The sequence below is a fragment of the Sphingomonas sp. P4_D12 genome (assembly GCF_056401895.1).
The window spans coordinates 165,075-219,970 of sequence record NZ_JBFUIL010000008.1 but is presented as its reverse complement, the minus strand read 5'-3'; the positions used below and the strand labels follow the sequence as shown (position 1 = coordinate 219,970).

The 54,896-nt window shown below is 64.5% G+C and carries 39 protein-coding genes; 10 read left to right on the top strand and 29 right to left on the bottom strand.

Going from position 1 to position 54,896, the window contains the following annotated elements:
- Positions 1–533 (bottom strand): aminotransferase class I/II-fold pyridoxal phosphate-dependent enzyme (locus tag AC1DSD_RS17325; protein WP_478031823.1); only part of this gene is annotated, 533 nt, incomplete at its 3' end.
- Positions 534–699: 166 nt separating this feature from the next.
- On the opposite strand from AC1DSD_RS17325, the gene AC1DSD_RS17320 reads away from it, so the two are divergent.
- A complete protein-coding gene (locus AC1DSD_RS17320) occupies positions 700–3,381 on the top strand; it encodes a bifunctional acetate--CoA ligase family protein/GNAT family N-acetyltransferase (RefSeq protein WP_478031822.1) in 2,682 nt (893 codons plus the stop codon).
- Positions 3,378–3,956: an NAD(P)H-dependent oxidoreductase gene (locus tag AC1DSD_RS17315; RefSeq protein ID WP_478031820.1), complete on the top strand. Its 579-nt coding sequence runs from the start codon at positions 3,378–3,380 to the stop codon at positions 3,954–3,956. The genes AC1DSD_RS17320 and AC1DSD_RS17315 overlap by 4 nt, the downstream gene beginning before the upstream one ends.
- A 26-nt stretch (positions 3,957–3,982) precedes the next feature.
- On the opposite strand, the gene AC1DSD_RS17310 is transcribed toward AC1DSD_RS17315, so the two are convergent.
- The 7 genes from AC1DSD_RS17310 to AC1DSD_RS17280 form a co-directional block, all read right to left on the bottom strand.
- Positions 3,983–5,233, bottom strand: a complete 1,251-nt coding sequence (locus AC1DSD_RS17310; protein ID WP_478031819.1) for an MgtC/SapB family protein — start codon at positions 5,231–5,233, stop codon at positions 3,983–3,985.
- 2 nt (positions 5,234–5,235) lie between these two features.
- A complete protein-coding gene (locus tag AC1DSD_RS17305; protein WP_478031818.1) occupies positions 5,236–6,057 on the bottom strand; it encodes a universal stress protein in 822 nt (273 codons plus the stop codon).
- Between the two features lie 10 nt (positions 6,058–6,067).
- Positions 6,068–6,442, bottom strand: coding sequence for a hypothetical protein (locus tag AC1DSD_RS17300; RefSeq protein WP_478031817.1), 375 nt, complete (start codon positions 6,440–6,442; stop codon positions 6,068–6,070).
- A 65-nt stretch (positions 6,443–6,507) separates the two neighbouring features.
- Positions 6,508–7,239, bottom strand: coding sequence for a Crp/Fnr family transcriptional regulator (locus tag AC1DSD_RS17295; protein WP_478031816.1), 732 nt, complete (start codon positions 7,237–7,239; stop codon positions 6,508–6,510).
- Positions 7,240–7,243: 4 nt separating this feature from the next.
- On the bottom strand, positions 7,244–7,636 hold the full coding sequence (locus AC1DSD_RS17290) for a response regulator (RefSeq protein ID WP_478031815.1): 393 nt from the start codon (positions 7,634–7,636) through the stop codon (positions 7,244–7,246).
- Between the two features lie 53 nt (positions 7,637–7,689).
- Positions 7,690–8,304: a response regulator transcription factor gene (locus AC1DSD_RS17285; protein ID WP_478031814.1), complete on the bottom strand. Its 615-nt coding sequence runs from the start codon at positions 8,302–8,304 to the stop codon at positions 7,690–7,692.
- A complete protein-coding gene (locus tag AC1DSD_RS17280; RefSeq protein ID WP_478031813.1) occupies positions 8,297–9,817 on the bottom strand; it encodes a PAS domain-containing sensor histidine kinase in 1,521 nt (506 codons plus the stop codon). The genes AC1DSD_RS17285 and AC1DSD_RS17280 overlap by 8 nt, the downstream gene beginning before the upstream one ends.
- Before the next feature lie 140 nt (positions 9,818–9,957).
- On the opposite strand from AC1DSD_RS17280, the gene AC1DSD_RS17275 reads away from it, so the two are divergent.
- The gene (locus AC1DSD_RS17275; protein WP_478031812.1) at positions 9,958–10,605 is read left to right on the top strand and encodes an OmpW/AlkL family protein; all 648 of its coding nucleotides are present in this window, start codon (positions 9,958–9,960) and stop codon (positions 10,603–10,605) included.
- Between the two features lie 49 nt (positions 10,606–10,654).
- On the opposite strand, the gene AC1DSD_RS17270 is transcribed toward AC1DSD_RS17275, so the two are convergent.
- The 4 genes from AC1DSD_RS17270 to AC1DSD_RS17255 form a co-directional block, all read right to left on the bottom strand.
- On the bottom strand, positions 10,655–11,467 hold the full coding sequence (locus tag AC1DSD_RS17270) for a universal stress protein (protein ID WP_478031810.1): 813 nt from the start codon (positions 11,465–11,467) through the stop codon (positions 10,655–10,657).
- Positions 11,468–11,540: 73 nt separating this feature from the next.
- Entirely contained in the window at positions 11,541–12,884 is a 1,344-nt protein-coding gene (gene hemN / locus AC1DSD_RS17265) for an oxygen-independent coproporphyrinogen III oxidase (protein ID WP_478031809.1), read from the bottom strand.
- Positions 12,885–13,260: 376 nt separating this feature from the next.
- Positions 13,261–13,929, bottom strand: a complete 669-nt coding sequence (locus AC1DSD_RS17260; protein WP_478031808.1) for an NAD(P)H-dependent oxidoreductase — start codon at positions 13,927–13,929, stop codon at positions 13,261–13,263.
- Positions 13,930–13,945: 16 nt separating this feature from the next.
- Positions 13,946–14,728: a universal stress protein gene (locus AC1DSD_RS17255; RefSeq protein ID WP_478031807.1), complete on the bottom strand. Its 783-nt coding sequence runs from the start codon at positions 14,726–14,728 to the stop codon at positions 13,946–13,948.
- Between the two features lie 350 nt (positions 14,729–15,078).
- Here AC1DSD_RS17255 and AC1DSD_RS17250 point away from each other — a divergent pair, with 350 nt between their 5' ends.
- Complete coding sequence (locus tag AC1DSD_RS17250; RefSeq protein ID WP_478031806.1) at positions 15,079–17,097, top strand: TonB-dependent receptor plug domain-containing protein; 2,019 nt, start codon at positions 15,079–15,081, stop codon at positions 17,095–17,097.
- Between the two features lie 86 nt (positions 17,098–17,183).
- Here the strand turns inward: AC1DSD_RS17250 and AC1DSD_RS17245 are convergent, their stop codons facing one another.
- Entirely contained in the window at positions 17,184–20,012 is a 2,829-nt protein-coding gene (locus AC1DSD_RS17245) for a TonB-dependent receptor (RefSeq protein WP_478031805.1), read from the bottom strand.
- Between the two features lie 306 nt (positions 20,013–20,318).
- On the opposite strand from AC1DSD_RS17245, the gene AC1DSD_RS17240 reads away from it, so the two are divergent.
- Together AC1DSD_RS17240 and AC1DSD_RS17235 are read left to right on the top strand one after the other, a co-directional pair.
- Entirely contained in the window at positions 20,319–21,635 is a 1,317-nt protein-coding gene (locus AC1DSD_RS17240) for an MFS transporter (protein WP_478031803.1), read from the top strand.
- A complete protein-coding gene (locus tag AC1DSD_RS17235) occupies positions 21,632–23,461 on the top strand; it encodes a DUF8034 domain-containing protein (protein ID WP_478031802.1) in 1,830 nt (609 codons plus the stop codon). The genes AC1DSD_RS17240 and AC1DSD_RS17235 overlap by 4 nt, the downstream gene beginning before the upstream one ends.
- A 3-nt stretch (positions 23,462–23,464) precedes the next feature.
- Here AC1DSD_RS17235 and AC1DSD_RS17230 read toward each other — a convergent pair whose 3' ends face one another.
- The 11 genes from AC1DSD_RS17230 to AC1DSD_RS17180 form a co-directional block, all read right to left on the bottom strand.
- Entirely contained in the window at positions 23,465–25,012 is a 1,548-nt protein-coding gene (locus AC1DSD_RS17230) for a carboxylesterase/lipase family protein (RefSeq protein ID WP_478031801.1), read from the bottom strand.
- Positions 25,009–25,899 carry a LysR family transcriptional regulator gene (locus tag AC1DSD_RS17225; protein WP_478031799.1) on the bottom strand — a complete coding sequence of 297 codons (891 nt, stop codon included), beginning with the start codon at positions 25,897–25,899 and terminating at the stop codon, positions 25,009–25,011. The genes AC1DSD_RS17230 and AC1DSD_RS17225 overlap by 4 nt, the downstream gene beginning before the upstream one ends.
- A 17-nt stretch (positions 25,900–25,916) precedes the next feature.
- Positions 25,917–26,849 carry a 5-dehydro-4-deoxyglucarate dehydratase gene (gene kdgD / locus AC1DSD_RS17220; RefSeq protein ID WP_478031830.1) on the bottom strand — a complete coding sequence of 311 codons (933 nt, stop codon included), beginning with the start codon at positions 26,847–26,849 and terminating at the stop codon, positions 25,917–25,919.
- Between the two features lie 249 nt (positions 26,850–27,098).
- Positions 27,099–28,649 (bottom strand): alpha-N-arabinofuranosidase, encoded by a 1,551-nt coding sequence (locus AC1DSD_RS17215; RefSeq protein ID WP_478031798.1) that lies wholly within the window; start codon positions 28,647–28,649, stop codon positions 27,099–27,101.
- 247 nt (positions 28,650–28,896) lie between these two features.
- Entirely contained in the window at positions 28,897–29,664 is a 768-nt protein-coding gene (locus AC1DSD_RS17210) for a FadR/GntR family transcriptional regulator (RefSeq protein ID WP_478031796.1), read from the bottom strand.
- Between the two features lie 80 nt (positions 29,665–29,744).
- Positions 29,745–31,295 carry an MFS transporter gene (locus tag AC1DSD_RS17205; RefSeq protein ID WP_478031795.1) on the bottom strand — a complete coding sequence of 517 codons (1,551 nt, stop codon included), beginning with the start codon at positions 31,293–31,295 and terminating at the stop codon, positions 29,745–29,747.
- Positions 31,296–31,380: 85 nt separating this feature from the next.
- Positions 31,381–32,496: a beta-galactosidase BglB gene (gene bglB / locus AC1DSD_RS17200; protein WP_478031793.1), complete on the bottom strand. Its 1,116-nt coding sequence runs from the start codon at positions 32,494–32,496 to the stop codon at positions 31,381–31,383.
- A gap of 101 nt (positions 32,497–32,597) precedes the next feature.
- Positions 32,598–35,651: a beta-galactosidase gene (locus AC1DSD_RS17195; RefSeq protein ID WP_478031792.1), complete on the bottom strand. Its 3,054-nt coding sequence runs from the start codon at positions 35,649–35,651 to the stop codon at positions 32,598–32,600.
- The gene (locus AC1DSD_RS17190) at positions 35,644–35,958 is read right to left on the bottom strand and encodes an L-rhamnose mutarotase (protein WP_478031790.1); all 315 of its coding nucleotides are present in this window, start codon (positions 35,956–35,958) and stop codon (positions 35,644–35,646) included. Before AC1DSD_RS17190 ends, AC1DSD_RS17195 begins: the two co-directional genes overlap by 8 nt.
- 71 nt (positions 35,959–36,029) lie before the next feature.
- Positions 36,030–37,541 (bottom strand): rhamnogalacturonidase, encoded by a 1,512-nt coding sequence (locus AC1DSD_RS17185; RefSeq protein ID WP_478031788.1) that lies wholly within the window; start codon positions 37,539–37,541, stop codon positions 36,030–36,032.
- A gap of 453 nt (positions 37,542–37,994) precedes the next feature.
- Positions 37,995–41,171 (bottom strand): TonB-dependent receptor, encoded by a 3,177-nt coding sequence (locus tag AC1DSD_RS17180; RefSeq protein ID WP_478031787.1) that lies wholly within the window; start codon positions 41,169–41,171, stop codon positions 37,995–37,997.
- Positions 41,172–41,490: 319 nt separating this feature from the next.
- Between AC1DSD_RS17180 and AC1DSD_RS17175 the strand changes: the two genes are divergently transcribed.
- Positions 41,491–43,425 (top strand): rhamnogalacturonan lyase, encoded by a 1,935-nt coding sequence (locus AC1DSD_RS17175; protein WP_478031785.1) that lies wholly within the window; start codon positions 41,491–41,493, stop codon positions 43,423–43,425.
- A gap of 48 nt (positions 43,426–43,473) precedes the next feature.
- Here AC1DSD_RS17175 and AC1DSD_RS17170 read toward each other — a convergent pair whose 3' ends face one another.
- Genes AC1DSD_RS17170 through AC1DSD_RS17160 form a run of 3 tightly spaced genes read right to left on the bottom strand, consistent with a single transcriptional unit; the run spans position 43,474 to position 46,486 of the window.
- The gene (locus AC1DSD_RS17170; protein ID WP_478031784.1) at positions 43,474–44,463 is read right to left on the bottom strand and encodes an alpha/beta hydrolase; all 990 of its coding nucleotides are present in this window, start codon (positions 44,461–44,463) and stop codon (positions 43,474–43,476) included.
- The gene (locus tag AC1DSD_RS17165; protein ID WP_478031783.1) at positions 44,463–45,695 is read right to left on the bottom strand and encodes a rhamnogalacturonan acetylesterase; all 1,233 of its coding nucleotides are present in this window, start codon (positions 45,693–45,695) and stop codon (positions 44,463–44,465) included. The genes AC1DSD_RS17170 and AC1DSD_RS17165 overlap by 1 nt, the downstream gene beginning before the upstream one ends.
- Positions 45,686–46,486 carry a rhamnogalacturonan acetylesterase gene (locus tag AC1DSD_RS17160; protein WP_478031782.1) on the bottom strand — a complete coding sequence of 267 codons (801 nt, stop codon included), beginning with the start codon at positions 46,484–46,486 and terminating at the stop codon, positions 45,686–45,688. The genes AC1DSD_RS17165 and AC1DSD_RS17160 overlap by 10 nt, the downstream gene beginning before the upstream one ends.
- A 355-nt stretch (positions 46,487–46,841) precedes the next feature.
- Here AC1DSD_RS17160 and AC1DSD_RS17155 point away from each other — a divergent pair, with 355 nt between their 5' ends.
- Positions 46,842–49,556 carry an exo-rhamnogalacturonan lyase family protein gene (locus tag AC1DSD_RS17155; protein ID WP_478031781.1) on the top strand — a complete coding sequence of 905 codons (2,715 nt, stop codon included), beginning with the start codon at positions 46,842–46,844 and terminating at the stop codon, positions 49,554–49,556.
- 28 nt (positions 49,557–49,584) lie between these two features.
- Positions 49,585–51,495 carry a hypothetical protein gene (locus AC1DSD_RS17150; protein ID WP_478031780.1) on the top strand — a complete coding sequence of 637 codons (1,911 nt, stop codon included), beginning with the start codon at positions 49,585–49,587 and terminating at the stop codon, positions 51,493–51,495.
- Between the two features lie 59 nt (positions 51,496–51,554).
- Here the strand turns inward: AC1DSD_RS17150 and AC1DSD_RS17145 are convergent, their stop codons facing one another.
- The gene (locus AC1DSD_RS17145) at positions 51,555–52,340 is read right to left on the bottom strand and encodes an IclR family transcriptional regulator (RefSeq protein ID WP_478031779.1); all 786 of its coding nucleotides are present in this window, start codon (positions 52,338–52,340) and stop codon (positions 51,555–51,557) included.
- A gap of 137 nt (positions 52,341–52,477) precedes the next feature.
- On the opposite strand from AC1DSD_RS17145, the gene AC1DSD_RS17140 reads away from it, so the two are divergent.
- Positions 52,478–53,419, top strand: coding sequence for a 2-dehydropantoate 2-reductase (locus AC1DSD_RS17140; protein ID WP_478031777.1), 942 nt, complete (start codon positions 52,478–52,480; stop codon positions 53,417–53,419).
- A 56-nt stretch (positions 53,420–53,475) separates the two neighbouring features.
- On the opposite strand, the gene AC1DSD_RS17135 is transcribed toward AC1DSD_RS17140, so the two are convergent.
- Positions 53,476–54,828, bottom strand: a complete 1,353-nt coding sequence (locus tag AC1DSD_RS17135) for an oligogalacturonate lyase family protein (RefSeq protein WP_478031776.1) — start codon at positions 54,826–54,828, stop codon at positions 53,476–53,478.
- Positions 54,829–54,896 lie beyond the last annotated feature (68 nt).

Sequence of the window (54,896 nt, the reverse complement as noted above, 5' to 3'; positions counted from 1 at the left end):
GCGTTGGGGTCTTCGGCGGCGAGCAGTTCCTCGAGATGCGCCAGGTCATTGTGGCGGAACACGCGCTTCTCGCAGCCCGAATTGCGGATGCCGGCGATCATCGAGGCGTGGTTGAGCTCGTCCGAGAAGATGATGCAGCCGGGCAGGATATTGCCCAGGGTCGCCAAGGTCGCCTCGTTCGAGACATAGCCACTGGTGAACAGCAGCGCGCCTTCCTTGCCGTGGAGATCGGCCAGCTCGTTCTCGAGATCGACATGGTAATGCGTGTTGCCGCCGATATTGCGCGTGCCGCCCGAGCCCGCGCCGACATCGTGCAGCGCTTCTTCCATCGCCGCGATCACCTTGGGATGCTGACCCATCGCGAGATAATCGTTCGAGCACCACACCGTGATCGGCATCGGCCCGTTATGCCCGGCAAAACACCGCGCATTGGGAAACGCCCCCTTGTTGCGCAATATGTCGATAAACACGCGATACCGCCCTTCGGCATGCAGCCGGTCGATCGCCTGGGTGAATAGTTTTTGGTACAGCAAATCCGCTCTCCCCGTGCCGGCGTGACATGTGCGAATTCCGGTCGAATCCAAATGCGTAGTAACCCGTAGAACGGGTCGGCCGGCATCCGGGGCAATACGGATGGAGATCGATTGATCCGCCCGGCACAATCCGGCCGACACTCTGGCTTTGGGCGGAAATTGCACCATGACGATCCGACATCTCGACGCACTCAACCACCCGCAATCGATCGCCGTCATCGGCGGATCGAGCAAGGCCGGTTCGCTCGGCACGCGCGTGCTGGAGAATATCATCGACGGCGGCTTCGCCGGGACGGTGTTCGCGGTGAATCCAGACAAGGTCGAGCTGGATGACGTCTGGTGGGTAGCGTCGATCGCCGACCTGCCGCGCAAGCCCGATCTCGCAATCGTCGTCACGCCCGCCGCGACCATTCCCGCGATCATCGGACAACTAGGAACGATCGGCACGCGAGTCGTGACCGTCATTTCGTCGCTCCCCCACGACGCCACCGCGCGCCAAGCGATGCTCGACGCCGCGCGGCCGCACGACGTTCGCCTGATCGGGCCCAATTGCCTGGGATTGCTGCTGCCGCATGCCCAGCTCAACGCCTCATTCGCACCGCGCAATGCGACGGCCGGACGGCTCGCTTTTCTGTCGCAAAGCGGCGCGCTCGTCACCGCGATGCTCGACTGGGCAGCCGACCGCCATGTCGGCTTTTCGGGCGTGGTATCACTGGGCGACATGGCCGATGTCGATCTCGGCGACCTGATCGACTTCTACGCCGCCGATCCGCGCACCGATACGATCCTGCTCTATGTCGAGCAGGTTACCAATCCTGCCAAGTTCATGTCGGCGGCGCGCGCCGCGTCGCGCATCAAACCAGTGATCGCGATCAAGGCCGGGCGCACCGCGGGTGCTGGCAAAGCGGCGTTCTCACACACCGGCGCGCTGACCGGCTCCTACGACGTTTATGCCGCCGCCTTCCACCGCGCCGGCATCATCCTGGTCGATACAATGGGTGAATTGTTCGATGCGGCGCAGATCCTGTCGCGCTATCGCCCGCCTTACGGTGATCGCCTGGCGATCGTCTCGAACGGCGGTGGCGCTGGCGTGCTTGCGGCCGATGCGTTGCCCGGCGCGGGCGCGAGCCTTGCTACCTTGTCGGGAGCAACGATCGCCGCGCTCGATCCCGACCTGCCGGCGGGATGGTCACGCGCCAACCCGATCGATGTCGTCGGCGACGCGCGGGCCGAGCGTTTCTCGGTCGCCACGCGCGCGGTCCTCGCCGATCCGGCGGTCGATGCGGCACTGATCATCCATTGCCCCACCGCGGTTGCGACAGGCGAAGAGATCGCCAGGGGCGTGATCGCCGCACGGGCCGACGCGGGCGCCGCCAAGCCGCTGATCGCTTGCTGGATGGGGCCACGCAATGCCGAAGCGGCGCGGACGCTGTTCGATGCCGTCGGTATTCCCGTGTTCGACAATCTGGACGATGCCATCCGCGCCTTTGGCTATCTCGCCAAGGCGAGTGCGGCACGCGAGGCGCTGATGCGCGCGCCCGCGCATCAGCTCGTCCCTGCCAGCGATCGCGCCCGGGCGCGTGCCGTCATCGTCGGGGCCCGCAATGCGGGCCGCCAGCAACTTTCGGCAACCGAGGCCAAAGCCGTGCTCGGCGCTTATGGCATTCCGGTGGTCCAAGGCATGCTCGCCCGCGACTGCGATACCATCGCCCGCGTCTGCGCCGACCTTCCGCCGCCTTATGCTGTGAAGGTGGTCTCCCCGCAATTACCGCACAAGTCCGATGTCGGCGGTGTCGCGCTCAACGTCGCCACCGTCGAAGACGCGCAGCGCGTCGCGGCGGATATGGCGACCCGGTTGGGACACGAGCATCCTGAAGCGTCGATCACCGGATTCGAGATCGAGACCATGGTCAATTCCCCATCGGGCCGCGAATTGCTGATCGGCGTCGCGCGCGATCCGACCTTCGGGCCGGTGATCGCCTTCGGCGCCGGCGGCAAGGCGGTCCAGATGACACGCGACGTCGCCTTCGGGCTGCCCCCGCTCGACAGCGTGCTGGCCGGGGAAATGATCGAAGGAACGCGCGTGGCGACCCTGCTTGGCGCCTATCGCGACGTGCCCGCGGTCGACATCGACGCCGTCTTGCGTGTGCTCAATGCGGTGTCGGCCCTGGTCATCGACCTGCCCGAAATCGCCGAGCTCGACATCAATCCGCTGCTCGTCGACGAGCATGGCGCGATCGCGCTCGACGCCCGGATCGGCCTGTCGCTCGACGACACCGGTTCGCGGCTCGTCATCCGGCCGGCGCCGATGGAATGGACCGCCGATTTGACGACGCGCGACGGCGTGACGATGCACGTGCGGCCGGTCCTGCCCGACGACGAGGAAGCGCTGGCCGATCTCTTCCACCATGTCACCACCGACGATTTGCGGTTCCGTTTCCTGACTGGCCTGCGCGATGTCGGCCGCGACCGGCTCGTGGCGATGACCCAGATCGATTACTGGCGGACGATGCACTTCCTGGCCTTCGCCCCCGACGGTACCGCGATCGCGTCGGCGCTGCTGGCGTGCGATCCGGATCGCGAACGCGCCGAACTGGCAGTTTCGGTCCGCAGCGACTTCAAGGGCAAGGGCGTCAGCTGGACCCTGGTCGAGCACGTCGTCCGTTACGCCGAGGCCGAGGGTATCGGCGCGATCGAGGCGGTCGAGAGCTGCGAGAACCGGGCCGCATTGACGCTCGAACGCGAAGCGGGCTTCGCGCCGGTGCCCGGCACCGACCTTGGATCGGAAGTATTGCTGCGCCGCACGTTGCGGCAGCCTGACGCGGCGGAGATGGAACCGGCCGAATGAAGCGCCGCATCCTGGTGATTGACGGTCATCCCGATCCCGATCGGGCCAGGCTGATCCATGCGCTGGCCGATCGCTATGCCAAGGGCGCCCTTGCCTGGGAGCATGAGGTACGCCGGATCGATCTCGCCACGGCGGACATCCCGATCCTGCGATCGAGGGAGGAATGGGCAAAACAGCCGCCCTCGCCCGCGATCGTCGACGCCCAGGCGTCGATCGCCTGGGCCGACCATATCGTCATCTTCTATCCCCTCTGGCTGGGCGACGTGCCGGCGCTGCTCAAGGCGTTCCTCGAACAGGTCATGCGGCCGGGATTCGCGCTGAGCGACCAGGGATCGATGGGCGGCGGCCTGCTGCGCGGCAAGTCGGCCACGGTGGTCGTGACGATGGGGATGCCGGCAGCCTTCTATGCCCTGTGGTTCCGCTCGCACAGCGTGAAGAGCCTCGAACGCAACATCCTGAAGTTCGTCGGGATCGGCCCGGTCCATCACATTCTATACGGTGCCGTCGAACAGAATGCGGCGAAGCGCGAGCGGTGGCTCGACAACATGTTCGTTCTGGGAACGGGCGGAGGCTGAAGCGAGTTCGTGACCCCGTGCGCCGATCAGGCACGGAACCAGATGACCGTTGCCGCGACCACGATGACTGTAGCGCAGGCGAAGAGCGGTAACGCGGCCACTGCGCCAGCCCGATTGCGCGACAGGACAATGGTGACGATTGCCTTCAACACCATGTTGGCAGCGACAGGGGCAGCCAAGGCCGGACCCGCCAACATCGCCTGCTCACCGACCGTCAATGACGAGAAAGCTAGAACCGCGGCATCCACATCGGCCATGCCGGTCGCGGTATACACGATCAGCGAGCCGGAAGAGCCCAACGCGGACGATGCCAGTCGCGCGCCAAGAGTCGCGACCGCGGCGATCGCGGCGAAGGTCACCGCCGCGCCGAGTTCGAGCGGGTTGCCGACAGGCGTCCATTCCTCGCCGGCGGGTACACCGCCCTTGCCCGCCCAAACCGCCGCCGCGGCGAGTACCGCCAGGCCGGGCAGTATCGCATAGGCAGAATTGGCGAACGCTGCCGGCGCCAGAACGGCAATCAGCACCAGGACACGCAGCCCACCGACGATCGAGGCGATCAGCAAGGAGACCCTGAGGGGACCCGTTTCACCGAGATTGCTCCGCATCCGCCGGGCAAGAGCGGCGGTTACCGCGGTCGACGATACCAGCGCCCCGACGGCTGCGGTCAGCATCGGGCCTTTCCCGCGCGAGATATGGTGGCCGGCAAGATAGGCGGCGAACGAAATGCCGCTCACCAGCACCACGACGAGCAGCAGATGATGCGGATTGATCGCGCCGAACGGTCCCATGCCGCGATCGGGCGCAAGCGGGAACAGGACCAGCGCGACGATGGCAAACTCCGCTGCCGCGCGCATCTCCTGAGCAGTAAGATCGCCGACTAATTTGTGAAGCCGCTGGCGCGACGACAGGAGGAACATGACGACCGCGGCAGCGGCCAACGCCGCCTCGGGCTGGCCGGAAGCCGCCAGCGCACCCAGGCCCAGGACGAGCAAACCGGCGATCGCGCTGGTCGCGCTCTGACCGTCGCGTGCCCGCGCCTGACGCGTATAGCCGACGATCAGCACGATGCCGCACAACAACACGAGCGCTACCCCGATCGGTTCGGTGACGAGCGCGGCCGCGCCGCCTGCAATCCCCAGCAACCCGAAAGTCCGGATGCCTGCCACACGGTGACCGTCATCGGCATCGCGCCCGGTCCAGCCCCTTTCCAGGCCGACCAGCAGGCCGATCGCCCCGGCATAGCCGAGGGACAGCAGCGATTGAGCGGGGTCGGGCATCGCTATCGCGACAGCAGGACGGGGATCCGTGTCTGGTTGATCAGTCCTGCGGTGACGCCGCCGAACACCAGTTCGTGCAGTCGGCTGTGCGCGAACGCGCCGGCAGCGAGCAGATCGGCCCCCAGTTCGAGGGCATGGGTCTGGAGTTGTTCGGCGACATCGTGACGCCGTTCCAGCCACACCGATCCCACTTCGAACCCACGATAGCCGAGATAAGCGGCAACCGCTCCGTGCCCATGCGGGTCATTCTCGCTCGCCGGCCGGTCGCCGCAGCTTACCACATCGACGCGAGCGCCCGGCGCGAGCAGGCCCACCAGATCGTGGAGCGCGCGAACGGCTTCGGGGCAGGATTTCCAGGCCAGAACCGCATGATTGACCGTGGTCAGCGAGCGCCCCGGTGGCAGAATGAGCAATGGACCGCCCGAGGCTAGCGCGAGCATTTCGGTGACACGGCGGTACAGATAAGGGATTGCCCAGGTCTCGTGCGAACCGACAACGGACAGGTCGGAAATTGGTCGCGCCCGTCGAACGTCGCCGGCGAGCCAGGCAACATCGTCGAACATACCGCGTATGTCGACGTCGACCGTCGTTCCACCCAGCATGGCACGAAGCTTTTCGACCTGTTTCTCGGAATCGGCCTGCAGAATCTGGTCGGGGAGATACAAAACGCCAAACGGCGCGAGATCGGGCGCGGCGAGCGGCCCGGGCGTCAGCAGATAGACGACCAGGCGCGCATCCATGCGCTCCGCCTGGGCCAAAATGGTGCGGACGAACCCGGCGCCACTCTCGACGTCATCCAGCACCGCCAACATCGTTCCGGTCATGGCATCATCCTTAGGCTGGAAGGGAAATCTCGTCGCGTCGCGTCACTTTGAAACAGAGATCCTCGCCGTCCTGCTCGCGCACCGTCAGGTAGGCCCCGACAGCGAGCGGATGCGTTTCGAGATGGAAGATCGGTTCGTCGTCGGCGTCGCCCGGAGCATAGGAAAAACGCCAGCTCGCGCCGTTGTGGATCAGATACCCGTTCCGCTCAGGCTCGTCCGGCCAGGATCGCAATATGGTCGTCCGATCGGGGTGAGCGCGCATCGCCGCAGCGTCGATGGTTCCGTCATCGCAAAGCGGAGCGCGGAGGAGATAGCAATGCGCCGCCGATCCGTCGGGAAAGGCTTGGCTGCGGGCGAGGTCGAGGCAGATGGTGTACCAGGTCATGCCGGCGACTCTGCACCTGCCCGGCGTCCGCGACGATGCGTAGATTCCCGGATTTAGATCATTCTTCAGGCGGCCAATCGGGCCAGTCCGACATCGTCGAGCACCTGGAACAGACGGGTCCCGACGAGCTGGATGATGCCAGCCCGTTCGAACCGGCGGATTTTCCGGCTCACCGTCTCGATCGTCAGGCCGAGCAGGTCGGCCATTTGCTGGCGGTTGAGCGACATGGGGGTAGCCCCGGTCATATCGCATGGCGTTGATCGACGCATATCGACCAGCAGTGATGCGACACGTTCTTCGGCAGTCTTGCGGCCTAGTGAAAGGATCGATCGTCGCGCGGTGTCCAGGTCGTTCGAGAATCGCCGCAAGAGTGATGTGGCGATCTCGGGATAGCAGACAGCCAAGGCATGCAGATCCGCGCGCCGGTAGACGCAGACCGTCGTGCTGGCCAAAGCCGTCGCGCGATGGGTCCATTGGTCGGCAAACAATTCACCGACGAAGGAACCGGGCCAGGCAACGCCCAGAATCTGCTCGCGTCCGTCGCGCAGCGAAGCGGTGAGCTTGAGCGCGCCGTCGCGCACATTGCCGACGTCATAGGTCTCGTCGCCTTCCCACGACAGCACCTCCCCGCGCCGCAATCGGCGCACGCGCCCGATGCGTGCCATCTCGCCCAGGACGTCCGGCGGCAGGTCGGCGCAGATCGATTGCTGCCGGCCGGCGCATTGCGCGCAACGCGATTCCGGCGCCGGGACGGCACGGCTCCGCGTGTCGGGCCAAGCGAGCGCAACGGCCGACATGGCGTTAACCTGCCAGCACTCGGATGAGTTCGTGTTGGCGCAGCGGCTTTTCGAGCACCGCGTCGAATCCGGCGGCGCGCGCCGCTTCGGCCAGCGTCGGTGAAGGGAAGGCGGTGATCAGAATCGCTTTGCCTTTCCAGTCCGCCCGGCGAAGCGCACGCAGCACGCTGATCCCGTCGCCGTCCGGAAGACGATAGTCGGCGATCAGCACGTCGGCATCGTCCATCATATTGCCTTCGAGCACGGGAGCGGCGCCGGCGAACGAGCGCACATCATAGCCGCGCCAATGGAGCAGCATCTGCAGCGAGCGGCGGACGGCCTCGTCGTCTTCGATCAACAATACGACACGCTGGGCTTCGACCGCTGGGTCTGGTTGTGGGAGTGCGCCATTGCTCATGACGCTCTCGTCGCACGGCCGTTCAGGTGCGTCGTTACGTAATGATCCGAAGATCAGCTCTCCAGGCCCGCTGCGAACGCGATGCGCAGCGCTTCCGACAGACTGCGCACCTCCAGCTTGGTCATCAGATTGGCGCGATGCACCTCGACCGTGCGCGGCGAAATGCCCAAATCATAGGCAATCGTCTTGTTGGGATGCCCCCGCGCCAACCCCTGCAGGACCTCCTGCTCGCGCGCGGTCAGCGCGGCGATCCTGACTTCGGCGTCGTGCGCGGTCGTGGTGGCGTCTTCGCGCCGTTCCAGTTTGGCGAAACCCGCATCGAGCGCGACCATCAGCTGGTTTTTTTCGAACGGCTTTTCGAGGAAGTCGACCGCACCCGCCTTCATTGCCTGCACAGCGATCGAGATGTCGCCGTGGCCGGTCAACACGATCACCGGGAGCACGATGCCGTGCTCGTTCAATTCGCGCTGCACTTCCAGCCCGTCCATACCGGGCATGCGGACATCGAGCAGCACGCAGCCGGGGTCGGCGTGCTTGGCTTCCTTCAGGAACTCGACGCCCGACTGATAGGTGCGCGTATCGAAGCCGGAGGTACGCAGCATGAAGCTCGCTGAACGGCGGATCGCGTCTTCGTCATCGACGATATGAACCAGCCGTCTGTCACTCATCTTCGGGTTCCCCGCTCTGGATGGTGAAATGGAATATAGTGCCGCCCCCGACATTGTCTTCTGCCCAGATGCGACCGCCATGCGCTTCCACGATCGTGCGGCAGATCGACAGCCCCAGGCCCATCCCGCTTTCCTTGGTGCTCGCGAACGCCTGGAACAATTGGGGCGCGAGCGCCGGATCGAGTCCGCCGCCGGTGTCGGCGACCGACACGCGGATCATGCCATTGGGCTCGGAGACGGTCGACACCGTGATGTCGCGAACGGCGCGATCGGCGATCGCGTCCACGCCGTTGCGGATCAGGTTCACCAGCACCTGTTGGATCTGGACGCGGTCGACAAAGGCTTCGCTCGCTCTCGGATCCAGTTTGAAGAAGGCGCGGACGCCGCGCTCGCGCGCGCCCGCCAATGCCAGCCGGCTGGCGTCCTCGATCATCGCGGGAAGGTTTTCGATATGCTGCGCGACTTCGCCCCGCGCCACGAAATCGCGTAGGCGCCGCACGATCTGGCCGGCGCGGAGCGCTTCCTTCGCGGCTTCCTCGACCGCCTCTCTGACGAACTCTTCGTTCGTCTGATCGTGCCGGTCGAGCAGCTCGCAGGCTGCCTCCATGTAATTGGCGATCGCGGTCAGCGGCTGGTTGAGCTCGTGTGCCAAAGTCGACGCCATCGTCCCCATCGCACTGACCCGCGACACGTGAATCAGCTCGGATTGCAGTTCCTTGAGCCTGAGCTCCGCCTCCTGTTCGGCGGTCAGATCGCGGATGAACCCGGTGAAGATGCGGTGCCCGTCGGCATTGGCCTCGCCGACCGACAATTCCATCGGAAACGAGCTGCCGTCGCTACGCTGCCCAACGACGATCCGTCCGATGCCGATGATGCGGCGCTCACCGGTCGCCTTGTAGCGCGCGATATAGTCGTCGTGCCGGTCATGATCCGGATTGGGCATGAGCATGCTGACGTTGCGGCCGGCAACCTCTGCCTCAGTATAGCCGAACAGCCGCTCCGCAGCGGCGCTGAACGACACGATCACCCCCATCTCGTCGATCACCACCATCGCGCTCGGCACCGTCGCCAGGATCGACCGGACGTGCATCTCCCGCTCGGCGAGGCCCTGTTCGATCGCCTTGCGCGCGGTGATGTCATGAACGCTCTGACCGAAGCTCCTGATCGATCCATCTTTGTTGCGCAGCGCGAAGATGGTGACGTCGGCGAGGAATTCGGACCCGTCCTTGCGGATGCGCCATGCCTCCATCCGCCGAGGGGCAGAGGCCGCCGCCGCGGCAGCCCGATCGCTCATCGGCCGGCCAGCCGCAACGTCCTGCTGCGTATAGAGGAGCGCCACCGATCGGCCCTTGACCTCGTCCGCTTGCCATCCCGTCAACAGTTCGGCGCCATGATTCCAACTTGCGATTATGCCATCGGGCGACGTCAGAAAGAGCGCGCGGTCGGTCGCGCCTTCCACGAACAACGCGAGTTCGAAGTCGAGCGAGGCGTCGCGCGATTGGGGGTCGATCATATGCATATCGTGTTGGTCCCCTAATCGATCATGCCGCCAATGGTGGCCATCCGGAGATTTACTTAGCCGACTTTATTGCGCGCGATCAAAGTGTCCGCGCGCATTCGTCCCTAGCGACACAGCCCCAACAGGAGGTGTGTATGACGAAGTTGATGCTACTCGCCGGGATGAGCGCCGCAATGCTCGCGACCCCCGCTTTCGCCAAGGAAGGTGATGTGCTGGTTCGCGCCCGCGCGATCGTGGTCGCGCCGAACGAACGCTCCGGCTCGGTCTCCGGCATTCCCGGTAGCAAAGTCGGGGTCGGCGACAGCGTCATGCCCGAAGTCGATTTCACCTATATGGCGACCAATCATATCGGCGCGGAGCTGATCGTGGCGACGACCAGGCACAGCGTGTCGGGCCGCGGGACGATCTCCGCCCTGGGGGATGTCGCCAACACCTGGGTGCTGCCGCCGACCCTGACGCTGCAATATCACTTCGCGCCGGATGGCAAGGTGCGGCCTTATCTGGGCGCCGGCATCAATTATTCGGTCTTCTATTCGTCGAAAGCGACGCCCTCGCTCAACGCAGCTCTGGGCACGACCAAGGTCAAGCTCGGCGACAGCGTCGGCTACGCGCTGCAGGCCGGCGTCGACGTTCCGGTGAGCGAGAAGGTCTTCGTGAATTTCGACATCAAATATATCGACATGAAGACCACCGCCCGCCTGACCAGCGGCGCCACCGTCCGCGCCGCGCGCGTCAAGATCGATCCGATCGTCGCCGGCATGGGGATCGGGGTCCGGTTCTGAGCGGGTCGGAAGAAGGGGGCGAGAGCGTCGCCCCCTTTTCTATGTCACGTCACGGTTGGTGAACGATGAAAATCGGCACCGGGCTTTCGCTCAGCATGCGCTGGGTGGCCCCGCCGAAGGCCGCTTCCAGGAAGCGCGACCGGCTGAATGCGCCCATCACGACATAAGCGGCATGTTCGATCATCGCTTCAGCCATGATCACCGAACCCGGCCGGTCCATCAGGCACTTCTCGCGGCGGATTGTCGCATGAATGCCGTGCCGTGAGAGATAGGTGGCGGCTTCCTCGAGCGGCAGCGCCAACGACCCGTCCTCGGCATGGAATAAGGTGACCGAGCGCGCGAGCTTGAGCAACGGCACCGCCGCTCGCAGCGCCGCGGCGGCATGGTTCGATCCGTCCCAGGCGACTACCGCTCGTCCCTGAAGATCGATCGACCGCGCCTTTTCGGGTACCGCGAAAACCGGTGTGCGGCCTTCGAGGATCATGTCGCCGGCGAGATCGAACATATTGGGATAGGCCGACTTGTCGTCCAACCCGCGATTGACCACCACCAGATCGGCGAGCTTTGCTGCACGGCGCAGACAGGTCGCAGCGTCGCCGGTGGCGTCGACCACATTGTGGGGAATATCTTCCCTGCCGAGCCGCGCTTTCAACGCGGCGCTATTGGCAGCCTCAGCCTGCCGTTCCTCCGCTATGATAGCGGTGCCGGTATAGGTGCCGGTGAAGTCGGCGGAGGCCAGCGTAGTCATCGCCACGTCCAGACAAGTCAAATGCCCATCGATCGCTCGCGTGATGTCGATCGCGACCTGCAGCCGCGCTTCCTGGCCGCAATCGTCATGCGCCAGGACCAGGATGTTCTTCATGACCGCCTCCATCGTCGGGATGGAAGCACGCTATGCCGGTCAGCGAGACCGCAATATCGGGATAGCTACGTACTCAAACCGCTTTGCTGAAGCGGTCGCCGACTGCCGTCCTGAACGTATCGAACGCGACGGCGGCGAGCCGCGCATAGGGCTCGCCATCCGGCAAAATGACCAGCCCCGTGTCGTGCCGGCGGATCAGCCCCCGCTCCTCCATCGACGCCAGCTTCGGTGCGGCGTCCGCCATGACTTGCGCCGCGACGGCGAGCGGCCAACCGAGCTCGATCAAATCGACGCGACCGTCGCACAACAGCCGCTCGATCACCGCGCCCCGTCGCTGATCGTCGGCCGAGCGCCGGATTCCCCTGATCGTACCAAGACAGCCGTTTTGGACCTTCATCCGGTATCGCCCGACATGCTTTTCAGTCTGGGCGATCAGCCCCGGAAACAGGCTGATCGAGGATGCCCCGAGGCCGATCACCGCGTCGGCGTCATCGTCGGTGAACCCCTGGAAATTGCGCCGCAACGTGCCGTTGGCCGCAGCGAGCGCGAGCTTGTCGTCGGGCCGCGCATAATGGTCGAAGCCGATTGGACGAAGGCCTTCTTCCAGCCACAGGTCGCGCGCCAGGATGCTTTGCCAGAAACGCGCTTCGGCGTCGGGCAATCGGCTGTCCTCGATCATTCGCTGGCGCGGCAGCATCCGCGGCAAATGGGCATAGCCGAACATCGCCACGCGGTCGGGCGCCAGATCACGCGCCAGCCTGATCGTTCGCGCGATCGTGTCGAGCGTCTGACCAGGCAATCCGTACATCAGGTCAAGGTTGATGTGGTCGATACCCGCGCGCCGCAGATCCTCGACGCAACGCGCAACGATGCGAAACGGCTGCAGTCGGTTGATCTTCACCTGAATACCGAGGTCGAAGGTCTGCGCGCCCAGGCTGACTCGCGACACATTGTTTGCCGCGAGCATCCGACAGAAATCGGCATCGAGATGCCGCGGATCTAGCTCCGCCGCCCATTCGGCATCCGGCAGGATTTGAAAGCTGTTCCGGACCGCGGCGGCGACGCGCTCGAACTGAGCGGGCGACAAAGCATTGGGACTGCCGCCACCAAAATGGACGTGGCTGACGCTGCCCTTGGCGCGATCCGCAACCATGCCGATCTCCGCAACCAGAGCCTCGACATAGACGTCCAGGCGCGACGCACGACCGACCGGGCCGGTATTGCAGCCGCAATACCAGCAGATCTCATGGCAATAAGGAATGTGCAGATAGAGCGAGATCCGATCGCTCGGCCGCAATGCATCCAGTGCTGCCCGATACTCGGCCGCGCCTACCGTTTCGGTGAATTCCGCGGCGGTGGGATAACTCGTGTATCGCGGCACCGAGCGAGCGGCGAGATCGGCGTGAAAGACGGCCATCAAAACTTCCTTGGCTACATGCCGATCTGCGCGGTCACGACCGGATCCGTTCTGCCCGGCTTCATGCGAACAAATCCTGTTCCTCGGCGCGCGCGATAGGGTCCGGTACGACGAAGCGGTGCCCCGTCGCTGGCGAATGCGTCCGGTAGTGCGGCACGCTTAGGGTGAGCCAAGCATTCCACCACGCCGTCCACCATTGCACGGGTTGCAGCCAAAGCTCGCGGCTACAGAGCCAAAGCTCTTCCGCGGCTTCGCTTGGCGGTGTTTCCGGTGTGACTTGCTCCATCGGTCTTCTCCTCGTCGAGCGATGCCGGGATAGGACGCGCCTCGCTGCCCGGCCTATCGGGGATCATACGTAGACGCGCGACGCCGGCATTCAGGCTGCGGGGGCGGTGCCCTGCCCTGTTCCCCCTTCGGCAAGCCGTGCCATCTCCGCGCGGCGCGCCGCGTCGAGCACGGTCGCGCAAGTGCTGCGCGCCGCCTCCCGGACACGCTCCAGCTGCTCGGCGGCATATTGCTCGCTCAGCCCTTCGACGACCGCATCGATATGGACGTGTTCGGTCGCGGCGAGCTGGAAGATCGTGCCGAGATAGCGGTCGAAGCTTTCGCGAAGCGATGTCAGCTGACCCTGTTCGCCAAGCCAGGCCTGGGTCGATGCCGAGGTCGAGAAGCTGATCATGTAGCGCCCCTTGAGGAACGGATTATGTGCCTGGGCGTGGTCGTGGCTCGGTTTGAACCCGGCACCGAGAACCCGATCGACATAGCCCTTGATCATCGCGGGCGGTCCGCCGAACCAGATCGGATAGACGAAGACTATCACATCGCAGCGCCGGATTTCGGTTAGGTCATAGACGACCTCCAGCTCGGGAGCTTCGCCAAGATATTCGAGCACCGGATCGAAGCGGTTCAGATAGAGGTCGCGCAGGAACGGCCTTTGACCGCACGCCTCGACCGTGTCGCAATAGGCCTGCGCGATCTGGTGATTGAAGCTCCCGCGACGCGGATGGGCGAGCACTACCAAATGTCGGATAGGGTCGATCGCCATGACCTGTCTCCCGGCGTCAGTGTTTGAGAAAGAGCGGCACGGGGCTTTCCTGCAGGAGCCGCTGGGTCACGCCGCCGAAGATGCTTTCGACCAGGCGCGAATGACCGAACCCGCCCATCACCACGTAATCGGCCTTGAGCAGAGCGATCTGCTCGAGGATCGGGAAAGCGGCTTTCTCGCCGAACGCGGGGTCCGAGCGAACCTGCGAAGCGATGTTGCGCTGTGCGAGCAGAGTTTGCGCCTGGCTGGCAGGAAGCTTCAGCGAACCATCGTCGATCTCGACGATCGTGACGGTCGATGCGCGCCGCAAGAATGGGATTGCCGCCACCATGGCATGATGCGCCTCGCGCGATCCGTCCCAGCAAATCAGCACCTCGCCGTTCAGGCATATGCCCGGCGACTCCGGCGGCACCGTTATGATCGGCGTGTCGGCGCTGACCAGCAGTTCGCCGATCGTGGCATAGGTGGGAGGAAAGAGGTCCGCGCGCGGCGCGCTCATCACGATCAGATCGGCCAGTGCGGCCAATTCGGATAATGCCGGGAGCATGTCGTCGCGGCGCTCGATCCACTGCGCCGAGAGCCCACTCGCCTCGACCTGATCGCGGACCGTGGTAAGCGGCGCGAGCTCGGCTTCCATCACCAGCGATCCGCCGCGTGCCGCCCCCGCCCCTCCGACATCCGGCTCGGCCAGATCGACGCAAAGAAGCCTGCCCTGGCTCGCCCGAACGAGGTCGAACGCCGCCTGCAGTCGGGATTGCTGTCCGACATCGTCGTGGATCAGCACCAGCACGTCGCGCATGACTTTCTCCTGTATTCGGGCATCGCCGAAGCGGCCCGGGATCGGTCATGATGTACCAACCGCGCAGGCGCGCCGGATATACGCGTTATCCCCGATACGGGTGTTCGGCGGCTTAGCTTGTTGGTTCGCCACGGCAGATGTCGACGGGCACCAAATCCTGACCCGACCAGTCCACGCTCTTCGCCAACCTTGCTCGTCGCTTTTGTCCGTTTGTCGAGCGATGTCACGCCAGCTGCAGGACATGCAATGCAACCGCCGCCGGCGCCATCCTGTTCTTCTAGTGCCGCTTGCAAAGGGCGGCGTCCGGGGCCACCGCTCCGGTCGCCGCTCCATCCTCATAGGGTCAGCCGATGTCGTTACGCACCGCGCGCCTCGCACTCATCGCTTCGATCGCCTGGCCGATCGCCGCACAGGCGCAGAACGCCCCCGCCGCCCCGGCCGCGGCGGATGACGATATAGTGGTGCTGGGTACCGGGCTCGATCTGCCGCCTGGCACACCGGCTTATGGCGCGACGACGATCGACCGCGATCGGCTGACCAACGACGCCTCGGGCCGCGTCGAGGACGTGCTTGCGGACGTCGCCGGTTTTCAACAGTTTCGCCGCTCGGACAGCCGCTCGGCCAATCCGTCGGCGCAAGGCGCGACCCTGCGCGCGCTGGGTGGCAATGCCTCGAGCCGGACATTGGTGCTGCTCGACGGCGTGCCGATCGCTGATCCCTTTTTCGGCTATCTGCCGTTCAATGCGCTGGTGCCCGATCGCCTCGCCGGTATTCGCGTGACGCGCGGCGGCGGGTCGGGGCCGTTCGGCGCCGGTGCCGTCGCGGGCACGATCGAACTGGTCAGCGCCGGGCGGCGCGACTTGCCGCTGCTGAACGCGGAGGCATTGTACGGTAGCCGGGAATCGGAAAGTATCTCGGCCAGCGTCTCGCCGAGCCTCGGCGGCGGCTTCGCGACTTTGTCGGGCCGGTTCGAGCGCGGCGACGGTTTCTATACCACGCCCGACGATCAACGCGTCGCGGCGAGCGTTCCCGCGCGGTACCGCGACTGGTCTGCATCGGCTCGCGCTGTCGCGCCGATCGACGCCGATACCGAATTGCAATTCCATGGCCTGCTGTTCGGCGACAACCGAACGTTGCGCTTTCGCGGCGCCGATTCGAGTTCGGAGGGCGAAGATGCGAGCGTCCGGCTGGTCCATCGCGGCGGCTGGCAGGTCGACTCACTCGCCTATGTTCAGGCGCGCAATTTCTCCAACAAGGTGATCAGCGCGACCAGCTTCAAGCTGACGCTGGACCAGCGCAACACGCCCGCGACCGGCATCGGCGGCAAGATCGAACTGCGCCCGCCGGTCGGCCACGACCAGGTCGTGAGGATCGGCGGCGATGTCAGGCTGGCCGATGGCGAACTGTTCGAGGACGCCTATAACAGCGCCGGCGCGGTGACCGCGCGGCGCAACGCCGGCGGCAATTCGAGCGTCGCGGGATTGTTCGTCGAGGATGACTGGACGCTCGGCAAATTGGTGCTGACCGGCGGCGCACGGCTCGATCATTGGACATTGACCCGGGGCTTCTTCCACGAACGCAACAGCGCCGGCGCCGCGACCAGCACCAAATCATTCCCCGATCGCAGCGGGACCGAATTCACCGGGCGCGCCGGCTTGCTCTATCGTCCTGTTGCCGCGGTCGCGTTGCGTGCGGCGGGATATACCGGTTTCCGCCTGCCGACGCTCAACGAGCTCTATCGGCCGTTCACCGTCTTTCCCGTTACCACCCAGGCCAACGCCGGCCTGAAGCCGGAGCGGCTGCGCGGGGTGGAAGCTGGAATAGACATCACCCCCCTACCCGGTCTGACGGTTTCAGGCACCTTGTTCTACAACAAGCTGGCCGATGCGATCGCCAACGTGACGATCGGTACCAACCTGCGCCAGCGCCGCAATGTCGACGCCGTCGAGGCGAAAGGGGTCGAGGCGAATATCGTCTGGCGGCGCGGCGCGATGATGATGTCCGCCTCCTATGCTTATTCGGACAGCAAGGTCCGGGCGCCGGGCAACGCGTTCGACGGATTCGTTCCGGCGCAAAGCCCCCGCCATGCGGCCAGCGCGACGATAGCCTGGTCGCCCAGGGCCGGCCCCATATTGTCGGCGACGTTGCGCTATGTCGGCGACCAATATGAGGACGATTTGCAGACCGACAAATTGGCCGCGGCGACCACCGTCGACTTGTTCGGCAAGCTGCCGATCGCGCGTGGCTTCAGTGCGGTCGTCCGCGCCGAAAATGTGTTCGATGCCCAGGTCATGACTCGCAACCAGGCCGGATCGATCGACCTTGGCACGCCAAGGACGCTGTGGATCGGCGTTCGCTTCGGGGGATAGGATGGACGAACTGAGGTGCCTTCCTCGAGGCCCAAAAAAAGGAGGCCGCCCGTTGCGGGGCGGCCTCAGCGTCGCCTTTCAGGAGGTTAGAAGGCGAAACGGGCGCCGAAATTGAACTGCCGCCCGCTATGGGTCAGCACATTGAGGCGATTGGTGGAATCGACGAATTGATCGTTGAGCTCGTCGGTCAGATTGATCATCTCGAGGCTCAGTTTCAGTCGATCGGTAAGATTGTACGAAATCTGCGCATCGACGTTCAACGTCGAGTTGGTGCCGTTATAGCTATTGCCTTCGGTCCCCGGCACCGCGGTCAGATATCGGGAGCGATACGCGACCGAGCCGCGCACCGACAGCTTCTTGTCTTCATAATAAAGCGTGCCGTTGGCAGCGTATTTCGACAGGCCGACCAATGGCGCGGTGACAAAGGCGGATCCGCTCGTCGAGATCAGATATCGAATATTCGAATCGACATAGGTGAAGTTCGCCAGCACGCCGAAATGGCTCGCCCAGCCGCCGAGAAAGGTGAAGGGCTGCTGGACGTTGACTTCGAACCCGCGCAACTTGCCGCCGCTGGAATTGATCGGCTGGGTGACGATGAAGGAATCGCTCGGCGACGCGGTGGTGCCGGCCAACAGCGAGTCCGGCAGACCGAGTGACGAGAACGGAACGGTGACGCTCAACGTCTGAACGAACGTATCGATATTCTTCTGGAACGCCGACACGGCGTAGATCGCGCCGCTCGACGGATACCATTCCACGCTGGCGTCGAAATTGGTCGATGCCGTCGGCACCAGATCGGGATTGCCCGAGCTGAAGCTGCGATTGCCGCCCGACACGTTGAGGTTGCCGCCGGGGGTGATCGCCGAGATGCCGGCACGCGCCAGCGTCTTGGCCGCGGCCAGACGGACGAGCAGCTTGTCGGTCACGTCGAACACCAGATTGCCCGACGGCAGCCAGCGATCGTAATTGCGCGTCGCGGTCACCAGGTTGATCGCCGCTCCCTGGCTGGCATAGCCGGTCGAGACCTGGTTGGTGCGCACATAGCGCAAGCCGATATCGCCGCGTAGCGGCAGGCCCGCATCGGCGAAATTGAACTCCGCCATGCCCCAGGCACCGAGGTCCTTTTCGACCACCGTGACATAGGATCCGCGGGCCGTCGCATTGGCCACGCCGCCAGTCGCGTAGAGCGGATCGCTGTAGATGCCATAGAGGCTGGCGAAAGCATTGAGGTCGGGTACGACGAACGCGGTCGGCGTGCCCGCCGGCACGTCGAGTCCCTTGCCGAACCCACTGAACACCTTGGTCGCCGCGGCGATCTGCGCGGGTGTCAGCGTCTGGACGACGGTCTCACCCGACAAGCGACGATGCTCGGTCGAATCGTACGAGAAGCGCCGCCAGTCGAGCCCCGCCTTGATCTTGACCTCGGGCGTCGCGGTCCATTCGAGGAAGCCCTTGGCATTGGTGAAGCTGTTATCGACCGTTTGCGGGCGTATCCGCACTTCCGACGTGCCGTTGGTAAAGGCGAAGGTCGCCGGATTGGTGACGTCGACGCCCGGCTTGATGGTCGGGAAACGCGTCGAGAAATCGTAGTAGAAATTGCTGGTATTGGCCGCGTCGAGCGTCACCGTGGTCTGGACCGGATTGCTGAACGCGGAATCGGCGTACCCCACGACCGCGCCGAATTTCAGCTTGTCGCCGAACTTCTGGTCGAGCGTCGCGGTGACCTGATAGAAATCGGTCTCGAGCTCGTCGTAACGCGACTGCACGCGCAGATCGACATTGTCGAACGTACCACTGATGATGTTGCGGTTGGCATCGACCGTCGCCGAGCGGATGATCGTCTGCGGCTTGCCGCTGCCCGAGCGACTGAAGCTGATCGCCTGGAATTGCGCTTCGCTCCGCGTGCCGTCGAGACGCGAGAACAGGCCGTCGATCGAGATCAACGTGCGGTCGGTCGGCCGAAACTGGATCGACCCCGCCGCACCCAGGCGCTTCTGGAAAATGTCGTAGCTGACCAGGCCGGGAATGCGCGGATGATACAGAGCGGTCGCCGGATTGGCGTCGTTGATCTGGGCGAGCGTATAGCCGTTGATCGTCGAGGCGGCGTTGAAGCCGCCGTTGAACCCGCCATAGGTCCAGCGCGTGATGTTGGCGCCCTCCTCGATCAGCCGGCGCTCTTCATAGGCGAACGACAATAGCACCCCGAACCGCCCGTCCCGAGTGGACGCCGTGACCAGCCCCGACAGCCGCGGCGTCACGCGCTTGCGCAGATCGTTATAGCTGCCCTGCACCGAAATGACCGCGGTCGGCTTGTTATAGTCGAACGGCCGCGCGGTCTGGAGGTCGACGGTTCCGCCGAGCGATCCTTCCTCGATATCGGCGGTCGCGGTCTTGCGGACCGTCAGGCTGTTGAACAGGTCGGACGAAAAGATGTTGAAGTCGAACCCACGACCGCGATTGACGCCACCCGAATTGTCGGTGCCCCCGGTGGTGCCGATCGCTTCCATGCCGTTGATCCGCACACGGGTGTAATCTGGCCCGAGGCCGCGTACCGAGATGTTGCGGCCTTCGCCGTTGACGCGGCTGATCGCCACGCCGGGAATGCGCTGGAGCGATTCGGCGAGGTTGAGGTCGGGGAATTCGGCAATGTCCTCGGCCTTGATGGCGTCGACTGTGGCGGTCTCCCTGCGCTTGATGCCCAGCGCGCTGTTCAGGCTGGCGCGGAAGCCGGTGACGACGATATCCGCCGGTGGCGCCTGATCGTCCACGCCTTGCGCGCCAGTCGGCGTCGGCGCGGCGACTGGCTCCGCCGCCGACGCTGCCTGCGCCCAGGCGGGCCCTGCTGCCATCAGACCAAGTGCCGCTGACGTGGCGCCAAGCCCGATCTTCAGCCCATGGATGCCGGTGATTGCCATTTTCAGTAACTCCCCAACTCGCGGCACATGCGCCGTCATTGTGTCCGGCCTCATCGACGGGCCGGTTCTCGATACATTGGGGTAGTCCGGCGTTGGCCGGTCAGGCCAACCCCAATACGGCATGAATCATTGCGGAACCTGCACCAATCGGGCGGGACCATGCTGACTGCGCCGCGATCTAGCCACGGATTGGCAGGATCATGCCGCTTTTCGACTTGGACCGCTTTCGCCGTTGCCGCTAGCGTTCGGGATGAAGTTGCGGTGATCGACCGGCCAAAGGCGCGGCGCCGACTGGGAGAGCGCTGGATGGCAACCGACACCGACCGACCGACCTGGGTACGATACCGCATCATCGCGCTGATCTTCGTCATCACCGCGATCAATTATGCCGATCGCGCGACCTTCTCGATCGCCGGCAACGCGGCATCGAACGAGCTCGGCCTCACCCCAGTCCAGACCGGTTTCATCCTCTCGGCCTTTGCCTGGGCCTATGCCCTCGCGCAAATTCCCGGTGGCGCCCTGCTCGATCGGTTCGGCACCAAACGCATTTATGCCGGCGCGATTGCCTTGTGGTCGGTGATGACCGCGATGCAGGGGCTGGTCGGATGGGTGCCGGGGGTCGCCGCGCTGACGATGCTGTTCGCCTTGCGCTTTCTCGTCGGGCTCGCCGAGGCACCGTCCTTTCCCGGCAATGCCCGGCTGGTCGCCGCGTGGTTTCCCGGACCCGAACGCGGCACCGCTTCGGCGATCTTCAACAGCGCGCAATATTTCTCGCTGGTCGCGTTCGCGCCGTTGATGGGTTGGCTGGTGCACAGTTACGGCTGGCGATCGGTGTTCTGGGTGATGGGCGCGCTGGGCATCGTCGCGACGCTGGCCTTTGTCGCCTTCATCCATAGTCCCGTGCGCCATCCTGCGATCAACGCGGCCGAGCTCGATCATATCGAATCCGGCGGCGGGCTGGTGCGGATGGAGGAAAAGCAGCCGTCGCGGACGCCGACCTTCACTTGGGCGAACCTCAAACCGCTGCTCGCCAGCCGGATGATGCTGGGCATCTATCTGGGCCAATATTGCATCAACGTGCTGACCTATTTCTTCGTGACGTGGTTCCCGATCTATCTGGTCAAGGAGCGCGGGCTGAACATCCTCGAGGCCGGGTTCGCGGCGGCGGCTCCTGCCTTGTGCGGGTTCGTCGGCGGGCTGGTCGGCGGCTATGCATCCGATCGCATCCTGGCGCGAACCGGCAAACTCGATCTCGCGCGCAAGGGTCCGCTGGTCGTCGGGATGCTGCTGGCGACATTGATCATCGCCTGCGTCTGGGTCGATGCCGAATGGCTGGTCGTGCTGCTGATGGCGGTCGCGTTCTTCGGCAAGGGCATCGCGTCGCTCGGCTGGGCGGTCATGGCGGACGTCGCACCCAAGCAGCTCGCCGGGCTATCGGGCGGCGTGTTCAACATGTTCGGCAATATCGCCGGCATCGTCACCCCGATCGCGGTCGGCTATATCGTCGGCGCGACCGGATCGTTCGACCTCGCTCTGGTGTTCGTCGGCGCGCACTGCCTGCTGACGATCTTCGCCTTCCTGGTCGTGGTCGGGCCGATCCGGCGGCTGGAGCTGGCGGCATGATCGTCGATCGCCGCGTCATGCTCACCGGCGCCGCGGCGCTGGCAGCGCTCCCCGCGGCGGCGCGTGGACGGCCTGGACCGGTGTTGGTCGACACGCCGATGGCACCGCCGCGCTGGGCCAGTCTGCAGCGCCAGTTGCTCGACGCCAACATGGCGGCGTGCGAGGCGTTCTACGGCAAATATGTCGATGCGGACGATGCCTTGCGGGTGGCCGCTCGCTGGGGCGCCAATGATGGCCCGGACGACGCGGCAGAGGCTACCAACGATTGGGTGACACTCCACGCGCTAGGGGCGCCCGACCGCCTGCTGACGCTGGCCCAGCGGTTTTACGAGGGTCATTTGCGGCAATATACCGCCGCGCGCACGACCGAAGTCCCGATCGCGCGGCGCGGCATGTATTACCGCGAATTCCCGGTCCAGATGGACTGGCAGCACAATGCCGAGGGGCTGACCACGTTCAACGTGATGGGGCTGAGCGCGCCGCACGACCCGCGGCTGTTCGCGCGTACCCGGCGCTTCGCCGATTTCTATACCGGACACGATCCGACCACCAGCAATTACGATCCGGCGCATCGCGTCATGCGCAGCCTGCTCAACGGCAGCCGCGGGCCGATGCTGCGCAGCGCGACCCCGCTCGACTGGGCGGGCGATCCGTTCGACCCGCGGCCGTTCCATATGGAGCATGGCGAACAGACGTATCGGCAGACGCTCGACCATTATGCCGCTTATGGCGACGTCGCCGGCGACAATCCGCTCAACCTCCAGGCAACGACGCTCGGCCTCAACGCCTATGCGCTGGGCGCCGGGGAGCGGTTCCGACGCTGGGCGCTCGACTATCTCGATGCCTGGGCCGAGCGCGCGCGCGCCAATGGCGGCATCCTGCCGAGCCGGGTTGGACCCGACGGCAGCGTCGGCGCCGATTGGTGGCGTGGCGTCTATGGCTGGGGATTCTCGCCGATCGTGCCGCAGACCGGCAAGCGTGAGGATCGCAACCGCGTGCCGCGCGCGATCACCGCGTTCCTCGGCGCGCTGCTGCTGACCGGCGACCTCGACTATATCCGACTCTGGCGACGGCAGAATGCGCGGATCAACGACGCGGCCAAGTCGATCGACGGCCGGGTGTCGGCGCCAACCATGTACGGAGCAGATGGCTGGTACGGCTGGAAATCCGGTCCTTATCGCACCAACGGGTTCGAGATCTGGTATGCGACCCAGGATCCGGCGGACCGCGCACTGGCCGGCGACCATCCCTGGATCGCTTTCCTCGAAGGCCGCGATCCAGGCTATCCCGAGCGGGTGCTGACCGGCGACCTCAAGCTGGTCGCGGATCGCGTGGCGGCGCGTCTCGCGGATCCCACAACCCCGGCGACGCGGCTTGCCGACTGGCCGCTTGATATCAATCCGGCGAGCGCGGGCGCGCTGGTCGCGACGATGACCGGCGGGCTGCATATCGCCCGCCCTCCCTGGTCGCCGACCAGCCCGCCACAGGGCGGCGTGCCGCTACATTGCCGGCTGCGCTATTTCGACGCCGACCGCCGCCGCGCCGGTGTGCCGGAGGATGTCGGCGCGTTGGTCCATAGCCTGGGCGACCGCTCGACCGAGGTGAGCCTGGTCAATCTCGGCTCGCGCCCGCGTACCGTGATCGTTCAGGGCGGCGCCTATGGCGAGCATCGCATCGATCGACTGACCATGCACGGCGTGACGCGGACGGTCGGCGGACGCGATGTCACGATACGACTGGCGCCGGGCTGCGGCGCTCGGCTCATGCTGGCGATGGCGCGCTATGCCCATCGCCCGACACTGGCATTCCCCTGGGACCGCCGCTGAGCCTCAGCCGCCTGGCTTGATATAGGGCGCCACCGCGAACAGCAGGCGCTCGTCACGGCGCGGATCGACGACGACGCGGCACGCGCGGTCGAAGATCATCGTCTCGCGCCGCGCCAGGTCGTAGCGCGGCCAAGGCGGCAAACCTTGTCCATTGGGATCGCCGGTCCGCGCCAGTCGGATGAACGCATCGGCCATGCGCCCGGCGAGGCGGCGCGCATCGGCGCCGTTACCGGTCCGCGCGCTTTCCAATTGAGTGTTGTCGAACACCAGCCCGATGTCGAGCGTGTGGAATGCACCTAGGACGCCGCCAGCCTCGGGCGACGGAAAATCGAGCTGGTACATCCAGGTCGGCGCGCCGATCTTCGCACGCTCTTCGGCCTGGATGAGATGCCCTGGCCAGGACCGCCCCGCGGTCGAGGCGGCGAGCAGAATCTGGCCGGGCGTGCGATCGGGATAGAGCTGGCGGTACCGCGCGATGACATGGTCCACGCCGACGTCCTTGACCATTTCGCGCTCCAGTCGCGCGGACAGATTGTCCCAGGTCGTATCGCCCCGCCGGAGCGTGTCGCCGAGCCAATAGCCCGTCTCGTCATGCGTATTGCCGACGATCAGCGGGATATGCCCCGCTTCTCGTGGCGCGTCGGGAAAAAAGGGGTGACGCGGCAACACGTCATGATCGAGCGTCGAGGTGAAGCTGATCTCCCCCTTGCGTTCGATCGGGTCGGTCATCGCCATGCCCTCGACCAATCGCTCGACCGGCAACGTCGCGAGTTCCGCGGTGTCGCGCGCGCCCGCTTTTGCCATCCAGGCGCGGGTACGCTCGGTTGCGTGATTGGGGCCGGCCGCGGTGACGTGCTGGCCGCTCATCGTCGCGGCGGCGTGGAACAGGGGTCGCGCCTCGGCCATCGCCATCAGCGTCACTACCTTGGCGCCTCCGCCGGACTGGCCGAACAGCATCACGCGCGCAGGATCGCCGCCGAAGCGGACGATATTGTCGCGCACCCATTGCAGCGCGAGGACGATATCGAGATTGCCGACATTGCCGGATTCGGCCGGGCCGCCGAGTTGCGCGAGATAGGCGTAGCCCAGTCCGGCCAGTCGGTGGTTGAGTGTGACCACGACGATGTCGCCGCGCCGCACCAGGTTGCCGCCATCATAGAGCGGATCCGATCCCGATCCATGGCTGTGCGCGCCGCCGTGGAGATAGACCATCACCGGCCGCCGCGCGGTATCGAGCGCGGGCGTCCATAGGTTGAGGAACAGGCAGTCCTCGCTGATCGGCTCGCTCGCCTCGGTCTGGGGCGCAGCAGCGGCGAAGCGCGTCGCGTCGGCAATGCCGGACCATGGGGCTGGCGGCAACGCGCGGCGGAACCGACGTGGCGCGGTGTCGGCGCCATAGCGGATGCCACGGAAGACCAGCACGCCTTGCTCGCGCGTTCCGCGCACGCGGCCATGACTTGTGGTGCCGATTGGGTCGCCGGGAGACGGCGAGGCGCCGACCAAGGCCGGGGCCGCCGCCATCGCCGCGATCAACGCACGCCGGTCGATCACGTCCGCACCGTCTCCGCGCACAATTGGCGCATCGGGGCCAATGCCGGGTTGGCGTTGTCGCGGCGCCACGCCATGTGGAGTTCGACGGGGCGTTCGGGCCACGTGGTCAGCTGGCGAAATTGCACGTCCATCAGGTGGAGCTCGGATGCCGATTGTGGAACGATCGCGGCGGCGAGTCCGGAGCGCACCAGCCCGAGCATCGAATGGATTTGCGTCACGTGCTGGACATAATCCGGCATCACGCCCGCTTCGTCGAACAGACGGACCAGCATGTCGTGGAAATAGCCGGCGCCCTGGCGCGCATACATGATCAGCGGCTGGCCGTCGAAATCGGCGGGATCGAGCACCGACTTGCCGGCACGGGGATCGCCCGCAGGGAGCGCCGCCATCAGCGGCTCATCGAGCGCCAGCGCCGTATCGAATTCGTGGCGCGTAACCGGCGGCCGGACGAAGCCGATATCGATCAGCCCGGTGAGGAGCGCGTCGACCTGATCGGTCGTCACCATCTCGCGCAGTTCGAGCTCGATATTGGGCAAGGCCGCCCGCGCCTGCGCCACGATCTGCGGGATCAAGCTATAGCCCGAGATGGCGGTGAAGCCGATCGCGACCTTGCCAGCGTCCCCCCGCGCGACGCGGCGGGCGGACAGCTGCGCGCTTTCCGCCAGCCGGACGATGCGGCGCGCCTCGATCAGGAATACCCGCCCCGCCGGAGTCAGTGCGACGTTGCGGCTGGTGCGTTCGAGCAACGTCACGTCGAGAATACGTTCGAGCAGCTGGATTTGCCGGCTGAGCGGCGACTGGGTCATGTTGAGGCGCTGCGCCGCGCGGCCGAAATGAAGCTCTTCGGCGGCAGCGACGAAACAGCGCAGCTGGCTGAGTTCGAACATGCCCCAGCCTAGCGCCGTCAGGCCGCCGCGGCGAGAGCCCCGGGCTGGACCCGCGCGATCAGCTGGCGCAGCTCCTCCTGCTCGGCGTCAGTCAGATCGGTGAGCGGGGATCGCACCGGGCCGGCGTCGCGCCCGACGACGCGGCACCCCGCCTTGACGATCGATACGGCATAGCCCCGGCCGCGGTTGCGCAACGCGATATAGGGGAGCACGAAATCCTTGAGCCGCTGGAGCACTTCGGCCCGCTCGTCCGCGCGGACCGCCTTGTAAAAGGCCAGCGCCCATTCGGGCAGGAAATTGAAGATCGCCGACGAATAGGTCGTAACGCCCATCGTCAAATACGGCATCGCGAAGGTCTCCGCGGTCGGCAGTCCGCCGATATAGGTCAACCGATCGCCCATCCGCGCATAGACCCGGGTCATCAATTCGATGTCGCCGACGCCGTCCTTGAAGCCGACCAGATTGGAATTGCGATCGCACAGCCGCGCCAGCGTCTCGTCGTCGACGATCGCATTGTCGCGATTATAGACGATGACACCGAGCCCGGTCGCTTTGCATACCGCTTCGATATGCGCGGCAAGCCCCTGTTGGCTCGATCCGACCAGATAGGGAGGCAGCAGCAACACCCCGTCGGCGCCGGCTTTTTCAACGTCGCGCGCGATGCCGGTCGCGATCGCGGTGCCATAACCGCAACCCGAGATCACCGGCAGCCGCCCGTTCGCTTCGCCGACCGCGGCCGCGACCACCTTGGTCACCTCATCGGGAGTCAGCGAAAAGAACTCGCCAGTGCCGCCAGCAGCGAACAGCCCGCTCAATTCGTGTTCGAGCATCCAGGCGCAATGCGCGCGATAGGCCCCTTCCTGAAAGACACCGTCGGCGTCGAAATGGGTGACAGGGAAGGACAGCAGACCACCACCCAGCTTACGCGCCATCTCACCCGGGCCCATCATCGTCACAAGCATCTCCTACACTCGACGGCGATCCGATGTGCCGTGGGTCTCGAAGGACTGCTAGAAAGCTGGGACAGGACCGTCCAACCCAAAGCGCCACTTGATCGATGCATGGGTTGGCTCGATGGCGACAATGTCGGCCGGCGGTATTTGAAAGAACCTTGTGGAGAATGATCCGGCCACCCTGGGGGTATCGCCTGCGTTGCGGACAAGCGGCAAATACCCCCCGGTGTGGCCGGCAATTGCCGATCAGCGCAGATCCAACATCACGATCGATTTGGGCGGCAGCGAAACGCTCAGCGTCCCATCACTGATCCTGGCGCCGGCGAAAGGCGCCGGCCTGACCGTATCGGGAGCGCCGAATGTATTGTGCGCATCCATGGCTGTGGCGGTCAGGATGCGGCCGGACACCCGCGTGACGTTGAGGCCATCGAGCTTGACGCGAACCGTTTCGGCACGGTTCGGATCGACGTTCGTAAGGCCCATGTGCACGACCCCGGCCGCATCGCGAACGGCGCTGGCGCTGATCGCCTTCAGGGTGGACCCGTTCTTGCTGTACGACCGGGAATCGACGTCGACGGTCAGGACAGTCGCGTCCTGATAGTCCTTGTACATGTCGAACACCCAATAGGTCGGGGTCTTCACCATCTTGTCGCCTTCGGTGAGGAGCAGCGATTGGAGCACGTTAACCATCTGGGCGATGTTGGCGCCGCGCAGACGATCCGTGTGCCGCGCGAAGATGTCGAAGTTCAAGCTGGCGACGATCGCATCGCGAAGACTGTTCTGCTGATACAGGAAGCCGGGATTGGTGCCCGGCTCGACGTCGTACCAGGTCCCCCATTCGTCGACGAGCAAAGCCACGCGCTTGCGGGGATCATATTTGTCCATGATCGCCGCATGTTCGGTGATGATCTTGTCCATCCGGATGGTTGCGGCAAGCGTGCGGGCCCATTGATCCTCGTCAAAGCCGGTTGCCGCGCCCTTGTGATCCCAGTCGCCCGGTACGGTGTAATAGTGCACGCCAATGCCGTCGATCTTGTCTCCGGCGATGCGCATCATGGTGTCTGTCCAATCGGTGTCGCCCGAATTGGCACCGCTGGCGATCTTCATGACATGCTGACCCGCCGGCATCTTCACGAACGTGCCGTAGCGACGCGTCAGGTCTGCGGCATATTCGGCGCGCATGTTTCCGCCGCATCCCCAAAGCTCATTGCCGAGCCCGACCATGGGAACCCGCCAGGGTTCCTTGCGGCCGTTCGCCGCACGTTCGTTGGCCAGCGTCGATCCGACCGGCGAGGTCATATATTGGACCCAGTCGGCCAATTCCACCGGAGGCGCCGAGCCGATATTGCCCGAGACATAGGCGTCGGCTCCAACGAGCTCAGAGAAGTCCATGAACTCGTGTGTGCCGAACGCATTATCTTCGGTGACACCGCCCCAATGAGTGTTGATCGAGACCTTGCGGTTTGCCTGCGGTCCGATGCCGTCGCGCCAGTGATATTCGTCGGCGAAACACCCCCCAGGCCAGCGGATCTCGGGCACCCGGATCGCCTTGAGCGCCTCGAGCACATCCTTGCGATAGCCCTTGATGTTGGGAATCTTGCTGCGCGGTCCGACCCAGATTCCGTTGTAAATGCCATGGCCAAGATGCTCGGCGAACTGACCAAAGATATGCCGATCGAATTTCGGCGCAGGCCGGTCGCCATGAACGACGACCACACCAGGGTCCTCGTCGCCCATCGCATAGGAACTCGAAGGCACGGCAACGCAAATAGCCAAGGCGGCGAGCAACAAGCGCATTTCCATCTCCCTTGGAACCGGGGCGCGGGTCGCCAGGAACGTTGTCCCAGCCGGTTCGCCCCTTTTTAACTCAGACATAATATAGCGCAAGAGAGATATTGCGGGCCCGGATCGGTCGACTACGGCCGCTCGTTATCGCGGCTGGCTCGGTACAGGATTTGCAGCCACACATTTGCCGAACGCCGGTCGCAGTCGGGCGATCGGCGTCGGCCGGCATGGAGTTGTTTCGGCGCTGCCGAAATCGAAGCTAGGATTGTCCCGGCCGCCGGCGATTCGGCTTTGTCGACATTTCACCGACCTCCCCGCCGAAGGCGATCATGTCGGTCATCAGCCGAGACGCACGGTCGCCGTCATGATCCACGATCGCCTCGAACAGCTCGGCATGTCGCCGTACCGCTTCGCTGCGAAGCTGCTCGTCTTCGAGTGGAAGAAGCAAGGTCGCGCACACCAAGGCGGTCTCGACGATCGCCGAGAAGGATCCCAGGATGAAATTGCCGGTGCTTGCGGTCACGGCGCGATGAAACTTGAGGTCCGCTTCGGCAAACAGCTGCCGGTTGCCGATCGCCTCGTCCATCAACCGCACGCTCGCCTCCATCTCGGCGAGGTCGCTGATCGATGCTCGTTGCGCGCTCAAGCGGGCAGCGAACGGCTCTACGGCGAGGCGAGCCTCGCGAAGCGTCTGGAGCAGATCGGGATCGAGCCCGACCGCGATGCGCCACGCCAGCACTTCGGGGTCCAGGAAATTCCAGTTCTGGCGATCGCGGACCCGCGTGCCGACCTTGGGTTTGGCGGTGACGAACCCCTTGGCATCCAGGATCTTGATCGCTTCGCGCAACACCGTCCGGGATACGCCGAAACGCTCGAGCGATTCCTCTTCACCCGAAATCCGGTCGCCCGGTTTCAACGTGCCGCCGATGATCTCCATCGCGATGGCGCGCGCGATCCGTGTCGTCGATGGAATGTTGATCGACCGTATTCCGCGCGCGGCATTGATCGCCTGTTCGGAGATCAGCACTCTGGGTGACGGTGGCTTGGAAATAAGGAACCTCGTAAACTACAAAAAGGAAATGACAGCGACCGCCTGCGTGGAGCGCATCACCCGCCGAGACGCTCGTTTGGACTACGGCCAGCTACCTGATTGTTACCCCACAGGCTATCATAGGGCCAACCCGACAGATCCTCCACCACCTTCGCATGAAGCGCATCGGTCGGGCTGCGCGCGCCGCCGCGGAAATGCTCGATCTCGTCGAGCAGGATGGCGTGGGTATGCGGATCCAACCGGAAACGCGCGGCGACGAACACGCCGAACGCCAGCACCACAAGGGTCCCTATGCCAAGCACCGCAGCGATTGCGATGATCGTCTGCGGGCTCTGCGTCGTGGCCTTCGGTACGAAACCGGACGCCTCCATGACCTGGCCGACCAGGATCACGGCAAGTGCCTGGCTCAATTTGCGCACGAGAGTCATGACCCCCGCAAATGCCCCCTCACGACGCCGGCCCGTCACGATTTCGTCGACATCGGCCATGTAATTGTACGTCGCCCACGGAATGTAATTGAGCGCGCCCCGGCCCAGGCCGACGAACACCACCGGCAGCCAGAACAGCGCCGAAGTCGCGGTATAACCGGCCCAGTACATAACCAGGAAGATGACGACGCCGATCGCGAAGCTGCCGGCGGCAAGGCGGTAGGCGGCGGACGGCGACATGCGCAACGCGAAATTGATCGCCAGCGCCACCGCGATCAGCTGGACGATATAGGTCACGCCGACCAAATTGGCGACGATCGTGGTCGACCCGGCCAAGGCGAAGATCACGAAATAAGTGAAAGCCGCATTGTAGATGTCCTGGCTGATATAGCCGCCCAGATACATGCCGAGATGCAGCCGGAATGCCCGGATGCGTAATGTCGAGAACAGGTTCTTATAGAGCGCCGCGAACGCGGCCCCCAGCGACGGCCGCGCCTCGGCTTCCGCCTCTTCGAGCCCCGGCGGACGTTGCCGCTCCCAGCTGAAGGCGTAGAGCAGGCCAGCGGCAGCCATGAACAGCGCCGAGAAGATGATGCCCATATAGAGAAAGGTCTGCGGCGAGCCGGGGCCGAGATAATTGATCAGCTGCCCGGGGAGGAACGCGGCGGCGATCGCGGAACATTGCCCCAACAGGATGCGCGCGCCGGCGAACTTGGCCTTGATCCGGTAATCGGTCGCCATCTCGCTGGCGAGAGTCTCGTACGGGATGATCTCCATCGCATAGACCATCTCGAACAGCACATAGGTGACGAGATAATACCAGAAGCCCTGCCCCGCGACCCACATGATCGCGAACGACGGAAGAAGCGGAATGGCCGCCAGGATGAAGAACCGCCGCCGGCCGAATGTCTTGCCCAGCCAGGTGCGGCCGAGATTGTCCGACAAATGGCCGATCACCGGGCTGGTAAAGGCGTCGAGGATGCGCGCCACGCCGAAGATGATCGTAGCCTCCGCCGCCGACAGGCCGCAAAAGCTCGTATAGAAGATCAGGATCCACGTACTGATGACGGCCATCGACCCTGCGCCCAGGATGTCGTTCGACCCGTAGAAAAGCAGATTGTACCAGCGGACCGGCCGCATCGGTGCAGTCGGGTTCTCCGTGATTGGCGCGCTGGCCATCTTTATCGCCCCCTAGGTGCCGCGGAAGCGATGCCGCGGCGACAGACCATGCCGTCGCCGTGCCGGAAATGCCCGACCGCCGCCATCAGATGTACGTGCGCAGGAATTCGCCCAGCGCGATCACAGCCAGGCTTTGACCATAAGGCATCGAGGTAAGCGCGATGTCCTTGTAGAATTGCTGCGTGTCACCCATCGCGGTGCCGAAAGAGACCTGCTTCAGTTCGCCCGCCGCGTCGATATTGGCGAGCACGCCCTTCACTGCCTTGATCCCGACCGCCTCGTAATGGCGTGGCAGATAGCCCTTACGCACCCCTTTCAGAATGCCGTAAGCAAAGCCCGCAGTGGCCGATGCCTCCAGATAGCTGGTCGGATCGACGATCAGCGTGTGCCACAGACCGGTATCGGCATCCTGCGTCTCGGCCAATGTCTTGACCTGCGCCGCCAGGGTGTCGATCAGGAAGATGCGAAAGGCGTCGCCCGGCGGCAGTTCGAGGATTTCGATGATCTCGGGAATCGCGATCGTCACCCAGCAATTGCCGCGCGCCCATAGCGCTTCGGCGAAATTGTGCCGGCCGTTGAAGTTCCAGCCGTGGAACCACAGCCCGGTCTTCTTGTCGTAGAGATATTTGATGTGGACGAGGAACTGGCGCTTGGCCTCCTCGACATATTGCGGGCGATCGAGCAACAGGCCGATCTTGGCCAAAGGCAGGACCGACATCATCAACGTGTCGTCCCACAATTCGCCCGGATTCTCGTCATTGTAAACGAGGTGCTGGAACGCGCCTTCCTCGGTCTTGGGGAGGCCGTCGGGCGCCATCAGCCATTCGGCCCAGGTGTCGAGATAGGAGACGTAGCGCGGATCGGATTCGTATTCGTAGAGATAGGCCAGCGTCAGGAACGGGGCCATGGTGTTGATGTTCTTGGTCGGCGTGCCTTCGGCGAAGCGATCGTCAAACCATTGCTTGATCACCGCCAGCGCCTTCTTGTCGCCGGTCTGCTCGAACAGGCGCCACAGGCCGAACAGGCCGACGCCGTGGGTCCATTCCCAACCGGCCCAGCCCTTGGTGTCGATAACCCGCCCATCCTCGAGCCGGAGCAGAAACTCGCCCGTCTCGTCCTTGATGTTGAGCAAATTGTCGATCAGCTTATCAATCGCTGTGATAACGTCGCCGTGCGGCACGTCATGGGTAACGGCGGCCAATCAATTTCTCCTGTTGATGAAGCGCGCGACCGGCAGAGCCCGGCCGCGCGCCTTGATATGATGGCGGCCGGACAACCGGCGCCGGATGACGATGTCGCCGATCATTTCGCGGCGACCGAATTGAGCTCGGCGGGATGCGCGGGCGCTGGCACCATGCGCACCGGCACCCCGCCGGCGACATTGCGCAGCGCCACCAGCTTGACCGCTTCCAATGCGTCGCCCGGCGCGCCGTCGGAAGTGACCGCCAGCGCGACCGTGTTGCTGCCGCGATGATTCAGGATTCCCTCGGGGATCGGGAACACGCGCTGCGGCCCGACATGGGCGATGAATTGTCCCATGTTCCAACCGTTGACGAAGAGCAGCACGCGATAGCGCGCCTTCGATCGCGGCACATCGGTATCGCCGAACGCGAGGGCGATCGTGGCGTCCTGCCCTTTCGGCACGGCGAGATCGAAGCGCGTGCGATACCAAATCGTGCCGGCCGATGGTGCCGCCGCGGGCACCGTCGCTGCTGCCCATTTCGCGTCGTCGAAGCCGGGAAGATGCCAGCCCATCCGCTCGCCATATTGCCCGCCATTATTGGCGGGGCCACGCGCCGGATCGGGCAGCGTTTCGCCGCCCGCCTTGCCCTGGATCTTCCAGGCGACCGGCACCGCGAAGCTGCGCCCGCCTGGTGCCTCGATCGAGACCGAGACTAGCCCGCGTGCCTCTTTGTGGAATTCGTCCGCGCCGAGGTCCCAATTGTGGCCGTTGTTGCGCACCATGACCGCCAGTACGTGCTCGCCAGGTGTCCGCGCGGTCTCGGGCAACGCGAAGCGCGCCAGTCCGGTGGTGATCGGCCGCGGCAGGCCGCTGGCCAATTCGTCCTGGCCGACCAGCTTGCCGTCGAGGAATAACTGCACCATTCCCGCGCCGCCCGCGCCGTAGAACAGCGCGATCTGCTGCGCTTCTGGCGATCCGACGAAACGGCCGCGATACCAGACGTCGCCGTCGTGGAAGCCATAAGGGTCCATGACAAGGGTCGGCTGACCGTCGGGCTTGGCGGTGATCGTCGCCGCCTCGCGATTGTCGACAGCCTGCCACTTGCTATCGTCGAAAGCCGGATCGGTTTCGGGCGATCCCGCCGCCATCCGCCAGGCGGTCAGCGCGGGAAGCGCGAAATCCATGGGTCCGGCCAGCGGCCGCGTCGCGAGGCGGTTGCCGACCGCGCCGGATTTCAGCGCGACGGCCGCGCCATTCCAGCGCATCTGCTTGATTGCCGCCGGCGCCCAAAGCTCGAGCGGCGTCTCGGCCTTGGTATCGCCGGTCAGCATCAATGTGTCGCGGCTTGCATCGGCCCGGCGAACGAGCGCGGGGCCGCGTACGAGAACCGAGCCGGCGGCGGTATCGCGCTGCCAGTAGCGCACAGCCTCGGCTTCGTCGGCCAGTAGGAGCGTGAGCGGCGGACGCCCGCCGCCGGTCACGCGGACTACCGTTCGGCCGTCATGCGCGTAATTCAGCCGAAGGTCGCCCTTCGCAGCGTCGAACGCGCTCGTCGCCTGCCCCTCGAGCAATTCGACTTTGGGCGCGGACGCATAGCGCAGGACGGTCTCTCCGCCCTCGCCATGCCGGCCATAGAGCAAGACCAGATCCACGCCGTCGACGGTCAGACGCGACTGTAGCTCGGACGTCGAATAGACCAGCCGCTGCGCGCCAAGATCGACTCCGGCGAGCAGCCATTTCGCATCGAACCCGTTCAGCTGCATCGGCGCGGCCTGCGGGAAGGTGTAATGCCCATCGGGCAGGTCGGCGGTGATCGTGAAGCGGTCGTCGGTCTGGCCGTTCGACGGCCGGTGCGTGACCATCAGGAAGCGCGCGCCGCTCTCGGGGCTCTTGTCGTGATAGACCTGGATATTGGAAGAGGAGGCTGTCGCGGGCCCGGCCGGAACCATACCGGCGAGAGCGGGGACATTGGCGATCAGGCCGCCCAGCTGTTTCAGCTCCTCGGCCTTGTCGCGCAGCTCGCGCGCTTCGGAAATCGCTGCGCCATAATCGTAGCTGGTGAAGACTACGGGCGCGGGCAGCCAGCCCCAGCTCGTCCCGCCAAAGCCCATATAGAAGCTCTGGATGTCGATGCCGTTCGCCAGGTTGGTGCCATAGAAGACACGCTGGAACCGCTTGCCGCGCTGGATCGCGTTGCACTCATAGCCGCCATTCGATCCCCAATAATCGAACCAGCCGCCGCCGAATTCGGCGAGGAAGGCGGGAGTGTCGGGCGAAGCCGAGGCCCCGCCTCTCGCGCCGCCGGGACCGTAAAAGCCCCAATCGGGCGCAGCCGACCCGCGCGTGACCTTCCCGGTCGCAGTACAGGTGCCGCCGGGATAGCCGTCGAACGCGTAGAGGTCGTTCGGACCCTTCACCACCTTGTCGACGGGCGAGCTGTCGGGCACCCAATAGCCGTTGCGCCCCTGATCGTTATGGAACAGCGGGATGGTGACGCCATCGGCGCGCACCTTGGCATAGAGATGATCCATGTACTGCCGTTGCGCCGACGTGGTCAGCGGCAGCTCGTTCTCGATCTGATAGAGGATGATCGTACCGCGATGCCCCTTGCCATCGCCGTTGATCTGATGCCGCGCGACGATCGCGTCGATCCTGGACATCCACTCGTCGACCGCCGCCAGATAAGCGGGGTCGTCGGTGCGGGCACGAGCCTTCTGGTTGACCAGCCAGCCGGGAAAACCGCCGCGCGACAGCTCGGCATTCACATACGGCCCGGGGCGGGCAATGACGTAGAGCCCCTCCTCCTCCGCCATGGTCAGCACGCGATCGATGTCGCGGATGCCGGTGAAGTCGTATTCGCCCTGTTTCGCACTGTGGTAGCCCCAGTCGAAATACAGCGCGACGGTGTTGAATCCGCTCGCCTTCATCTTCTGCAGGATGTCGCGCCACAGGTCCGGACTGGGCAGGCGAAACGGGTGGAACTCGCTCGACCAGATGACCTTGCGTTTGCCGTCGATCATCAGCGACCGCGCATCTAAGGATACGCGACCGAATGTCTTCGCCGGCGCGGTCAGGTTCTCGGTCGGCCGCGCGGTCTGTGCGGGGGCGGCGGTGGCCAGAAGAAGACTGGCCAGCGCGCCCGGGCCGATCGATAATCCCGCGATCCTACGCATGGTGGAAGATCAGCGGAAGCGACCATTCTTTCGGCCGGTTATCGGCTTCCACCTCCATCAGCGGCGCCATGTAATCCCACCACTTCTTCATGAGCGGATGGTCGGGCAGCGCGTCGCGATCATTATCTTCGCGCAGCTTCAGCACCGCGAACAGTGCCAACGTGTCCTCGTCGAGGAAGATCGAATAATCGTAAATGCCGGCCGCGGTCAGCAACGCCGACAGCTCCGGCCATATCTCGTCATGGCGACGACGATATTCGTCGATCACGCCGGGTTTCAGCTGCATTTTGAACGCGCAGATCGACACTGCCTCTCCCCGAACAAACCCATTATGTGGTATGTATGTTCAAAATCTGGTATCCGAGATCGCCTCACGGGTCAATCACGACCGCGCCAAAGCGGCGTCCGGGAGATGGCCGTATCCGGGGCATCGTCGAGCAGGATCGGCGGTCGCGTATCGGGTGCGGAGACCGCGAGTTGGAGGCCTTCGATCGTCAGCCCACGCGCATGCCGCACCCATAGCCCCCAGGCCGGCAACGGGCCGAACATGCTCGGTTCGGGATACGCGCTGGGATGCTCCTCGGGACGGCGCGCGGCGTCGGCCTCGGTGCCTCCGCCGTTATAGGTCAGCCTGATATTCTCGAGCCTCACGTTCTCGATCGGATGATCGACGAGGCCCGCGATCGCCGCGGAATATCGATGGTCGATACCGGTCGCGTCCAAGTCGCTGATCGCGACGTCGCGGATGGCGCCGATCCCGGTCCCCGGCGGCCCGCGCCGGCGATCGCCCAGCCGCAGGAAGATCGGCGCGGTGGTAATGTCGCGCATCGTCAGGCGGCGCGCGACGACATGTTCCATCACTCCGCCGTCGACCGTCTCCAGCGCGAGACCGCGGCAATGGGTGAAGAGGCAATCCTCGATCAGAATATCGCGATAGCCGCCGTTGCTCTCGGTTCCCAGCTTGATCCGGCCCGTCACACGATCGCGATCGGGCGCCAATTGCTGCGTCTTGCGACGAGTGCCATTTAGCATCGTGCCCAGATCGTACCCTGACACCGCGCAACGCCGCACCGTCACGCGTTCGGCGCGGATCGCGCGACCCAGCGCATAGCTGGCCTTGACCACGATCGCGTCGTCATTGGGCGTGTTGACGCGGCAATTCTCGACCAGCGCATCCTGCACGCAGTCCAGGTCGATGCCATCGCGCTCGGTGTCGATCGTGAGATCCTGGATCGTCAGGTCGCGCGTGCCCGTGGCGAGGATCGCGAAATGCCCGCACTTCAGCATCGAAAATCCGACCAAGCGGATGTTGCGGCCGTTGCGCAGAGCGATCGCCTTGTTGCCCGCTCCGCGCATCGCGGTCACGTCAGGCTCCAGGGCGGCGATCTGAGCGCCGGTCATGCCTTTCATCGACAGCGGGCGCTCCCCGATCTGGGCCTTCCACCGCGCGCCCGGTCCGTTACGCGTCAGGCCCAAGCCGTGGATCAGGCCAGGGCCGGTGATCGCGGCGTCCTCGACATCCTCTCCCCAGATCAGGCTGTTGCGCCAATGGCTATGCCCGAAATCCTGATAGAGCTGGTCGAAATCCTCGGGCGGATCATATTGTCCTGGGTGCCGCGCCGGATCGGCCGCTTCGATCACCGCGCCTTTCGCCAACTGAATGGTGACGTGGCTCTTCAGTTCGATCGAAAAGCAAAGATAGCGCCCGGGGGGTACCAGCACGGTGCCGCCGCCGGCGCGCGCGGCCGCGATGATCGCGGCATTGAAGGCGCCACCGTCGATGGATCGCCCGTCACCTTTGGCGCCGAAGGCCCGGACGTCGAACGGATGCGCGGCGAGCGGAAGCAACCCCCCGGCAGCTAGGCCCAGGCTTAAGTCTCGGCGCGTCATCTCCATGCTAAAAAAGAAGGTCGGCCGCAGAATAGCCGCCGACCTGCCATAACAGCGAAATATTTATTGATATAGTTGAGCATATCAAATTAATACTTCTATACAACCGCTATGCTACATTGGATCTAGCTTGCCTCGGATCAACTTTTGGAATCATATTCGGAAGCACATTATATCCTATTGTGTCACAGCTTGCGGTGCAGCTATCAAGTGAGAGCATGCACGCCTCCATTTGTGCGTATCCACCGGAGCCTGTGCAATTTGTATATTCCCAGAAACACTGGTGATAACATGCATCTTTAGGGTCTGGAGGAGGAACGTCTTGAGCAGACACCTGCGCCGAAAAAAACAAAAGTGGCACGCAATATTTAATGCATCTTACAATCATATTCATCTCCTGTACTTTAATTTTGAATAAAATATAGAATATTATACGATTTTGATGTCATTAATTTAAAATTTAGCCTGCACTCCTATAAAAAAACGTTGCCCAGGATAATAGACTTCCGAGGTGCCGATGCCCTTGATGTAGGACTTGGAATATTCCTTGTTGATGTTCTGCATCTCGGCGAACACGCTGAAATGCCATTTGGGGAAGCGAAGGGTGATCTTGCCGTCCAGATAGCCCTCGGCCTTGCGATAGATCGGGAGGTTGCCGTTGTTCGAATCGGCGATCGTTACCAGCCAATCCGACCGGTAATTGTAGTTCATCCGGACGTTCAGCCAGCCCTTGTCGTAGAAGACGCTGGCATTCCAGGTCCAGGTTGACAGGCCAGGATATTCGTTGAGCGGCGCACCGGTGGCCGAATTGGTCAGGTTGGTGCGGATCGCCCGGGCATAGGTCAGGTTTCCGGACACGCCAAAGCCGTCGAAGGGCTTGGGCAGGAAGCTGAACACCGTTTGCGCGCTCGCCTCGACACCGTCGAGCAACGCGCCGAACCCGTTGACCGGCTGGCGGACGGTATAGGTGATGCCGTCGTGGAACAGGTCCACGCCGCTTCGAGTCACGTTGGGGACGACAAAGCTCGATTCGTATTTCTTGTAATAACCCAGGCTGACCAGCGTATCCTTGTTCGCATACCAGGCCAGATTGAGCTCCCACTGGTCCGCACGATAGGGCTTCAAGTCGGGATTGCCCGCCGTGCAAACGTCATCGGCGGAGGCGACCGTGGCATCGTCGAGGCAATTGATGTTCGGCACGAGGTCGGTCGGCTTCGGGCGCGCCAGGTTCTTTGCCCAATTGGCGCGCAGCACCAGATTGGGCGTGAATTCCAGCGCCGCGTTGAACGCCGGCAGCACATCGGCATAGCTGTTGTTCAGCGTCGCCTGTTGCGCGGCCAGCACCACCGTCTCCGTCCCGCCGGTCGAATTGAAGCGAGTCACGCGGCTGATATTGGTACCGATGCCGCTGTCCTTGGTGAAGGTATAGCGCACGCCGGCATTGCCGGTCAGGCGCATCCCGAACACATGAGTGGCGAAATCGGCCTTCAGATAGCCGGCGGCCACCGTCTCGCTGATCTGGTAGGCCGGGATTTGCGGTAGGCCATTGGCCTTCAGCACGAGATCCTGGTCGAAGCCCGACAAGTCATAATATTTGCTGAGGATGTCCGAGTTGAAATTGGCGTAGGAGATACGACCGGGGATCGAGTCCGGAGCGCCCTGCAGGCCGGTGAACAACGGCGCGCCGCCGCTCATGGTGCCGAGCGCGTCGATCAAGCCGGCATATTCCGCGCGCGTGATGTAGTAAGTGGTACCGTTCACGCGCTGCGGCACCGTCGCCGCATTGACCACGTTGGTCGTGTAGGAGACGTTGGCGCTGCTCTGATAGACGAGCGGCGTGACGCCCGGCGCCGAGATCAGCCGCGAACCGCCGCCAGTATAGGAAATATAATCCTGCCAACGGCCCTGGCCGCCGAATTCGATCATCTTCAGCGGGCCGAGATCGACCTGCCAGTCGAAGTCTAGCTTCACCTGCTTTTCGGTGTTGCTCGACTGGGCGGGGCGATATTGCAGGACCGGCCCCGCCTGGCCCACATTTCCGGCACGGTTATAGTCGACATAGATGTTGGGATCGGCCGGATCGACGCTGCTCGGATAGGTCAGCACGGGAATACCCAGCGCGTTGCGCGTATCCACCGACACACCCGCGATCCCGGTGCTCAGCGAGATGAGATTGGTGTCGCCGATCGTGCTGCCCTTGGCATAGGACCCCATGCCCTTCACCTTGAGCCGGCCCACATCCCAGTCGAAGCCCGTAGTGAAGTATTGCGTTTTCTGATTGTATTGGAAGTCCCGGCGCTGGACGCCCAGGATGTTGCTCGATCCGCTATAGACCGGCGCGGCCGCGGTGCCGATATTCACCGAGTTCAAAGCAGTCGTATAGCTGGTGACGACGTGGTTGCCATCGACCGTGGACGTCCCGAGTTTGACCTGCGGCGTCGAGCTCGTGCCCAATGATGGGTCGAGCTGAAAGCGCTGATAGCGGCCGATATCGAGCGAATAATTGGTGTCCATCAACCGCTGGTCGCGGTTGCTGATCGTCGCCTCGGCATACCAGCGAAGATTGTGCGCGACCTCATATTGGACAGTGAAGTCGCCCGACAGGCGCTTGTCGCGGCGCACCAGGTTGCGATAGCGCGGCACCTGCGCCACCCAATCGAAGAACTGCGTCTCACACGCTGTGCGGCGCGTCGCGAACGTCGCGGTCGACGTGCTGCCGACATTCGCGCAGCTACCATAGGTGTTGAACGCCGAGTAATTGGGGTCGGCGACGGTCTTCTGATCCGAATGATCGAAATCTGCCAAGCGCTTGTAATTGGTATTGCTGGCATAATCCTGGCGCGTCGTGACGTCGTCATAAGTGACGTTGAGCAGTACGCCGAGCCCGTCGATGAACAGATGGGGCGTTCCGATCACGAGGGTCCCGCGCGGCCGCCAATCCTGGCTGGTGTCGAGATGCTGCGCGGAAAGCACGACGCTGGCGAGCGGCTTGGTCAAGTCCAATGGCTTGCGCAGCTCGATCGCCACGGTCCCGCCGATTCCGCCCTCGGTCAGATCGACGGTATAGCCTTTGTAGACGTCGATCGACTTGACCAACTCGGTCGCTAGCTCGCGAAAATCGCCGCCGCGGGTGCCGAGCGCCGACATCTGGGTCACCCCGTTGACTTCGACGCGGTTGAGATCCGGCTCGACGCCGCGGATCGACACCTGCACCCCCTCTCCGAAATCGCGGCTGAGCTGCACACCGGTCACGCGCGCGAGGGAGTCGCCGACATTTTTGTCGGGGAAGCTGGCAATGTCGTCGGCGACGATCGAATCGACCACCGTTCCCGCATTGCGCTTGCGCGCGATCGCCGAGCGCAGCGACGCGCGCGTGCCGACGATCAGGATCTCGCCCTTGGTGCCTTCGGACGACGTGCCGGCCTGATCTTCGGCCTGCGGCGCCTTGGCCGTCTGCGGCTGGCTCGCTGTTCCCGGCGCGGGCGAAGGCGTGGACGCAGGATCCGATTGCGGCGGCGTGGCAGGCGCGGTCTGGGCCAACGCTGGCGCGGCGGTGGCGCAACCCAGCGTCAAGGCGAGAACGGAAGTAGTGGTTAGGCGGCGCCCTTTCCGCCAGCGATCTGCAGTCATCGATCTCTCTCCTGTACTCGCGCCTTCGCATTGCCCCGGCACCCTTCCCGGCCGGCGCGAATTACGCGCTTCTGATTATCTGGCGGCGAAAGCGATGCGGGCGGCAGAGGCTGGACGGCCGTGCGCCACGGTGATTCCTGCGGGAAAAAATCGCACGTTCATCGTCATCCCCTCTCGTGACGCGGCCTTTACCGTCGTCCAGCAGCTTTCGCTTTCGATGCCCACATTGTGAGCACTCGTTTCACTCTATGTTGCCAAAACGTGGAATGCAATCCTATTAAGTAGGATAATTGGATGCTGATCCAGCGGGAGAGAGATGATGCGGGGCTTCGGGAGAATATTGGTCGCGACATCCGCGATCGGCACCCTGTTGGCGATGGCGAACGCCGTCGGCGCGGCGCCGCCGCGAGAGGCCGAGCGACTCGATCGCGGGCTGATCGCCTCGCCGGCCAAGGGTGGCGGCTGGCTGGTCGGCTGGCGCCTGCTGGACAGCGACGCACGCAATGTCGGGTTCGACGTCTATCGCGACGGGCGCCGCATCAACGCCAAACCGATCTCCGAGACCAGTTCGTTCGTCGATCCCAGCGGGTCGGCCGCCGCGCATTATACGGTGCGCGTCGCCGGCGCTCCCGTGACAAGGAAGGCGAGCGTCCCGGCGATCATGATGCCCAAAGGGTATTTGTCGATCCCGCTGACCCCGCCACCGGGCGGAACGGAGCCCGATGGAGAAACTTATACCTACACGGCCAACGACGTGTCGGCGGGCGATCTCGACGGCGACGGCCGCTACGAGCTGATCCTGAAATGGGATCCCAGCAACAGCCACGACAATAGCCAGGCGGGTTATACCGGCGACGTTTTCGTCGACGCCTATACGCTGGACGGCAAGCGGCTGTGGCGGATCGATCTGGGCAGGAACATTCGCGCAGGCGCGCATTACACGCAGTTCCAGGTATTCGATTTCGACGGCGATGGCCGCGCCGAAGTGGCGATGAAGACAGCCGACGGAACCGTCGACGGCACCGGTAAGGTCATCGGCGATGCCAAGGCCGATTGGCGCAGTCATGACGGCGAAGTGCCGCAGCCCGATCGTACCGGTGCCAAGCTGCTCGCCGATGGGACCAAAGTGGCGCCGCTCAAGGGCCGCATCCTGAAGGGCCCCGAATATCTCACCGTGTTCGACGGCCGCACCGGCCGGGCGCTGGCCACCACGCCGTACGACCCGCCCCGCTATCCCGGCGGCAATCCGACCTTCGAGCAACTGCGCGACACCTGGGGCGACGGCTATGCCAATCGCGTGGACCGCTTCCTGGCCGGCACCGCCTATCTCGACGGGCGGCATCCCAGCATGATTTTCGGCCGCGGCTATTACGCCCGCACGGCGATCGCCGCTTGGGATTTCCGCAACGGCAAGCTGACCAGGCGCTGGTTGTTCGATTCGGCGGCGCCCGGCAATGGCGACTATGGCAATCGCGGCAATCACCAGCTCAGCATTGCGGATGTCGACGGCGACGGCCGAGACGAGGTGATCTACGGATCGATGGCGGTCGACGACAATGGCAAAGGGCTATGGACCGACCCGCTCTATCACGGCGACACGATGCATGTCGGCGACCTTGACCCCCTGCGTCCGGGGCTCGAGAAATGGGGCGTGTTCGAGGAAGTGAAGGCGAATGGCGGGCTCGGTTCGGGCCTGCTCGACGCGCGCACGGGCGAAGTCCTGTGGACCAAGCCGGCCGAGACCGACACCGGGCGCGGCGTCGCCGCGGATATCGACCCGCGCTATGTCGGCGACGAACTCTGGGGGTCGAACAGCCGCGACCTGTTCGACGTCCATGGCAAGGCGATCGGCCCGGCGCCGCGGCAGACCAATTTCGCGATCTATTGGGACGGCGATTTGCTGCAGGAATTGCTCGACGGCACGACGATCAGCAAATGGGACTGGAATACCGGCACCGCTATCACCCTGCTGCATCCCGACGACGTCGCGTCGAATAACGGCACCAAGGCGACCCCAGCCCTTCAGGCCGACATCCTGGGCGATTGGCGCGAGGAAGTGGTGTGGCGCTCGGCCGACAATCGCGAGCTCCGCATCTACACCACGCCCTATCCGACGACGCATCGATTGGTCACGCTGATGCAGGATCCGGTCTACCGCGCCGGCGTGGCTTGGCAGAACACTGCCTATAACCAGCCTCCGCATCTCAGCTATTTTCCCGGCGCGTTGAAACCGAGCGAGACGGCGGCGCAATAACGGTTGCGCCGCCCTTCCCGCTTCATGGAGTCTTCCGCTCGGGGGGCGTCAGCCGGGCCAGCCGTGATCGCGGCTCCACGCCAGGAACAGGTCCAGCCACGGCACCGACGTGCCGTCCTTGTGGTTGGCCGGCGGGCCGTGACCGCCCTTTTCGAACACCATCAATTCGGCCGGGACCTTCGCCGCCTTCAACGCTTCGAACATCAGCATCGCATTGCGGAACGGCACCACCGGGTCATCGCCGTTGCAGGCGACGAAGCTGGGCGGCATCGACGCCGGCAAATCGCGTTGCGCCGAAAGACGCTGCTGCCATTGCGGATCCGCAGCGTGCACGCCGAGTAATTCGCGGCGCGACTGGGCATGGACGCTGTCGTCGAGCATCGTGATGACCGGGAAGAACAGCCCCGCCACAGCCGGCGCCGCGGACAGGCGATCGGCGGAGTCCTGCGGCTGATAGGTCACAAGCTCGGACCGGCTCGCCAGCCGTGCCGCGAGATGCCCGCCGGCTGAGAAGCCGGTGACCGCGACGCGCGCCGGATCGACCGTCCAGCGCGTACCCGCGCCGGCGCGGATCACCCGCATAGCGCGCTGCGCATCCTGAAGCGGTGTGTCCGGCCCGGCCGCCCAATTGTCGTGCGGCAGCCGATATAACAGTTCGAACGCGGTGATCCCGCGCGCGGCGAAGTCGCGCGCGATCGCGCCGCCCGTACGACCCACCGCAACCCGGGCATAGCCGCCACCCGGACAGATCAGCACCGCCGCGCCGCTCGGTTTGGCCGGCTTGACCACAGTCAGCATCGGTGAGGCGACATGCGGCCATGCAATGTCGTCGGCGCCACCATTGGGCGATCTCTTGACCCATTGCTCGACCACCGCCGGCGTCGGTGCGCCCGGCGGCATCTTCGACCAGATCGGGAAGCGATCGACCGTGACGCCTTCACCCGCCGTGTCGGGCGCGCCCGGCGCCGCGCTCAGGGTCGCGGGAAGAGCAAACGATGCGGCGATGGAGCCGGCGATCAGCGAGCGACGCGTCGGCATCAATTGCCCTCCGGACGGCGCGCGTCATGCGCGACGCTGGACGCCAGCCGAAAGCCCGCCGGATCTGGCGGACGAGCCGGATCGAACGGCGGCAGGTCGGTTTTCAAATGCAGCGCCAGCGGTAGCTTCGCATCCGCCAGCCCCTTCGCCACGCACCTCGCCAGCACCCAGGCGCCGTAATTGTCATGATGCGTCGCGTCCTTGCCGTTGTCGTTGAAGGCAATGGGCGCCCGATCCGGGCCCAGCGCCTCATAAAAGGCCATGCTCATGGCATTGAGGTCGATCACCGGCACGCCGAGCTCGGCGCCGATCGCCTTCACCGCCGCGGCATAGTCGCTCAGGGTCGGGCGGATTCTCGTGCCCGTCCAGAAACGCCGCTCGGGAGAGCTGACCAGCATCGGCGTGACCCCGCGCCGGCGGAACTCGGCGATCCAGGTGCGCAGGTAATCGCGATAGGTCGTCTCGGCCGCGGCATAGGTCTGCGGCCAATTCGCCTTCTGGTCGTTATGGCCGAACTGGATCAACGCCCAGTCGCCGGGCTTGGCCAGTTCGAGCACCTTGGCGAGGCGCAATTCGGTCATGAACGACTTCATCGTTTCGCCGCTCTCGGCATGATTGGCGATGGCGATGTCGGGGGCGAAGAAGGTGGGAAGCATCTGTCCCCAGCTCGCCGCCGGCTCGGCCGGCTGGTCGGTGACGGTCGAATCGCCGAGCAGGAACACGGTGGGCAATGTCACCGGTTCGATCGCGATCGCGGTCACACCAGGATGCTCGCCGAGAATCTCCAGCGTCAACCTGTCGTCCCAGCTGAACGAGCCCTGCTCACGCGACTTCAGCAGCACTTGCGATCCGCCGGGTGCATTGGCCGGCGGCGGCACCAATTTGGCATCGCGCACGTTGACGATGAAGCTGATGGTCGCGTGCCGTCCGGCCGCAACCTTCAAGGCGTCGACCATCAGGCGGCGCGACTCCGCCTTGATCGTTGTCTCGGTCGCCAGGTTCGGCAGGCCGATCGTCACCGTCACGCGGTAATTGCCTGGTGCCGCCGCGACCGAGAACAGCCGGTCGCTGCCTGCTTCATAGCCATATCCGTCCGCATAGGCGCGGCCTGGTGCGACCGCGACGCTATCGGCGGACGTTGACGTAGCGCCCAGCGCAAAGCGGCGGACCTGAGCGGAAGCGGGCTGGATCGTCGCGGCGGCGATCATCGCGACGATCGGGATCAGGCGCATGACGGCCCGCCCAGCGGACCGGTGCGGGTCAGCGCGGGAACGTGCGGCGTCACCCGTTTCGAAATCGGCAGGCGCAATGCCTTGAGGCCCATCGCCACCAGGTCCGCGATATGGCGCGCGCCAATCTCGCTGAAATGCGTGTCGTCGGCGACGCCGTTGGGATAACCCGGCGCCCCTGCCGCCCCGTCATAATGCAGATAATAGGGTTTGGCGGCATCCGGGCCCAGCGCCTGGACCATCGCCTGCGAGCTCTTGCCCAGGTCGATCAACGGCGTGTGCGTTTCCTTGGCCACACGGCGCGCGGCATCGGCATAAGCGGGGAAGCTCGGCTGCTCGACCCCGTCCTTGAAATCGCGACGCGCGACCGGGGTGAGGATGACCGCCCTCGCCCCTGCCTTCTTCGCCACGTCGAGAAAGCGGTGGAGGTTGGCGATATATTGCTCGATCGTCGTGTACCGTTCGGGCTTGTCGATGCTCGCGTCGTTATGGCCGAACTGGATCAGCAGGGTGTCGCCCTTCCTCAGATCGGCGGCGATCTTGTCGAGCCGGCCTTCGCGGATGAAGCTGTTGGTGCTGCGCCCACCGATCGCGCGATTCTCGATCGTCACTTCCGGACCCACGGCGCACCGCAGCATGGTGCCCCATCCCGACTGCGGATATTTGTCGGGTTTGTAATCCTGTGCGGTCGAATCGCTGGCGATGAAGATGCGCATTGGCGCCGGCGACGATGCCTGCACGCTTGCCGTCACGAACATGGCCAAAGCCCCGATCAGCACGCTGGGCACCCGCATCCTTCTCTCCTTCGTCATCTTGTTCCGCATTATGCAATCACGTCCTACCAGCCGCAACCAGCTGAGATAATTTGCTACAATTTTCCCAACATGTAGACATTGCTTCTATATTTCGGGACATGCTAGGCGAGTAATCCTGATCCGATAGGACAAACGCGCGGCAACAGCGCGGGATAGGAAAAAGGGGTGACGAGGCAATGGGCATAATCCGGCTGGCTGGCATGCCTTTCGGCATGCACCCCGCGACCGCCACCGACACTAGCCAACATGCGGACGTCCGATCCGAGGTACGGATCGCTCGGAACCCGTTGCCTGTCCGCCGGTCTGCCGGCCCCTGCCGTTGATGGAGATAGAGATGCACCTGAGCCGTCGCGACGCGCTGAAGGCCGGCCTGTTGGCGGGCGTGACAACCATGCTTCCGATCAGGCTGGAAGCCGCGATGGTCAGCTTCGTCCCCGCACCCGTGCACTGGATCGACGGCCAGGCGCCCGCCCTGCATGGCGGCCAGACCTTTGGCGTCGCCTGGCCACGCGGCACCATCAAGCGCGACACGCCGCTGACCGTTCTCGATGGCGCAGGAAAGCCGGTGCCGTCGCAAGGCTGGACCACCGCGACCTGGCCCGACGGGTCGGTCAAATGGACCGCGCACGCGATTCCCGCCGACCTGTCGCCGGACGCGCTGACCGTCACGCGCGGCCGACCTTTGGCGCCAACCCAGCCGGTCGCGGTCGCGGAAAACGCCGCCGCGATCACGATCCGCATCGGCGACCTCGCTTGGGAAATCGCGAAGAGCGGCGACGCCCTGATCCGGTCTGCGACGCAGGGCGGCAGGCCGGTGCTCGGTCCCGTCTCGCTGGTCGGGTCGTCGCGTACCGAACCGATCCATGGCGCCGACACGCCGTTCACCGGCCGGATCGATACGGCGACGATCGAGCAGCGCGGGCAGGTCCGTGCGGTGGTGCGGATCGACGGTCACCATATGTCGGGCGAGCGCGCCTGGATGCCGTTCACTGTCCGCCTCTACGCCTATGCCGGATCGCCCGGTCTGCGTATCGTGCACTCGGTGGTGTTCGATGGCAGCGCGAGCCGCGATTTCCTTTCCTCGCTCGGCATCAGCGCGGCGGTGCCGATGCGCGGCGAGCTTCATGATCGTCACGTCCGCATTGCCACAGGCGGCCAGATGTTCGCCGAAGGAGTCCGCCCGCTGACCGGGCTGCGTCGCGACCCCGGCAAGGCGTTTCGCGACGCACAGATTGCCGGCCGCGCAACACCCCCGCTCGACCAGATGGCAAATGCGGTCCGCGCGACGCTGAACCGCATTCCCGCCTGGGGCGACTTTCGCCTTGAGCAGCCGACCGCCAACGGTTGGGCGCTGGCCAAGCGCACTGGTGCGGACCAGGGATGGGTCGACGCCGCGGAAGGGCGGCGCGCCCCTGGCCTCGCTTATGTCGGGGGACCGGACGGAGGGACCGCGATCGGCGTCCGCTATTTCTGGCAACGCCACCCGACCGCGCTGCACATCGACGGCGCCACCGGCGACACCGCAAAGCTGACCGCCTGGCTGTGGTCGCCCGAGGCGCCCGCCATGGACCTGCGCCCCTATCACGGGACGATGGGCATGGAAGGCTATGACGCGCAGAATGAGGGGCTGTCGGTCACTTATGAGGATTACGAACCCGGCTGGGACGACGCCTCGGGCATCGCACGCACCAGCGAATTGATGCTATGGGCGCTGCCCGCCACGCCCGATCACGACAGGTTGGCGGCGATGGCCACCGCTCAGGCGCAACCGCCGCAATTGATGGCCGCCCCCGCGCACCTCCATGCCGCCGGGATATTCGCCGATTACGGTCTTCCCGACCGCTCGACTCCCAACCGCACCGCGATCGAAAACCAGCTGTCCAATCTGGTCGATTTCTATGCCGGTGAGGTCGATCGCCGCTCCTGGTACGGTTTCTGGAACCATGGCGATGTGATGCACACCTATGACGCCGACCGCCATCGCTGGCGCTACGACATTGGCGGTTTCGCCTGGGACAATAGCGAGCTCTCGACCGACTTGTGGCTATGGTATCAGGCACTCCGCACCGGCGACGCGCAAACCTGGCGCCTGGCCGAAGCGATGACGCGCCACACCAGCGAAGTCGACGTCTATCACACCGGGCGTTTCGCCGGTCTCGGCACGCGCCATGGCGTGCAACATTGGGGCGACAGCTCGAAACAACCGCGCGTCAGCAACGCCACCTACCGCCGGATCTATTATTACCTGACCGCCGATGAGCGGGTCGGCGATTTGATGCGCGCGCTGATCACGTCCGACCATGCGTTGACCGGCGTCGAGATCGGACGGAAGGTCCCCGGGGCGAAGAAACCGCAATTGCCCCCCGGCACGATCGAGATGACGTTTGGCACCACCTGGTGCCCGCTTGCCGCCGCCTGGCTGACCGAGTGGGAGCGGACCGGCAACACCAAGTGGCGCGATCGGATCGTCGCCGGGCTGGAGACGATCGGCCGCCTGCCGCATGGCTGGATGACCGGGAGCGCGCCGTTCGAACTGGCGACCGGCCGCTTCATCGACCAGAAACGCGGCATCGGGCTGTCCCATCTCAATGCCGTGTTCGGCGCGGTCGAAGTCAGTTCGGAGCTGCTGCGCCTGCTCGATGTTCCGTCCTATCGAGCCGCATGGCTGGAATATTGCCGTTGGTACAACGCGCCGCAGGCGGATTATCTGGCCAAGTTCGGGCCTCCGTTCGGACCGCGTAACCTGCGCGAGGGGCATTCGCGGCTCACCGCCTATGCCGCGTTCCAGGAGAAGGATGCAGCGCTGGCGACGCGCGCGGCCGGCGAGTTCCTGTCGGGCGATGCCGGGCTCGGGACCTGGCCGCGCGACCCGCGGCACATGGTCGATAACGTGCTCGAATGGCCGGGCGTATCGACCAACGCCTCGGCGCAATGGGGGCTGGCGGCGATCCAGTGCCTGGCCTTGATACCCGAAGCGCTCGACCAGGTGCCGATCGTCGCGCCCGACGCTCCCGGGCGCAAACGACTGGGCGATTCCGGCCGTGACTAGGTCGCCGCCGCACGATCGGAGTAAGTATATGAGACGTCTGTCGATGTGGCGCGCCGTAACGATGCCCCTTCTTGCGGTGCTCGCGCCGACGATGGTCGCCCCGCCCGCCATTGCCGCCGGCAAGATCGTCGCCTCCAGCGATAAGTCGGCCGCTGCCTCGATGGCCAGCCGGGATGCCGACGATCTCGCCGATTTCGACCGCCGGGCCAGGATGGCGCACGAACTGGGGGCGACGGAGGTGGTCGTCACCGAAGGGCTTCCGATCGCCTATTGGGAGTTGGACGCCGACGATCCCTATCCGGCATGGTTCGCGCACCATGCTACCCTGTTCAAGATGTTCCCGCCCACGGCGGTCCGTCCGTTCATGGATGCGGCCTATGCGGCGCGGGTCCAGCGCATCGTCACGCAGCGCTGCCGGATTCTGGGCAAATATGACCTGAAGGCGATCTGGAGCGCGAACGAGCCCGGCGTCCTGCCCGAGGCATTCTTCGCCGCCCATCCCGAATATCGCGGCCCTCGCATCGATCAAGTCACGCGATCGAAGAAGGTCTATTTCGCGCCGAACGTGGCGAATCCCGATGTCCTGGCCATGTATCGCGAGGCGACCAATGCGCTGCTGTCGGCATGCCCGCAGGTCGAAACGTTTCTATGGGTCACGACCGATGCCGGGTCGGGCTTCGATTGGGCGCCAGGGCTGTATCCCGGCGCGAATGGCGCATCGGAAAACCGCGACGTGCCGCTCGCCGACAGGGTCGTCGGCTTCATGACCAACATCCAGCAAGCGGCCGCCGCGTCGGGTCATCGGGTCCGCATCAACATCAATCAAATACCGCCAAGGCCGTGGATGATCGCGACCTTCGGCCCGGACGTGCTCGAAAACATCCAGCGCAAACTTCCCGCCGATCTCGCCGTCAACGGCAAGGAAGGTCCCGACGGACGCCCGTTCGAGACCGGCGTCACCCGCATCGATGACGGCGCCTTCTCGCCGATAGTCGGCCTCGTCGTGCCGAGTTTCGATCCCGTCACCAGATCGAGCGGTGCTCATAAGGCCTATCTGCTCGGCGATCGCGAAAGTGAGGATTTCACGTTCCGGCTGCTCAGGTCGACGCGGGATCAGCCGATGACGACGGCGGTCGATCGGCTCGCCGCGCTGCGGCGGTTCGCCGTAGCGGAAGTGGGTGACAGCCAGGCCGACACATTGATCGACGCCTGGAGCGCGCTCAACGATGTGCGGAAGTATCTCGACGTGCTCGACTTCGGTCCAATGCTGCGCATGGGTCATGTGCTCAATCGCTGGATCGAACGGCCGATGGTGCCGATTCCGGCCGAGCTGAGCGATGCCGAAAAGGTCGGCTATCGCCGCTTCCTCTTTCAGGCCGGGACCGAAGAATCGGCATCCAATCTGGCCGACATCCAGGCAATGCGGATGTACGAAGGATGGGGCGCGCACCTGCTATTCCAACGCGCCATCGAAATATCCCTACCGCGCGTCCGGCGCGCGCAGAAGGATTTCGATGCCCTCGCGGCCTCGGCGAGCACGCCCGATGCGGCGGACTATTGGCGGCTAACGAGCAAGCGCGTTCAGGCGCTGGGCTATTTGTTGCAGTCGGCCGACAACATGGTCGGTTACCAGGCGCAGCTCGACCGCATCACCGCGCTGGGCGTGAAACCGGAAGCCCATCCGGTGCTGGGCGTGCAGAACGATTGGGCGCGCGCCGACATGATCAACACCGCCCGACGCGAGATCGATACGGCGGTGGCGCTCGACACTCTGATGTCGGGCAGCAGCCGTCCCCTGCTCGATCTTGCAGCCAGCGAAGACGAGGAGACGATCATGAAGCTTGGCCCCAATTTCCAGTCCGTGCTGCGGCAAAAGGTCCGCACCATGAACGCCCATTGGCGCGACTATGACCGGCTGTTCACGATGCCGAACCCCTAGTTGGGCGACGATTCTTCAGGATCGCCGATCGCTGCCGGCACGCGGCGACAGCGATCGGTTTAGTCGGAAGTGGATGCCCGATATCCGAGCGTCGCACCGATGCTGGCCGCTGCCGCCTTCACAGGATTGGCGAGTTCGTCGAGAACCTTGTCGGTCAGATAGGCGGACGCTCCAGCGATGCTGATGGCAACCACGATCTGGCCTTTGTCGTTCCTCACCGGCGCCGCGACGGATCGCACGAAGTCGCCGGCGTCGCTCTCGTGAAGCACCACGCCTCGCGCCCTGTTCTCGCGCATGGCGTCGAGCCACTCTTTCAGCTTCTTCGCGCTGGCCTGGGGTTTTTCGGCCTGGAACAATTTGGTCAGCGCATCTTCCGATTGGTCGAGCAGCAGCGCTTTTCCGATGCCGGTCTCCACGATCAATCGCCGATCGCCGGGCGCCGTCGCCACCCGCAGGCGCTGCCGCCCGGTCACGCGGTCGAGATGGCGAGACCAGTCGCCCTCGCGCTTGCCGAGGAAGACGCAATAGCCGGTTTCGGCCGACAGCGCCTCGAGATGCGGCCTGGCGAGCCGCACATAATCGGTCTGCTCCTGCGCCATCGATCCGAGCTGGAGAAGCTTCGGACCGAGCGAATAGCCGTCCGGCGTGATCGCAAGGTAATCGCGTGCCCTCAGGGCCTGGGCAAGTCGATGGGTGGTCGATCGCGTAAGATCGAGATTGCGCGCCAAGTCAGCCGATTTCACCGGGCCGTTGATTACTTGATCGAGAATGTCCAACGCGCGCATCAGCGATTGCGCGCCCTTCAACGAAGCGTATGGATCCTTGACGTCGGTATCTTTCGGCATCGAATTCTATCTCCGCGCTAGCGCCAGCGCACTGGTGAATATCGTTTGGTTTCCGTGAGGGTCGCGAGACGAGATAGTTTCCTCCCCGCCCTTTCACTAGCGGTCCGAGGGAGGAAACGGAAGAGAAAGGGGTCGGCGTGACTGACGATAGGAAGGATGACGACGCCTTGCCAACCGACCATCGATCGCGACCGACCGCCGCTGTTGTCGGGCCCGGTTCGATTGGCGGCACCGTCGCTGCTTGGTTGGCGTCATCCGATGCGATCTCCGTAACCTTGTGCGTTCGCACGCCGTTCGATCGCCTGATCGTCGAGACGCCGACAACGCGTCTCGACATCGCGCCACGTCAGATTTCGCGGCCCGATGCCGCGCAACCGGTCGACTGGGTTCTCATCGCGACAAAGACCTATGACGTCGCCGGCACCGTCGCGTGGCTCGCGAAGCTCGTCGACCCGGAAACGCGCGTCGCCGTTCTGCAAAATGGGGTCGAGCATGTGCGTCGTTTTGCCGACTATGTGCCAACCGATCGGCTTCTGCCGGTGATGGTCGATATTCTGGCCGAGCGCGATGCGCCGGGTCGCATCCGGCAACGGCGGCGCGGCACGATGGAAGTACCCAAGGGCCCAGCCGGGCGTGCCTTTGCGGCATTGTTCGACCGGGCCGAGATTGATGTCTCCGAGAGCCCGGACTTTGTCACGGCGATTTGGCGAAAACTGTGCGTCAACAGCGCGGGTGCCGTATCGGTCCTGAGCAACGAACCGGGCGGCGTCGCGCGGCGCGAGCCCGCGGCCGAAATCATGCGCGCATTGATACGCGAGTGTATCTCGGTCGGCCGAGCGGAGGGCGCCGATCTCGACGACTCGCTGATGGATTCGATCGTCCAAGGCTATCGCGATGCGCCGGCGGATTCGGTCAATTCGATGCTCGCGGACCGGCGCGCGTCTCGTCCGATGGAATGGGATGCCCGCAACGGCGTGGTCGGTCGGCTGGGCAAAGCGCACGGCATCGCAACCCCGGTCAGCGATACCATCGCCGGCTTGCTGGTGACGATCGACGAAAGCGTCCGATCGAAGCGCTGACGTCGGCCAAGTGCAGCAGGCGCCGCCTCGCGGCGCGTCGCCGGCACCGCGGAGAGTCATGAGTGTCGCTTCACGGCGCCCTGGCGCGCGATCTCGACCGCGTAGATGCCCGGCTCGCCTTCCATGTTCGACCGGAAGATGAGCCATTTACCGTCGGGCGAAAAACGGGCGTTGGGTTCGAGGCGATAATCCTGTTTGGACATGTCGACCAACTTTTCGCCGTCCAGCGTGCCGGGTGCGATCAATGCCTCCGACCCCGGCGCATGGATGCCCGCGACATCGGGAATCGCTTTGGGACGGAACAGGTACAGCCATTTGCCGTCCGGCGCGTGCGCGACCATTTCGCTATCGCCGCCGTCGCCGGAGAACACATTCTGGTCGGGCGAGATATTGTAATGGACCGACCATTGGTTGCGGTCGACCTTGTACCAGCGCCGCTTGGCGGTCGCGAGGTCGTATCCAGCGAGCCAGAAGACCTCGCCGCGCGGCGTTTGCAGATCGTACCAGATGGTCTTGCCGTCGGGCGACCAGAATTCGTGTCCGGCGATCTCCATATTCATCGTGCGAACATGGATCTTGGTCAGGCCGCTACCGTCGGTCCTGATCGTCCAGATCCGATCGACCTTGTGCCAGGGCCCCTCGTGGCAAAACATCAGCAGGCCCGGATCGGTGGGCGAGAATTGAAGGTGGTTGAGCCAGTCGGTCGACGCGATCACGGTCTTGCGCTGGCCGGTGCGGATATCGATGGTGAATATCTCCATCGGAATCTTGGCTTCGAGCCGTTCGTTGAGCCGCACTTCCTTGGCCTCGGCGAAGGTCAGCGGCTTACCGTCGGGGCCGTTGGCGGCATAAGGAGCTTGATCGAACCGGGCATCGCGACCCGCCGTGCCCGGCTGAAGCGGCATCGCGCGTTGGGTCACAGCCCCGGCCAGCAAGGTTTCGTCGGCGTTGATCGTCGCGATGCCGCCAGCCGGCACATCGGCGATCTTCCGCGGTCTTCCGCTGTCGATGTCCGCTGCCCACACCTCGATCGCGCCGGTCTGGCCATCGCGGTCCGCCGCACCCGTGCCGTCGGCCGAGCGGGCCCGCGTCGAGTAATAGACTGTGCGCGTCTTGCGGCCAGTGAAGAGCAATTGCAGTCCCTTGCCGGTCACGACGCGAGTAATTTTCCACGTCTTCATCTCGACGGCAGCGATTCCCTCCGCCGTCGAGATGACCATCTTGTCCCCTTGCGGGGTGAAGCTCTGCTGGTGGAAATAGAGGCTCGACATGCCGGGGCCGGTCGATATCCGAACGACACGATGACCGGTCTTTGCGTCGATCCATTCGCGCGGCGTATCCGCAGCGGGCACCGCGGTCGACCCCGCGATGGCGGTCAAAGCGAGCAGCGCGGCAGCCATCAGCTTCATGTCTTCCATCTCTCCAAAACGGGCCGCGTTCTGCCGCGCGGCCGATTACTCACTTTTACCTTTTGGTC

What these genes read in the sequence shown, in the direction of transcription:
- AC1DSD_RS17320 (WP_478031822.1), top strand. Translation starts at nt 700, where the DNA reads ATGACGATCCGACATCTCGACGCACTCAACCACCCGCAATCGATCGCC.
- AC1DSD_RS17315 (WP_478031820.1), top strand. Translation starts at nt 3,378, where the DNA reads ATGAAGCGCCGCATCCTGGTGATTGACGGTCATCCCGATCCCGATCGG.
- AC1DSD_RS17310 (WP_478031819.1), bottom strand. Translation starts at nt 5,233, where the DNA reads ATGCCCGACCCCGCTCAATCGCTGCTGTCCCTCGGCTATGCCGGGGCG.
- AC1DSD_RS17305 (WP_478031818.1), bottom strand. Translation starts at nt 6,057, where the DNA reads ATGACCGGAACGATGTTGGCGGTGCTGGATGACGTCGAGAGTGGCGCC.
- AC1DSD_RS17300 (WP_478031817.1), bottom strand. Translation starts at nt 6,442, where the DNA reads ATGACCTGGTACACCATCTGCCTCGACCTCGCCCGCAGCCAAGCCTTT.
- AC1DSD_RS17295 (WP_478031816.1), bottom strand. Translation starts at nt 7,239, where the DNA reads ATGTCGGCCGTTGCGCTCGCTTGGCCCGACACGCGGAGCCGTGCCGTC.
- AC1DSD_RS17290 (WP_478031815.1), bottom strand. Translation starts at nt 7,636, where the DNA reads ATGAGCAATGGCGCACTCCCACAACCAGACCCAGCGGTCGAAGCCCAG.
- AC1DSD_RS17285 (WP_478031814.1), bottom strand. Translation starts at nt 8,304, where the DNA reads ATGAGTGACAGACGGCTGGTTCATATCGTCGATGACGAAGACGCGATC.
- AC1DSD_RS17280 (WP_478031813.1), bottom strand. Translation starts at nt 9,817, where the DNA reads ATGATCGACCCCCAATCGCGCGACGCCTCGCTCGACTTCGAACTCGCG.
- AC1DSD_RS17275 (WP_478031812.1), top strand. Translation starts at nt 9,958, where the DNA reads ATGACGAAGTTGATGCTACTCGCCGGGATGAGCGCCGCAATGCTCGCG.
- AC1DSD_RS17270 (WP_478031810.1), bottom strand. Translation starts at nt 11,467, where the DNA reads ATGAAGAACATCCTGGTCCTGGCGCATGACGATTGCGGCCAGGAAGCG.
- hemN (WP_478031809.1), bottom strand. Translation starts at nt 12,884, where the DNA reads ATGGCCGTCTTTCACGCCGATCTCGCCGCTCGCTCGGTGCCGCGATAC.
- AC1DSD_RS17260 (WP_478031808.1), bottom strand. Translation starts at nt 13,929, where the DNA reads ATGGCGATCGACCCTATCCGACATTTGGTAGTGCTCGCCCATCCGCGT.
- AC1DSD_RS17255 (WP_478031807.1), bottom strand. Translation starts at nt 14,728, where the DNA reads ATGCGCGACGTGCTGGTGCTGATCCACGACGATGTCGGACAGCAATCC.
- AC1DSD_RS17250 (WP_478031806.1), top strand. Translation starts at nt 15,079, where the DNA reads ATGTCGTTACGCACCGCGCGCCTCGCACTCATCGCTTCGATCGCCTGG.
- AC1DSD_RS17245 (WP_478031805.1), bottom strand. Translation starts at nt 20,012, where the DNA reads ATGGCAATCACCGGCATCCATGGGCTGAAGATCGGGCTTGGCGCCACG.
- AC1DSD_RS17240 (WP_478031803.1), top strand. Translation starts at nt 20,319, where the DNA reads ATGGCAACCGACACCGACCGACCGACCTGGGTACGATACCGCATCATC.
- AC1DSD_RS17235 (WP_478031802.1), top strand. Translation starts at nt 21,632, where the DNA reads ATGATCGTCGATCGCCGCGTCATGCTCACCGGCGCCGCGGCGCTGGCA.
- AC1DSD_RS17225 (WP_478031799.1), bottom strand. Translation starts at nt 25,899, where the DNA reads ATGTTCGAACTCAGCCAGCTGCGCTGTTTCGTCGCTGCCGCCGAAGAG.
- kdgD (WP_478031830.1), bottom strand. Translation starts at nt 26,849, where the DNA reads ATGATGGGCCCGGGTGAGATGGCGCGTAAGCTGGGTGGTGGTCTGCTG.
- AC1DSD_RS17215 (WP_478031798.1), bottom strand. Translation starts at nt 28,649, where the DNA reads ATGCGCTTGTTGCTCGCCGCCTTGGCTATTTGCGTTGCCGTGCCTTCG.
- AC1DSD_RS17205 (WP_478031795.1), bottom strand. Translation starts at nt 31,295, where the DNA reads ATGGCCAGCGCGCCAATCACGGAGAACCCGACTGCACCGATGCGGCCG.
- AC1DSD_RS17195 (WP_478031792.1), bottom strand. Translation starts at nt 35,651, where the DNA reads ATGCGTAGGATCGCGGGATTATCGATCGGCCCGGGCGCGCTGGCCAGT.
- AC1DSD_RS17185 (WP_478031788.1), bottom strand. Translation starts at nt 37,541, where the DNA reads ATGACGCGCCGAGACTTAAGCCTGGGCCTAGCTGCCGGGGGGTTGCTT.
- AC1DSD_RS17180 (WP_478031787.1), bottom strand. Translation starts at nt 41,171, where the DNA reads ATGACTGCAGATCGCTGGCGGAAAGGGCGCCGCCTAACCACTACTTCC.
- AC1DSD_RS17175 (WP_478031785.1), top strand. Translation starts at nt 41,491, where the DNA reads ATGCGGGGCTTCGGGAGAATATTGGTCGCGACATCCGCGATCGGCACC.
- AC1DSD_RS17170 (WP_478031784.1), bottom strand. Translation starts at nt 44,463, where the DNA reads ATGCCGACGCGTCGCTCGCTGATCGCCGGCTCCATCGCCGCATCGTTT.
- AC1DSD_RS17165 (WP_478031783.1), bottom strand. Translation starts at nt 45,695, where the DNA reads ATGCGCCTGATCCCGATCGTCGCGATGATCGCCGCCGCGACGATCCAG.
- AC1DSD_RS17160 (WP_478031782.1), bottom strand. Translation starts at nt 46,486, where the DNA reads ATGCGGGTGCCCAGCGTGCTGATCGGGGCTTTGGCCATGTTCGTGACG.
- AC1DSD_RS17155 (WP_478031781.1), top strand. Translation starts at nt 46,842, where the DNA reads ATGCACCTGAGCCGTCGCGACGCGCTGAAGGCCGGCCTGTTGGCGGGC.
- AC1DSD_RS17150 (WP_478031780.1), top strand. Translation starts at nt 49,585, where the DNA reads ATGAGACGTCTGTCGATGTGGCGCGCCGTAACGATGCCCCTTCTTGCG.
- AC1DSD_RS17145 (WP_478031779.1), bottom strand. Translation starts at nt 52,340, where the DNA reads ATGCCGAAAGATACCGACGTCAAGGATCCATACGCTTCGTTGAAGGGC.
- AC1DSD_RS17135 (WP_478031776.1), bottom strand. Translation starts at nt 54,828, where the DNA reads ATGAAGCTGATGGCTGCCGCGCTGCTCGCTTTGACCGCCATCGCGGGG.